Source organism: Pseudomonas sp. NPDC086581 (genome assembly GCF_044746165.1).
In the GTDB taxonomy this organism is placed as follows: domain Bacteria; phylum Pseudomonadota; class Gammaproteobacteria; order Pseudomonadales; family Pseudomonadaceae; genus Pseudomonas.
In genome coordinates, this window is sequence record NZ_JBIVBR010000005.1 from 55,614 (window position 1) to 112,375 (window position 56,762).

Genomic DNA, 56,762 nt, shown 5'->3' on the forward strand with positions numbered 1-56,762 from the left:
CACGCGCCCAACTGGCTCGGATGAGTAGCGCGTGCGAGGAAATGCGTGATCTGGTGCAGACCTTCCTGATGCTTGCCCGTGCGCAGCGCAAGGACATGGCCATCGTGCCACAGGCTGGATTGAGGAAAATCGGTGACGAATTGGTCGCGCAGTGGCGCGGTCCCATCGAGGCGAAGGGGCTGACCCTGGAATACAACGTCCACCAGGAAATGCCCGGGCAGTTCAATGCACCGTTCCTGCGCTCGGTAATGAGCAATTTACTGCGCAATGCCATGCATTATACCGAAAGCGGCAGCATCCGCTTACAACTTGGCCCGAACGGATTCTGGGTCGAAGACACCGGCGCCGGCATCCCGGAAGAACAGCGCGAGCGCGTATTCCAGCCATTTGTGCGCGGCCAGAACCCGCGTGGTGAGGGGCTTGGGCTGGGGTTGTCGTTGGTCAAGCGGATCTGCGCCTCCGAAGGCTGGGACGTCACGTTGCGTCCAGCCGAACCCCATGGCTGTCGCTTCGAAGTTCGCCTAGCCGTCGTTTGACAAAAACTTCACAAGTGCGTGACCCGGCTGTGACAGGCTGGTTTGTATCGTTCGCCCTGAATTCGGGAAAGGTAAATATCCGATGACTGAAAAACCCGTCGACCTGGAGTTCTCCCAAAAGTACGACCGCCAGCACGCAGAGCGTTACCTGCGCAAGCACCAGGCCGGACTCTCCAGGAAACTTTCCCACTGGCGCGATGTCCAAATCGCCCGCCAGGCTCTCAAGCTTGCCGGCCAGCCCAATCTGGTGCTCGACCTTCCGTGCGGCGCCGGGCGCTTCTGGTCGATGCTGGCCGAGAAGGAGAACCGGGTGATCATCGGGGCGGACAATTCCCCGGACATGATCGCCGTTGCCTGCGCCGGTCAACCGAATGAGGTTGTAAAACGCGTCCGACCTTTGCAGACTTCGGCGTTTGCCATTGATCTGCCCGACAATGCCGTCGATAGCATTTTCTCGATGCGCCTGATGCACCATATCGGCGAATCTGACGATCGTTTGACGATGTTGCGCGAATTTCACCGCGTAACTCGCGATTCGGTGATCCTGTCGATGTGGGTCGATGGCAACTTCAAGTCCTGGAAACGTGCGCGCGCCGAGTCAACTCGCAAGAAACACGCCTACCAGAACCGCTTCGTGATTCCTGCCAAGACCATCGAGGCGGAGTTCCGCCAGGCTGGTTTCAAGGTCCAGGATCACATTGATTTCGTCCCGCTCGTTCATATGTGGCGGGTCTACATTCTGCGTAAGGAGTGATGGATGGCCGTTGATCTGGCATCGCTGCAGCAAATTTCCGGTGAGAACGCCATCGACCGTTGGCTCCAGGTGCCCGGCAAATGGGTCGAGGAACCCAACCGTCGGCGCGGTGGCGAAAGCGGCGTGCAGCGAGTCCTGACCTCCGACGGCCGGATGCTCTATCGCAAGCAGCAGATGGGCCACATCTACCGTGACCTGCTGCACCCCTTCGGCTACCCCACCGCTATCCGCGAGCGCAATGCGCTGAAAGCCGCCGAAGCGCTGGGTGTGAAAGTGCCGACCCTGGTCTACGCAGGCTGCCGCAAGGTGGATGGCGAATGGCAGGCCCTGCTGGTCACCGAGTCCCTGGACGGTTTCAGCAGCCTGGAAGACTGCTACGCCCGTGGCGACCAGGAGCGTTGGGGCGAAGCCCTGCACCAAAGAATTCTGCAACATTACGGTAGTACCCTTGCAAAGCTTAATGCCGGCCGTTGGCAGCATGGCTGCCTCTACCTGAAGCACGTGTTCGTGAAGGTGGATGGCGACAAGATCGAAGTGGCTCTGATTGACATGGAAAAAGCCCGCCAGCGCTTCAGCGCCCAGCGCGCCGCCCGTCACGATCTTCGCCAGGTAAAACGCCGCTCGTCGTGGACAGAGGCGCAATGGCAGGCCTTTGTCTATGGTTACCAAGCGGCGTTTGGCAGCGCCATCAAAGGGTTGCAGACATGAAGTTAGAAATTACGCGAGGTTTGCTCCTCATCGGCGCGCTCGGGGTGGCGACCCTGGCGGCGGCGGCCTGGCATGAGCCGGGGCCTTCGGTCATTTCCGGAAAAGGCGGCTTGGACAGTTGCCCGATGCCGCCCAACCTGCGCGCCAAGCAACAGGACATCCGTCCGGATGACGACCTGCTGCTTTTCCTGTTCGGGATGTCGCAGAGCAAAGCACGCTGATTTGTGGTTCCAACTCAAAACCCCGCCTCGGCGGGGTTTTTTGTGGGCGACGGGTTTAGACTGCCGGTTCAAGCCTGCAATGAGACGAGCATGAGCGACAGCGCATTTTCCCGGCGGATCGTGCAGAACCTGCTAGATACCGATTTCTACAAGCTGAGCATGATGCAGGCGGTGCTGCACAACTACCCCAACGCCGAAGTCGAATGGGAGTTCCGCTGCCGCAACGAAGAGGACCTGCGCGCCTACCTGGACCCGCTGCGCGAGCAGATCGAGCAGCTGTCGGAGCTTTCCTTCGCATCGCAGGACCTGGCCTTCCTCGAACGCATCCCCTTCTTCAAGCCTGACTTCATCCGCTTCCTCGGCCTGTTTCGCTTCAATCCGTGCTATGTGCAGCTGGGCGTAGAGAACGAGGAGCTGTTCCTGCGCCTGAAAGGCCCCTGGCTGCATGTGATTCTCTTCGAGGTGCCGTTGCTTGCGATCATCAGCGAAGTGCGCAACCGCCACCGCCATCCTGGCGTAACGCTGACGATGGTTCGCGAACGCCTGCAGGAGAAGTTCCACTGGCTGCGCAAGGAGGCAAGCGCCGAAGAGCTGGCTGGTTTCAAGATGGCCGACTTCGGCACCCGCCGACGCTTCTCCTATCCGGTGCAGGAAACCGTGGTACGCGACCTGCGCGATGGATTCCCCGGCCATTTCGTCGGCACCAGCAACGTCCATCTGGCGCGCGAGCTGGGGGTGAAGCCGCTGGGTACCATGGCCCACGAGTGGCTGATGGCGCATCAGCAGCTCGGCCCGCGGTTGATCGACAGCCAGGCCGCCGCCCTGGACGCCTGGGTTCGCGAGTATCGGGGCCAGCTGGGTATCGCCCTGACCGATTGCATCACCATGGATGCCTTCCTGGCGGACTTCGACCTGTACTTCGCCAAGCTCTTCGACGGCCTGCGGCATGACTCGGGCGACCCGCTGGAATGGGCGGAAAAGGCCGTCCGGCATTATGAGCACCTGGGTATCGACCCGCTGACCAAGACCCTGGTGTTCTCCGACGGCCTCAACCTGCCGCGCGCGCTGGAAATCTACCGGGCGCTGCGTGAGCGCATCGACGTCAGCTTCGGCATCGGTACCCATTTCACCTGTGATGTGCCGGGCGTGCAGCCGATGAACATCGTGCTGAAGATGACTGCCTGCAACGGCCATCCGGTGGCGAAGATTTCCGATGCGCCGGGCAAGACCCAGTGCAAGGACGAGAACTTCCTGCACTACCTCAAGCACGTCTTCAAAGTACCGGGGTAGCCGATTGCGCGGCGCGCCGGGACGCGCCACTCTTGTTCAAGCAGCGAACGCGACAGGCGCTCTGGCGCGAAAGGCACACTGAAGGGGAACAACGGATGTCAGCCACCAACGAACTCATTATCGGCGCAGGTCCTGACGGGCAGCCGGTCGGCCAGTCCTGGAAACTCGCCAACCGCCACGGCCTGATCGCCGGCGCCACCGGCACCGGCAAGACGGTGACGCTGCAGCATCTCGCCGAGTCCTTCAGCGACGCCGGCATCGCGGTGTTCGCCGCCGACATCAAGGGTGACCTGTGCGGCATCGCTGCCGCGGGCAATCCACAGGGCAAGGTGGCCGAACGCATCGCCAGCATGCCCTGGCTGAACCACAAGCCCCAGGCCTACCCGGTAAGCATCTGGGACGTGGCCGGGAAGACTGGCCACCCGCTGCGCACCACGCTGTCGGAGATGGGCCCGCTGCTGCTGGCCAACCTGCTCGAGCTGACCGAGAGCCAGCAGGCGGCGCTGTTTGCCGCGTTCAAGGTGGCTGACCGCGAAGGCCTGCTGCTGCTCGACCTGAAAGACCTCAAGGCGCTGCTCAACCACTTCAAGGAAAACCCGGACATCCTCGGCGAAGACCGTGCGTTGTTCACCGGCGCCTCGTCCCAGGCACTACTGCGGCGCCTGGCACTGCTGGAACAGCAGGGCGCCGAGGAGTTCTTCGGCGAGCCTGCGCTGCAACTGGAGGACCTGCTGCGTCCCGAGCCTGACGGCCGTGGCCGCATCCACCTGCTGGACGCCAGCAAGCTGGTGCATGACGCGCCCAAGGTCTATGCCACTTTCCTGCTCTGGCTGCTGGCCGAACTGTTCGAGCAATTGCCCGAGCGCGGCGACGCGGACAAGCCCATCCTCGCGCTGTTCTTCGACGAGGCGCACCTGCTGTTCAACGGCACGCCCAAGGCCCTGCAGGATCGCCTGGAACAGGTGGTGCGGCTGATTCGCTCCAAGGGCGTGGGCGTCTACTTCGTTACCCAGTCGCCCGGCGACCTGCCTGACGACGTGCTGGCGCAACTGGGCCTGCGCATCCAGCACGGCCTGCGCGCATTCACCGCCAAGGAACAGAAGTCCCTGCGCGCCGTGGCCGACGGTTTCCGGCCCAACCCGGCTTTCGACACCTTGAACGTGCTCACCGAGCTGGGTATCGGCGAAGCGCTGGTGGGCACTCTGGAAGAGAAGGGCACGCCCGCGATGGTGCAGCGCGTGGCTGTGGCGCCGCCGCAGTCGCGTATCGGCCCGCTGACCGATGCCGAGCGCGCCGACGTCATCCGCCGTTCGCCACTGGCCGGTCGCTACGATCAGCCGATCGACCGCGAGTCCGCCTACGAGAAACTGACCGGCCGCGCCGATAACAAGATGGCACCGACCGAGCGGAAGGAAGAGAAGGGCAGCGGCACCGATTTTGGTGACATGGCCGGTGAGATTCTGGGTTCACTGGCCAGCCAGGTCAGCAAGACGGTGGTGCGCCAGGCGGCCAACCAGATCGGCCGGCAACTGGTGCGCGGGTTGATGGGCGCGCTGCTGGGCGGTAGCAAGCGGCGGTGAAAGCCTGGGGCGTGTAGAGCACCCATGGCGGATAACCCGTTCCAGGTTATGCGCCCTTCGTCCTCCCTGTTGGCGGTGGACTCTGTGTGAAGCGGTTCGCGAGCAAGGACTAGGCGTCCCCCTCGGTCCTACGAAATGCTGCGGTTCCCTGTAGGAGCGAGCCTGCTCGCGAACAAAAAAGGCGCCCGAAGGCGCCTTTTTCGTGTCCGCAGGAATCAGATGCGGAAGCTGTCCACCAGATGACGCAGGCGCCCAGCCTGGTTCTCCAGGTCGGCGCAGGCGCGCAGGGTGGCCTGGAGGTTTTCCACACCTTCCTGGTTGAGGGTGTTGATCTCGGTGATGTCCATGTTCAGCGAGTCGACCACGGCGGTCTGTTCCTCGGTTGCAGTGGCCACCGACTGGTTCATCGAGTCGATCTCGCCGATGCGGTGGGTGACGCTGGCCAGGCGCTCGCCGGCGCGGTTGGCGATTTCCACGCTTTCCAGGCTGTAGCGCTGGCTCTCGGTCATGGTGTCCACGGCTTCGCGGGCGCCGATCTGCAGTTCTTCGATCATCTTCTGGATCTGCTGCGCCGATTCCTGGGCGCGGTGGGCCAGGTTGCGTACCTCGTCCGCCACCACGGCGAAGCCACGGCCGGCTTCACCGGCGCGGGCGGCTTCGATGGCGGCGTTCAGGGCCAGCAGGTTGGTCTGCTCGGAGATGCCCTTGATCACCTCCAGAATCTGCCCGATGTTCACCGTGCGGCTGTTCAGTGCTTCGATGTTGGCGCAGGCGGAGCTGATCTTGTCGGAGAGCTGGTTCATTGCGCTGATGGTCTGCTCGACCACTTGGCGGCCGTCGCCGGCCTGATGCGAGGCATCGGTGGCGTGGTGCGAGGCATCGGCGGCGTTGCGCGCGATCTCTTGGGCGGCGGCGCCCAGTTGATTGATCGCCGCGGCCACGCTGTTGGTACGGTTGGCCTGCTCGTCGGAGTTGCTCATGGAGGAGTTGGAGGCATTCACCACCAGTTGCGAGACGTCATGCAACTGGCGCGCAGTAGAGGCCACTTCGCGGATGGATTCGTGGATGCGTTCGACGAAGCGGTTGAAGGCATTGCCCAGCACGCCGAACTCGTCGTTGCTGGCGACCTTCAGGCGCTTGGTCAGGTCGCCTTCGCCCTGGGCGATGTCCTGCATGGCGCGGCCCATGGTGGTCAGCGGCTGCATCAGTACGCGGATCAGCATGCCCAGCAGGAGCAGGATAGCGACGATGGCAATCGCGGCAGCGATGATAGCCGAGGCGCGGAATTTGCTCAGCATGGAGTACGCCGCGTCCTTGTCGATGGACAGACCGATGTACCAGTTCACCGACGGCAGGCCCTTCACCTGGGTGAAGCTGAGGATGCGTTCGTGGCCGTTGAGTTCGGCCTCGCTGAAGCCGCTGCCGATCTTCGGCGTGTTCTGCGGGTAGATGTCCGCCAGCGTCTTCATGATCTGGTTCTTGTCCGGGTGCACAAGGATCTTGCCGTCGCCGCTGACCAGGAAGGCGTAGCCCATGCCGCTGAAGTCCAGCGAGTTGATGATCTGTACCAGGGTCTGCAGCCCCAGGTCGCCACCAACCACACCGAGGGTCTTGCCGCCTGCGCGGGCCGGAGTAGCCACAGTCATGATCAACTGCTGGGTGGCGGCGTCGATGTAGGGCTCGGTCAGCGTGGTGCCGCCTGCCGCGACGGCATCCTTGTACCAGGGGCGGGTGCGCGGGTCGTAACCGTCAGGCATGGCGCTGTTGGGGCGCATGGTGAAAGTGCCGTCTTCCTGGCCCAGGTAGGTGAAGTTGAAGGTCTTGCGCAGGGTGTCCTGCTCCAGCAGGTCCGCCAGGTGTTCGGGAGCGCTGTCGCGGGCAAGAGTCTGGGCGGTGCTTTCGATGAGCAGCAGCCGGCCGCTCAGCCAGTTCTGGATGTTGCTGGCGGTGACATCACCCATCTCCCGCAGGTAGTTCTCTAGGTCCTCGCGGATCGCGTTGCGCTGCAGGTAATCGTTGTAGAGGGTGAAGAGGGCGAATGCCGAGAAAACAACAAGAGAAGCGGCCAGGAGGATCTTATGGCTGAATTTCAGGCTCTTGATCATGCTGCGTCGAGTCCGGAGGTAGTGGGATGCCTGAACGGCGTTGGTCCGGGCGACAGATCCGGTGTCGCCGCAGAACGTCCGTCCCCGTGGTGTGAAACGGACGGCGCCGGCGCGGCGGATAGCCGTGCGGGCGTGGCCGGAACTCCCTTGTGCCGGCGGTGATGACAGGCCGGTTTGTTGGTTGGTATCAAAGGCCTTCACCCTTGATTTCGGCGTATCCGAGGGAAGCTTGAGGGAGTCGGACGAACGGTAGGAGTACCCCTGCGGCGGGTGTTTCAGCGGTGATACAGGTAGCCGTTCAGAACGGGATTCACCGGTGCCATGCGGGCGTGGATGACGACGGGAGGCGATGACGATCGGGTGTAGGAGCGATGACGTGTCGTAACCAGCCAGCAACCAATGAAAAAGGCGCCCGAAGGCGCCTTTTTCGTGTCCGCAGGAATCAGATGCGGAAGCTGTCCACCAGATGACGCAGGCGCCCAGCCTGATTCTCCAGGTCGGCGCAGGCGCGCAGGGTGGCCTGGAGGTTTTCCACGCCTTCCTGGTTCAGGGTGTTGATCTCGGTGATGTCCATGTTCAGCGAGTCGACCACGGCGGTCTGCTCCTCGGTGGCGGTAGCGACCGACTGGTTCATCGAGTCGATCTCGCCGATGCGGTGGGTGACGCTGGCCAGGCGCTCGCCGGCGCGGTTGGCGATCTCCACGCTTTCCAGGCTGTAGCGCTGGCTCTCGGTCATGGTGTCCACGGCTTCGCGGGCGCCGATCTGTAGTTCTTCGATCATCTTCTGGATCTGCTGCGCCGATTCCTGGGCGCGGTGGGCAAGGTTGCGCACCTCGTCCGCCACCACGGCGAAGCCACGGCCGGCCTCACCGGCGCGGGCGGCTTCGATGGCGGCGTTCAGCGCGAGCAGGTTGGTCTGCTCGGAGATGCCCTTGATCACCTCCAGAATCTGCCCGATGTTCACCGTGCGGCTGTTCAGCGCTTCGATATTGGCGCAGGCGGAACTGATCTTGTCGGAGAGCAGGTTCATTGCGCTGATGGTCTGTTCGACCACCTGGCGGCCGTCGCCGGCCTGATGCGAAGCATCGGTGGCGTGGTGCGAGGCATCGGCTGCGTTGCGGGCGATTTCCTGGGCGGCAGCGCCCAGTTCGTTGATCGCCGCGGCCACGCTATTGGTACGGTTGGCCTGCTCGTCGGAGTTGCTCATGGACGAGTTGGAGGCATTCACCACCAGTTGCGACACGTCATGCAGGTTGCGTGCGGTGGAAGCCACCTCGCGGATCGACTCATGGATACGCTCGACGAAGCGGTTGAAGGCGTTGGCCAGCACGCCGAATTCGTCGTTGCTGGCGACCTTCAGGCGCTTGGTCAGGTCGCCTTCGCCCTGGGCGATATCCTGCATGGCGCGGCCCATGTCGGTCAGCGGTGCCATCAGCACGCGGATCAGCATACCGAGCAGGAACAGGATGGCGACGATGGCAATGACGGTGGCGATGATCGCGGTATTGCGGAAATCGCTGAGCATTGCGTAGGCCGAGTCCTTGTCGAGCACCAGAGCTACATACCAGGTTACGCCTGGCAGGCCCTTTACCGGCGTCATCGAGACCAGTTGCTCCTTGCCGTTGACGCTGACTTCCTGCACGCCCGGCTGCACCTTGGGTGCGCCCTGCTGGTAGACCTCGCCGAGGCTCTTGAAGATCAGGCTGCTGTCCGGGTGCAGGAGGATCTTGCCGGCATCGCTGACGAGGAAGGCGTAGCCGTCGCCATCGAACTTCAGCGAGTTGATGATCGCGGTGATGGTTTCCAGCTTCATGTCGCCGGCGGCCACGCCGACCAGCTGGCCGTTGCGCATGACCGGCATGGACATGGCGAGGATCTGCTCGTTGGTGCCGGCGTCGAGGAAGGGCTCGGTGACGATCAGCCGGCCAGCGGCCACGGCGTCCTTGTACCAGCCGCGGGTGCGCGGGTCGTAGCCGTCGGGCATCGGCGCATAGGGGCGCATGGTGAACACGCCGCTGGCGGCTTCACCGAGGTAGACCGATTCGAAGTTCTTCTGGAACACCTGCTGCTCCAGCACGTGCTGGATGCGTTCGGGTGTCGGCTCGCCGTCGGCCAGTTGCGCAGATTCCGCTTCCACCAGCTGGATGCGACCTTCCAGCCAGCTCTGGATGTTGCTGGCGGTCAGGCTGCCGACCTCGGAGAGGTAGGATTCGGTGTCGGAGTGGATGGCCTGGCGCTGGCGCAGATCGTTGAAGAAGATGAAACAGGCGAAGGCGAAGGTGACCACGAGGGAGGCCGCCAGGAGAATCTTCCTGGAGAAGGACAGCGAACGAAGCATTGGAGAAGCATCCTGCAAGTGCAACAAGAGAGAGCAGGGTATATCGGCCGTCTGGGGCGGGACTTTAGTGTGAACGGACAGAACTGGGAGCGGTATTGCACTGCTCCCGTTTGCTGAGCGAGTTACAGGCCCAGCGCCGTCTGTACCTGGGCCATGAGCGCACCGACCTTGGTGCCGATGGGGCTGGCCGCCGTCAGTAGGGCGATGGAGATCAGTCCGGCGATCACGGCGTATTCGATGGCAGTCGCGCCTTCGCGGTCAGCCAGGAAATAGCGGAGTTGCTTGCAGAGACGTTTCACCGAGTCAGTCTTGCGTTCCATGTTCGGGCCCTCCGGGCAGCGGACAGCGACAGGATCGGAGCCGTATGCGGGCTCCGCGAGCGCTTCGAATCAGGAGGGTCAGGCGCCGATGGCGGTCTTGATTGCCGTCATCAGTGTTCCGATCTTGGTGCCGATCGGTGTGGCTGCCGCGAGCAGCGCAATGGAGATGAGGCCTGCGATGACTGCATACTCGATGGCGGTGGCGCCTTCTCGATCACGGATGAAAGTTTTCAGTTTGCCGATGAAGTTCTGCGGAAGTTGTTTTACTGCGATTTTTTTTTCCATGGCCGTAGCTCCGTGCACACCCGAGTACAAACAGGGCGGGTGCCCTGACTTCACCGTCAGGCTAGGCGTCGCATGGCCGAATGCAATTGTTCAAATAGTGCTAATACCAAAGTTATAACCATGTCGGTATATAAGTAATTGCGGGTCGTAATTTTAACTGGCGTGGTTGACGCTCTAAACAGAGCTACTAGATTCAGTTTTGCAACAACTAAATACTGATTATGAGGAATGATTCTTATCGAACTTCCTCGTCTGGCCGAAACAACAATAAAGGTCTGAAGAAAAATACCGGTAACGCCGGTAACGGACTTCTTACGACAAGGCCGCGGACCTTCCGGTCCGTATTTCCGAGATCGCCCAAGGATGTGGTCATGAATAGCAAGGTGCTGATGGTATTCGCCGGGCTGTTGTTGGTATGCGCCGGTGTGGTGGGGTATCTCGGACTCAAGGTCGGCAAACCGGCCGCTCCGGCTGCCGGTGTGGTGCAGGAGGTAGCGCCGGCGGCGCTGGCCGAAGCGGACAAGCTGCAGCGCACCGCCGTGGTGGTGGCCGCCCGTGATCTGCCGGCCCTGGCGGTGATCGGCAAGGACGATGTCAGCGTGGAAATGCTGCGCACCGCTCCCGCCGGCAGCTTTCCCAAGCCTGAAATCGTGATCGGCCAGCGCGTCTGGGTCGCCGTTCCGGCGGGCAATATCCTTACCTCCGCCGTGACCGAACCGGGTGGCCCTCTGGCTCGCACCATCCGGCCGGATGAGCGCGCCATGGCGATTGCCGTGGACGAGGTCATCGGTGGCGGCGGCTTCGTGCTCCCCGGCGATTACGTCGACGTCATGCTCTTCGTCCAGGACCAGCAGAGCACCGAGCGCAGCGTCAGCGCCCAGGTGGTGCTGCCCGGTGTGCGCGTGCTGACCTACGGCGAGCAGATCGCCGTTTCCACCGACGGCCAGGCGCGCAACGCCGGCGATCCCAAAGACAAGACCCCCAAGCCGCCGCGCACTGCCGTACTGGCAGTGCCCGCCGAGGCGGCAGCGCGCCTTATGCTCGCCAGTCAGGCCGGCTCCTTGCGTCTGGCGGTGCGCAGCAAGGACGAGAACCTCTACGAGAAGGAGCAACAGGGCCGATATATCCAGGCCTCCCTCGGCTCCGCTTCCAGCCAGCCGATCACCCTCGAACAACTCATCGGCAAGCCGCGCCAGGCGCCGGCCCCCGCCGTGCGCCAGGTTTCCGCGCCGCAGGTCGACGCCGGCGTGGTGGTCTACCGAGGCACCACCGTTACCCGTGAAGCACATTGAGCAAGGAGTGCATCGATGTCCAAGCGCTTCATCCTTCCCCTGGTTGCCCTGCTGGCCTGTGCCGTTCACTCTGCGGCGCAGGCCATCCCGAGCGCTTGCGCAGGCTTCGCCGACCAGCAACTGAATCTCGATGTCGAGCAGGGGGCGCAGCGTGACCAGCAACTGCCGGTGCCGATCAAGCGCCTGGCCATCGGCGATCCGAACATCGCCGACGTGCAGGTGCTGGACAAGCGCGACTTCCTCGTCACAGGCAAGGCCGAAGGCCTGACCAGCCTGCTGATCTGGACCGCCTGCAGCGACCAGCCGATGCGCACCGTAGTACGGGTTGGTGCGCGCGCCGTAGGCGACGTGGCGGGTGCAACCGGCGTTGGCGCCGGCAGCCTGCCCAACCAGGTACAGACCGACATTCGATTCGTCGAAGTCAGCCGCAGCAAGCTCAAGCAGGCCAGCACCTCGCTGGTCCGGCGCGGCTCCAATACCTTCGTGCTGGGCTCGCCGGGCAGCCTGGGCAACCTCACTGTCGATCCCATTGGCAACCTGGACGGCACCTTCGGCAACGCCAATGGCGGCTTCAACATCATCTGGGGCGGTGGCAGCAGCAAGTGGCTGGGCTTCATCAATGCCCTTGAAGGCAGTGGCTTCGCCTACACCCTGGCGCGGCCCAGCCTGGTGGCCACCAGCGGACAGACGGCGTCGTTCCTGGCCGGCGGCGAGTTCCCGATCCCGGTGCCCAATGGCGATAACAACAACATCACCATCGAGTACAAGGAGTTCGGCGTGCGCCTGACCCTGACCCCGACGGTGATGAACGACAAGCGCATCGCCCTGAAGGTGGCACCGGAAGTCAGCGAGCTGGACTTCTCCAGCGGCATCCGCACCAACGACATCGCCGTGCCCGCTCTGACCGTGCGGCGCACCGACACCAGCGTGATGCTCTCCGACGGCGAGAGCTTCGTGATCAGCGGGCTGATCAGCAGCAGCACCATCAGCAACATCGACAAGTTCCCCTTTCTCGGCAGCATCCCGGTGATCGGCGCGTTGTTCCGATCTTCGAACCTGGACAAGGACGATCGCGAACTGCTGATGATCGTCACCCCCCACCTGGTACAGCCGCTGGCGGTCAATGCCGCGCTGCCCAAACTGCCTGGCGAAGGGCTGCGCGACTACGACCCAGGATTCGGCGAGTTCTATTTCCTCGAAGACGGCCGCTTCGACAAGCGCAAGGCCAGCAGCGGGATGTCGCATTGATGGAAACTTATGAAGCGCTGACCCGCCAGAGAGCGGGAGGCAAGGCAAAGCAAGGGAGCACGGGCATGAGTCAGACTTTCGTGGCGCTGATCCAGCATCCCGGCGAGCAGGAGTGGCTGCAGAGCAGCCTGGCCGGCTGCGGGCAGGTCGTCCTGGCCAACAGCGGTACGCTGGAGGAGCTGCTGTCGCTGCTGGATGTCACCGGCGCGACGGTGCTCTTCACCAGCCTGAACAAGGCCAACCTGGTCTGCCAGGGCTCGCTGATCGAGGGGCTGGTCTCGGCGCGGCCGCTGCTCTCGGTCGTCGCCGTCGGCGATGGCCTGGACAACCAGTTGGTGCTGGCCGCCATGCGCGCAGGAGCCCGAGACTTCGTCACCTACGGCGCCCGTGCCAGCGAGCTGAGCGGACTGGTCCGCCGTCTCGGCGGCCGCCTTCCCACCGTACCGGTGAGCGCCACCCAGCAGGGCGAGCTGATCAGCCTGATCAGTGCCCGGCCGGATGCAGACGGCGCCTTCGTCGCCTTGCACCTGGCCCTGGCGCTGCAACGCCAGGCGGAGCACCGCGTGCTGCTGGTCGACATCGGCCAACCCACTGGCGAGGCGCTGGCGATCCTCGGCATGGAGCCGTCATTCACCTTCGCCGATGCGCTACGCAACCTGCGCCGTCTGGACCAGACCTTGATCGACAGCGCCTTTGCCCGCCACGAATCGGGCCTGCGCGTGCTCAGCCTGTCGGACGAACCCGGCGTGCTGGAGCGCATCACCACCGCCGAGCTGTACCTGCTGCTGGGCAACCTGCGCAGCGCCTTCAGCCATATCCTGATCAACCTCACCGGCGTCGCCGAAGGCGAACTCAGTGGCCAGTTGCTGATGCAGGCCAGCCGCGTGCTGTGGCTGGTGGACCAGAGCGTGCCGTCTTGCAAGAAGGGACTGGAGCGCCTTCGCCGCCTGCGCGAGCGCACGCCGGCGCTGCCGCGTATCGAGCTGCTGATCGAGCGTTACTGGGCCTCGGTGCCACCGGATGCGCCTGCGCTGGGCAAGATGTTCGGCCTGGAGCTCTTCGGTGTGCTGCCGGCCTCGCCCGAAGCACGCCTGCGCGCCAAGAACGTCGGCCAGAGCCTGTTCGACCTGGCCCCGCGCGACCCGCTGACGGTGAAGCTGCGCGACCTGGCCGAGGCGCTGGGCGCGGGCGTGGCCGAGAAGCGCGGGCTGCTGCGCTGGATCGGCCGGGCGAAGGCTGCGCGTTCATGAACCCGCATTACGGCGGCGGGCATGGCCGTCATGATCAGGACCTGCAGACGCTGAAAATGCGCCTGCACCGCTACATCATCGATGAGATAGACGAAGACGGCATGAACCTGCTGGAGGGCGCGCGGCCGGCGGTGGCGCAGTACGTCTCCGAGAAGGTCTGCGAGTACGCCTCGCGCCGCCAGCTGGCGATCTCCCGCTACGAACTGGACCGCCTCGCCGAAGAGGTGGTGGACGAACTCACCGGCTTTGGCCCGCTGGAGATCCTCCTGCGGGATCCGGGCATCTCGGAAATCCTGGTCAACGGCCCGGACCGGGTGTTCATCGAGCACGAAGGCCGGCTGTACCAGAGCGACCTGCGCTTCATCGACGACCATCATGTGCAGCGGGTGATCCAGCGCATCCTCGCGCCCCTGGGGCGGCGCCTGGACGAGTCCAGCCCGATGGTGGACGCACGCCTGCCCGATGGCAGCCGGGTCAACGCGATCATTCCGCCGGTGGCGCTGGACGGGCCCTGCCTGTCGATCCGCAAGTTCAGCAAGGAGCTGCTCAAGAGCGCCGACCTGCTGGCCTACCAGAGCGTCGACGAAGCCATGCTGGCGTTCCTCCGCCAGGCGGTGGCGAGCCGCTGCAACATCCTCATCAGCGGCGGCACCGGCACCGGCAAGACCACGCTGCTCAACGTCATGAGCAGCTTCATCGACGAGCGCGAGCGCATCGTCACCATCGAGGATACCGCCGAACTGCAACTGGGCCACGACCACGTGGTACGGCTGGAGACCCGTCCGCCGAATGCCGAGGGGTTCGGTGAAGTGACCGCCCGCGACCTGATCCGCAACGCTCTGCGGATGCGTCCGGACCGCATCATCCTCGGCGAAATCCGCGGCGTCGAAGTGCTCGACGTGCTGCAGGCGATGAACACCGGCCACGATGGCTCGATGAGTACCGTGCACGCCAACTCGGCGATGGATTCTCTGCTGCGCCTGGAGATGCTTGTGGGGCTCACCGGCCAGCGCGTGCCGGAGCAGACCTTGCGGCAGATGCTCTGTTCAGCGCTCGACATCATCGTGCAGATCACCCGCCTGTCCAACGGCCGCCGTTGCGTCAGCGAAATCCTCGAAGTGCTGGAGGTGCGCGACGGTGTCTACGTTACCAACTCGCTGTTCAGCCTTGACCGGCGCGGCACCGGGCAATTCGTCCGGGCGGCCCAACCGGGCGGCATCAAGTTTCGTCAGGTGCTGCTGTGACCAGCGCAGCGCTGTTGATACTCGTCAGCCTGGGCCTGGCTCTGTTCGGCGTAGTGCTCAGCGGCATGAGCGTGCGTGCACGACACAACGAGCAGGTGATGCGGCGCCTGAGCGGTGAGCCCCTGGCCAGCAGTGGCCGCGTCCGCAGCAGCCACTGGCTGGCGCGGCGCATGCGTCGTGCCGGTATTGCCGACATGCGCCGCTGGCTCTTCGGCGCTGGCGTGGTCGCCGTGCTGCTGGCCCTGCTGGGGCAGCGCTTGGCCGGCCCGACCGGTGCGCTGTGCGGTGTGGGGCTGGCGGGGCTGGGGTTTCACGTACTGCTCAACGTGCTCTACCAGCGCCGGCTGCAGAAAATGATCCGACAGATGCCGAACTTCCTCGATCAGGTGGTCCGCAGCCTGCACTCCGGTCGCACCCTGGGAGATTCCATCACACAGGCGGTAAGTGCTGCCGATGACCCGCTTCGGGAAATTTTCTCGCTGGTGAACAACCATGTGCTGCTGGGCATCAGTCTGCCGGAGGCATTACAGGAGGTCGCCGAACTCTACGACGTCGAAGAGCTGCACGTGTTCTCCCTGGGCGTGGCGGTAAATCATCGCTACGGAGGCAACACCACCGACCTGCTGGAAAACATCATCAAGGTCATCCACGAGCGAGAAAAGCTCAGCCGGCAGTTGCGCGCAATGACCGGCGAGACTCGCCTGAGCGCATTCGTCCTGGCGGTGCTGCCTATCAGCCTGGGGGGCTACATCCTTTTCACCAACCCGGGCTACCTGATGAACATGTGGATGGATACCGGCGGCCGCTGGATGCTGCTGACATCTCTCGGCCTGCAGGTGCTGGGGTGTTACACGCTTTGGCGCATGCTCAAGAGCATATGAGGAAGCTGCCATGCCCGTTCTCTACGGACTGATGGTTCTAATGCTGGTGCTCGCGGCATCGCTCCTGGCTTTCTCGCAGAGTCGCAAGGCGGGGCGTGAGCAGCGCTTGATCGAGCAGCGTCTGGGCGGCGAGTCTCTGGCGCGTCCGGGAAGCCGCCGGGTGTCCGACCTTGTCGAACGGGTGAGTGGCAGCGGGCTGGGCAAGCGACTGCATCTGCGCGACGAGGAAGTCCGCGTTCTGCTGAATCAGGCCGGCTGGAGCGGCGGCACGCCGCGCAGCCTCTATCTGATATCCCTGATCTTTTGCCCTGTGCTGATGGTGGGGGGCGTCCTCATCTACCTGGCGATGCCCGGCACTGCCGTCTCGTCGCCGGCTATATCGCTGCTGTTCGCCGCGGGCATTGGCTTTCTGCTGCCTAAGCGGGTTCTGGCGTATTTCGCTGAAAAGCGCCGGCTGCGCCTGGCCGAAGAAGTGATTCTGTTCATCCAACTGATCCGCATCCTGTTCGACTCCGGTCTGACTGTGGAGCAAAGCCTGCGCGTGGTCTGCCGGGAGGGGCCGAGCATCGTCCCCGTTCTGTCTTCGGAACTGGAGAATGTGCTGGCGCACACCGAAAGCGGCCTGGACCTCGCCGACGAGCTGGATCAACTGAGCCGCCGCCTGCTGGTGAGCGAGCTCACCGACTGCTGCAACGTGCTGCGCCAGATGGTGCGTCAGGGGGGCAGTGCGCGCAGCTCGTTGCTGACCCTCAAGCAACTGTTCGAGGACCGGCGCCTGACTGGCCTGCAGGAAAAGGTCAGCAAGCTTTCGGCGAAGATGAGCCTGGTGATGATGCTGCTGCTGTTCCCGGCGCTGCTGATCATCCTTGCCGGGCCGGGTTTCCTCGCGATTACCAAGGCCATGGGGGGAATAGGATGAGAAACGCGTGCTTGATCGGCCTGTTGGGCCTGACCCTTGCCGGTTGCGCCAACTTCGACACCCTCGGCGGGCCGAGCGTCGGGCAGAACTGCGACGAGAAGCTCGGCCAGGCGGTGGAGCTGCAGCTCAACCTGGCCCGCGAGATGCTGGACAACGGCCGCGCCCATGCCGCTCTGGCCAACCTGGAAACCCTGCCGCCGAACTCGCTGGAAGTGCGCGAAAGCAAGGCACTGGCCCTGCGCCGTATCGGTGATCCCAAGGCGCGCATCGTCTACGAAGGGCTGCTGGGCACCTGCAAGTCCGCCGAGGCCCACCATGGCCTGGGGCAGATCGCCATGCGCGGCGGCAATACCGTGGAAGCCGAGCGCGAGCTGCGTGAAGCGGCGCGCCTGCAGCCCACCGACAGCTCTCTGCGCAACGACCTGGGTTTCGTCCTGCTGCGGCGCGGCGAGATGGAGAAGGCGCGCTTCGAGTTCATCACCGCCATGGAACTGAACGAACACGACAAGCTGCCGGCCACCAATCTGCTCAGCGTCATGTTCATCCAGGGCGAGAACAGCGAGGCCAGCCGGTTGATCCAGAGCGTCGGGCTGTCCGCCGACCAGGTTCGTGCGGCCCAGGACCAGGCGAAGGACCTCCGCCCGGTAAGCCCCGCCAGCCCGTCCAGCCAGCCGGCAGTGCAGGCCGAAAGTGTTAGCTACGTGGACGAACCGGTGGAAGACGCGCACCCGGCTCTCGTCGAGTCGACTCCGGCGGTGGCACACGACGCCAAGCTGCTGGTCAAGGCTCGCTGAGGCGGGCAGGGAGGGAAGGATGAAGACATGGATTCTGGCCGGCGCACTGCTGGCGACGCCGATGCTGGCGCAGGCGCTGGAGAGTGCCCACGCGGAGGCCGGTACCACCGCTCGGGACCAGCAGGAAGTGCTGACCTGGCTGGAGCTGCAGAGCAGCGGCAAGGCCGCCTCGGCCCACCGACAGAGCGCCACGCCGGCCGAGCGCGACCGTGCCTACCAGCGCTACCTGAAGAGCTATACCCACGAGATTCCCGAGTACCTGCTCGACGACAACAACGGCTTCAGCACCGACAAGAACTGATCCCTTCCGGAGGCTGCCATGGGACGTGAAAGGCAGCGAGGCGCAATCGGCGTCATGGCGGCGGGAACGCTGCTGTTGGCGCTGATCTGCCTGGCCCTGGTGATCGACACCGGGCGCCTGTACTTCGAACAACGCAAGCTGCAGCGCGTGGCGGACATGGCGGCGCTGGAAGCGGCCACCCAGGGCGGTATGTGCGGCTCGCAGCTGGCCGCCGACATCCAGGGCTACGTCACCGCCAGCGCGGCTAAGAACGGCTTCGTGCCCGGCACCGGCGACACGCTGGTCGGGACACTGGGCAGTGTCAGCTTCTCTGCTGGTTACGGCAGTGCCGATTCCCAGCGGGTGTTCAGCGCAGGCGGCAACCTGGCAGATTCCGTGCGCGTGCAGGCTACCCACAGCGTACCCTCCAGCCTGGTACTCAACGTCGCCAGCCTGTTCAGCGGTGCGTCGAGCACCACGGTGATCAGTGCCCAGGCCGTGGCACGGCGCTCGGCGATGGCGGGGATCTCCGCGGGTAGCGGTGTGCTGAGCCTGGACTCGAGCAACTCGCCGTTGCTCAATGCCCTGCTCGGCGGGCTGCTGGGCACCAACCTCAACCTGGACGTGGTGACCTACCAGGGCATCGCCGGGGCCAACGTCTCGCTGCTCGCCCTCAGCCAGCAGCTCAAGGCCGCCGGGGTGAACCTCGAACTGGGCAAGATCGACAGCCTGCTGGGCGCCAACGTCACCGCCGCGCAGTTGCTCCAGGCCATGGTCAATGCGGCGGACTCTTCACAGCTGGCCGGGGTGAATACGGCGCTGCTGCGCACTGCGCTGGCCACCATCAACGTGCCGACGGCGCAGCTGACCCTGGGACAGATTCTCAGCGTGGTGGCGCCGGACAGCGTGCGCGATACGGCGCTCAGTGCCGGGGTCAACATGCTCGACCTGCTGATGGCGACGGCGCTGGTGGCGAACAAGAACAATGCGGTGACCATTCCCACCCAGAAGCTCGCCGTGCCTGGGCTGCTATCGCAGAGTCTGACTCTGTCGGTGATCAATCCTCCGCAGATCGCCATCGGCTATCCCGGCCGCAATGCCGATGGCTCCTGGAGGACTCAGGCGCGTTCATCGCAGGTCAATCTGACCGTGAAGGCTAACGTGGACCTGTTGAATCTCGGTCTGGTGAAGTCCGACGTGACCCTGGTTGCCGCTGTCGCCCCAGGTTCTGCTGCGCTGGAGAGCATCCAGTGCGGAGGTGTTGGCAAGCCGGTGACGGTGGGTGTCCAGGCGCAGCCAGGCATCGCTTCCCTGAGCCTTGGCGCCTCGGTCAATCTGGTGAGCCTGGGGTCGGGTTATCTTGCCAGTGTCGACATCACCACTCCTTCGGGGCCCGTGACAATTGCTACTTCAGCCCCCACTGCGCTGACCTTCACCGTTGCCAGCCCCAGCGATCTGCCCAGCGCCGTTCAGCGTGCCCAGAGTCCACTCGGGGCGTCGCTGGGCGCGGGCTTGGCGAGTCTGAGCAACGGTCTGAAGATCGACGTGAGTCTGGGCTCGCAGGGACTGCTGTGCAACCCGTTGCTGGGCTGGCTGCTGTGTGACCTGGGCAAGCTGGTGGACAGGGTCGCCGGTGCCGTCATTAACTCCGCCACCGACTTGGAGAGGCTCCTGACCAAGGCCCTGGCGGACCTGGTCACGGCCTTGGGCAACGCCCTCATCGACCCGCTGCTCAAGCTCCTGGGCATCCAGACCGGCATCCTCGACGTGCGCCTGATCGACCTCCAGACCGGCGGCTCCGAGCTGCTGATCTGAAGGCCGTCAGAGGCTGAGGCGGTCTCAGTGCACCGCGCTGCTTTGCGAGGCGCTGGGGGAGATGGCCAGGGCGAGCTGGGTGCGGTTGTGCATGTGCATCAGTCGCAGCACCTGGGAGACATAGAGCTTCACGGTGTTCTCGGTGATCCCCAGGTCATAGGCGATCTGGTAGTTCGTCAGCCCCTTGCTCACCAGGCGCGCCACGGCCTGCTGACGCGGCGATAGCTTGTTGAACAGCGGGTTGTTGACCACCGGCGTCATCTGCTCGGCGTTGCTCGGCGCTGCGCTGGCCGCCGGCTCGGGCTGTTCCTGCTTGAGTGCGCCGCTGCTGGCCGGCTGGCCGCCGCTTCCATGGACCTCATACTTGATCTTGTGGATATCCCGCGAGATCGAGTTGAGCGATTCGGCGAGGTATTCCAGGCGCTGGTTCACGTGACTCAGGCTGAGCTGGCTGCGGATGCGTTCGTGCAGACGCGCCTCTAGGCGCTCCAGGCCCTTGAGCAGGTCCATCGGCGCCACCGGCTTCTGGTAGTAATCGGCGACGCCGACGCGCATGGCCTCGATCACTTCCTGGCTGCCTTGCTGGCCGGTGAGGATGATTGTTTCGAAGAACCGTGTCGCGCCGGCTACATCCTTGAGCGCCTCGACCACGCGGATGCCGTTGTCGCGACCCAGGCCCAGGTCGCAGATCACCAGGCCGATCGAGGTGTCATCGCGGAATTTCTGCAGGGCGCTGTCCTTGCTGTCGCTGACCACGCAGCGGTAGCCGCTGTTCGCCAGCAATTCGGAAAGCTCCGCGGTGACCTGAGGCTCGTCATCGATGACCAGCACGCTGAAACGGCGATTGGCCGTTTTTTCCATGACTGCACGCTCCTTGAAGGATTACTTCCATTATTTTTATCGTCCGGCCGTTCAAATACCGTAGCCGGATCGTCCCATCAGGCGATGGATGGTATTAACCCTTAGCATATAGTCGTTAAGTTTGGACTCCGCCAATTGTCGGAATCTTTTTTATTGGAGGAGCGACAGGGTCGTCAGAAGACCGGCGAACAGCGCGAAGATGAAGGGAAATGACTTGAACTTTGACGGTTGCAGTTTGGCTAATTGCGATTTGCAATTAGCCGGTACTTTATCCGAATCAATCAAAAGTTTGCTGGCGGACATCAACGCCACACAGAACAGGCAGGCCAGCGCCAAGGTGTACAGAACCGTCTGTGGGTCGCTGGCCAAGCCTAGGGCGATCAGCAGTTTCACGTCGGCTGCGCCCAGCTTTCCCAGCCAGTAGCCCGGCACGCTGAGCAGCGCCGCCAGCAACGCGGCGACCCCCGAGGCAAGCGGCGCATAGCCCGTCAGCGTATGTCCCGTGACCAGCAGGAACAGCAGGGCCGCCAACGCCCCGCCCAGCGTCAGCCAGTTGCTGACCTGCAGCCGCGTGAGGTCCTGGCTGGCACACACGGCGAACCATCCCAGCAGGCAGAGTTTGAACAGCATTGAGAATGTCCTTATCCCGGAACGGCGACTTCGAAGCAGATTAGTGGAGTTGTAAGGTATCCCGCACTCTGGCGCCATATTGCAATTGAAGCCAAGGCTAATCGGGTTTGGCTCGAAACGTTATTCCGATAGGCCATGAAGGCGAATCGTGGAAGAGCGCCTAGTATTGCTGGAGAACGGTATTTATCCGACGGCGAGTATCTTCAGTAAAGTTCCGCTGTGCCGACAAGTTGAACGATCATTCAAGTTGGAAGTTGGTTCGGGAGTATTTCGCATGAACGGAGTCGGCGGACGTTGCACTCAACGAGGCGCGGTGGCTATCGAGTTCGCCGCCGTATTCGTGCTGTTCTTCGCAGTTCTCTACGGACTGCTCGGTTATTGCGTGCCCCTGCTGATGCTGCAGTCGTTCAACGATGCGGCGGCGGCGGGTGCGCGAGTGGCCGTCTCGGTGAATCCCCAGGCCGCGGGTGGCTACAGTGCCGCGCTGAAAGCGGCTGTGGATAATGCCGTGACCCAGCGCCTGAGCTGGATGCCGACGAGTTGGCGCAACGGCTGCTACAGCGGGCAGTTCATGGACACCCTGGTGACCGAGACGGTCTCGGGTCGCCAGTACACGCGCGTCCGGGTGTGCGTCAGCTATCCCTACGCCACCTCGCCCATCGTCCCGCTCCTGACCCTGCCGGGGATCGGCACGGTGCCGCGCCTGCCCGATGTGCTCAGCGGCACCGCCAGCGTCCTGCTCTGAGGCATCGGATGTTCGATTTCTGGCGCTCCAGGCCTCGCGGCCAGCATGAGATGAACGACAACCCGGTGCCGAGCCGGCCCCTGGCGGCACGCCGGCGTCCGGCGCTGCCGGTGGAGGAACTGGCCGAGCCCGTGGTGACTGGCCACTGGGACCTGTGGTTGGAGCTGGACAGTCGCGATCGCGTCATCGCGCGTGGCGGCAGCCAGGCGCACCGTCTGCTGCCACCGGTGCCGGGCAACGGCGAGCTGCCCGGGCTAGGGGACTATCTGGACCGGCGTATTCCCGGCGGCATGCAGGTTTCCAGCCTGCGCGGCGGCGAGCGGCTCGACCTGGTGCTGCGCAGCTCCGGCGACCTGCCGCTGGTCTGCCGCTTCCGGGCGGTCCTGCAGCCCAACGAGCACTGTCTGCTGCTGGGCACGGATATCTCCGACCTGAACTGGCAGTCCGACAGCCAGCAGCACAAGCTGCAATGCCTGAGCCTCAGCAAGTTGCTGCTGGCGCGCCTGCGCCACAGCTCGCAACGCCGCCTCGGCGAGGCCGTCGGTGAGGTACTGGAGGCATTCTGCAGCAACTTCCACATGCGCAGCATGGCCCTGTTGCTGGAGGCGCCGGACCAGAGCCTGCGGGTCTTTGCCTGCTATGTGCAGCCCGGCTTCGACAGCCTGCTGCGGGACAACCTGACGGTGCCCGGCGATGAGTTGCGGACCGCCAGCGGTGCATGCCTGCTGGGGGCCGATGGCAGCCCGTCGGAGCTGCTGCAAATCTTGTGCTGCGCCCAGCTCTACCTGATCCCGGCCCCCGTGCGCGGTGGGCGACTGGCCGGGTTGCTGGCCGAGCCGATGGAACATGGCGGCAGTTGGCCGGGGCTAGCGCCGAGCGACTGGCAGTACCTGGCGGAGATCCTCACCAACCTGGTCCACGAACGTACCGAGCTGCACAGCCTGCGCGACAGCAGCCGGCGCCTTAACCTGCTGCAGGACATGGTGGGCGGTGGCTGGTGGCGGCTGCACGTCGACGAGGGCCTGTTCGAACTATCGCCCGCAGTGGCGGCTAGCCTGGGTTTGCCCGCCGGGCAGCTGCAGCTGCCGCTGGTTGACCTGCTGAGCCAGTTGCACCCCGCCGACGCCGATGAACTCAGCCTGCGCCTGCGCAACCTGCAACCGGGCGGGCGGCTGGTCCAGGACTTGCGCCTGCGCGGTGCTTCGTCCACTCAGACGAGGCGCTGGCTGCGGCTCCAGGGCCGACGGCAGGCGCGCGCCGGTGACCAGTTGATGGACGGCGTGCTGCTGGATATCAGCGAGGGCAAGCTGCAGGAGGAACAGGCTTTGGCGGCCCACGCACGGCTGCGCAACCTGATCGACAGCGCCCCGGTGGTGATCTACGTGCAGCGGGTGGAGGAGGGGCACCTGATCCCCGAGTTCTACAGCGAGAGCGCCGGCAACCTGCTCGGCCTCGACCTGCAGGGCCAGAACTGGCAGGCGCTGGCCGAGCGCGTGCATCCCGAAGATCTGGAAGTCTTCCTCGACCGTGGCCGCGAGCTGCTGCGCGAAGGCCGCGTGCGCACCGAGTACCGCCTGTGCGACAGCGCTGGAGAGTGGCACTGGCTGTACGACGAGGCCAAGCTGCTGCGCGACATACAGGGCATCCCGCAGGAGGCCGTCGGCCTCTGGCTGGATGTCACCGAGCAGCACCTGGCCGCATTGCAGATCGCCGAGAGCGAGGAGCGCTATCGCGTGCTGGTCGAGGACTCTCCGGCGCTGATCTGCCGCTACGACCCCGACCTGCAGCTGACCTTCATCAACCACACCTTCGCCCAAGTGCTGGGCGAGACGGTGGACGCGCTGCTCGGCCGGCGGCTCGACGAGTGGCTGTCCGAGCAGGACTGCAGCGCCTTGCGTGCACGTCTGGTCGGCGGCGGCCAAAGTGTGGCGGACGATTCCTGGGAGCTGCGTTTCTGCCTCCCCGGCCAGCGCAACCTCTGGCTGATCTGGTCGGACCGGCCGTTGCTGGATGCCGAGGGGCGGCTTGTGGAAATCCAGGCCGTGGGCCGCGACAACACCGCTGTGCGCCACGCTCAGCAGCAACTGGCCCAAGGCGCGAAGATGGCCAGCCTGGGCGAGATGGTCAGCGGCATGGCCCACGAGATGAAGCAGCCGCTGCACGTCATGCGCATGTCCCTCTACAACGCACGGCAGAAGCTCGGCGAACCGGAGTACCTGAAGGAAAAGCTCGAGCGAGCCGACGCGCAGATCGACCGGCTCTCGCGGGTGATCAGCCATATGGGCGTATTCAGCCGCAAGTCGGAGCTGGAGGCCGCGCCCTTCGATCCCTATGACGCCTGTGAAGGTGCCGTCGCCTTGCTGGGGGAAAGTCTCACCCAGCAGGGCATCACCCTGGAATGCCGGCCGCCGGCGCAACGGGTGGTGGTGCGGGGCTATTCCGACCAGTTGGAACAGGTGCTGATCAACCTGCTGGCCAACGCCCGTGACGCCTTGCTTGGACGAGGAAATGAGGGCGCGCGCTGGGTCGGCGTGTCGCAAGAGCCCTGCACGGACCCCGGCTGGGTTGAACTGCACGTGCGCGACAACGCCGGCGGCATCGACCCGGCGGTGATCGAGCGCATCTTCGAGGCCTTCTTCACCACCAAGCCGATCGGCAAGGGTACGGGGCTGGGGCTGTCGGTGAGCCACGACCTGATCCGCAACATGGGCGGCAGCCTGTCTGTGGATAACTTCAAGGGCGGTGCGCGTTTCGTCATCCGCCTGCCGAGGCAGACCATCACCGTTTGAGCGAGCGGAAATGAAAAACGCCTGCGGATGCAGGCGTTTTTCGTGGTGCGCGGCGCGGGATCAGCCGATGAAGCGCGAGGACAGCCAGAACAGGCCGGCGGACAGCGCGATCGACACCGGCAGGGTCAGCACCCAGGCCATGAGGATGTTGCGGATCGTGCTGCCTTGCAGGCCGCTGCGGTTCGCCACCATGGTGCCCGCCACGCCCGAGGACAACACGTGTGTCGTGGACACCGGCAGGCTGTAAATGTTGGCCATGCCGATGGCGGCGGTCGCGGTGAGCTGGGCGGCGATGCCCTGGGCATAGGTCATGCCCTGCTTGCCGATCTTCTCGCCGACGGTGAGCACCACGCGCTTCCAGCCGACCATGGTGCCGATGCCCAGGGCCAGGGCCACCGCGATGATCACCCAGAAGGGCGCGTATTCGGTGGTGCTGGTCAGGTCCTTGCGCAACTTCTCGAGGTCCGCCTTCTCGCGGGACGGCAGCTCGGACAGCTTGCCGACCTTCTTCGCGGTGTCATCCAGGCACAGCAGGTAGCGGCGCACCTGGACGCGCTCGTCGTCATTCAGGTCGTTGTAGCTGGAAACGCCGTGCAGATCACTCAGCAGGCCCTTGAGGGTCGCTTCGGTCTGTTTCGGCTCGCAGCGGTACAGGTCAGGCATGTCCGCTTCGCCGGCCTTGCCCAGGGCGAGCATCTCGCCGAGGGTATCGGAGTGGCGGTTGTAGAACTGCTGCAGGTGGATGGCGGCGTCGCGGGTGCGCTCGATCTGGTAGGTGGTGCTGTTCAGGTCGAGAACGAATTTCGCCGGGACGATGCCGATCAGCACCAGCATGATCAGGCCGATACCCTTCTGGCCGTCGTTGGAGCCGTGCACGAAGCTCACCGTCATGGCCGAGATCACCAGTACCAGGCGGTTCCAGAACGGCGGGTGCTTCTTCTCGTCGACGTCGCGGCGGGTTTCCGGGGTCTTGTGCATCTTCGACAGCGGGTACAGCCACTTCAGGCCGATCAGCAGGGCGCCGGCGACGACGAAGCCGGCCAGCGGCGAGAAGATCAGCGACAGGCCGATGTCGATGGCCTTGCCCCAGTTGATCCCGTCGGCCACCGGTACGCCGTTGATCAGGGCGTTCGCCAGGCCCACGCCGAGGATCGAGCCGATCAGGGTGTGCGAGCTGGAGGCGGGGATGCCGAAGTACCAGGTGCCCAGGTTCCAGGTGATGGCCGCGGCGAGCAGCGAGAACACCATGGCCAGACCGTGGCCGGTATTCACGTTGATCAGCAGCTCCACCGGCAGCAGGTGGACGATCGCGTAGGCGACGCCAACGCCGCCGAGCAATACGCCGAGGAAGTTGAAGATGCCGGAGAGGATCACCGCGCGGTACGGGGACATGGCCTTGGTATAGATAACCGTGGCCACCGCGTTGGCGGTGTCGTGGAAGCCGTTGATGAACTCGAACGCCAGGACGAATGTGAGTGCCAGCACCAGGCTGACACCCACCCAGACATCGAGTCCGCTGAAGAGATCGAACATGAAAATTCTATGACCGGTCGGAGACGGGGCGGCGATTATGCCAGAAGCTTGGAGCACCGTATTTAGCCTGAAACGGTTTCTCCAATTTGCGCGACGCCTCGTCGCACGGCGCTTTCAGGCAGGGTGGAAAAAGTTTGCAATGCTTCCACGCGGGCCGCCGGCCCATCGGATGAGTGTTTGCAGGCCAACTGGCGGGCTCCCCCACGGAGCGCTGCTTGCCCATCGCTTCAAGACTCCCCACAACGGATTCGGGCGGGTCTTTCAGGCTGGGGCCGTACCTGCGATTTAAACGGAAGCGCCTTCCTGATCCTTTTTCTGTCGTTCTTCTTCGATTCTTTCCAGTTCCCGGTCGAAGGCCTTGTCCTGCACGCTGGGTCGCTTGCGCCAGGGTTTCTTGCCGGGTTCGGGCTGGGCGGCATAAAGGGTCACTTCGCCGCCCTGTTCATCCTTGAAACGTTGCTCCTGGCGCTCCAGTTCCGCGCGCAGTTCGTCTTTGGTCACGATCATTCCTGATGACTGAAAGCTGATGACTAAAAGCTGATGATTTGAAGAGGGTGACTGGCAGCCGCTGACGATGTGTCGTTCGCTGGCCGTCGACGTCCCGCCTGGGCGGCACCCTGGAAGTGTAGACGCTCAGCTTGCACTGGCGTGCGGGCTGCAAAAACGGCGCGGATTATAACCTTTCGCGGGGGGAGGTCGGGCGGGGATCGCCGACGGACGGTTTCGCCCCCCAGCTGGCGCGGGCTGAGCTCACCTCAGCCGGTGCGGCTGAGGTTCAGTTCGCCGATCTTTTCCAGGCGTGCGCGGACGATGTTGCGGCTGATGCCCAGCAGACGGCCGGTCTGCAACTGGTTGCCATGGCAGAAGTGGTAAGCGGTGCGGAACAGCACTTCCTCGACGTGCTCGTAGAGGTCGGGCTTGTTGCTTTCGAACAGTTCCAGCAGCGCCTGCTCCAGGGTGGCCTCGACGCGGGGGGCCAGGGCGTGGGGGAAGGCTTCGTGGCGCAGCGAGTCATGGCGTGGTGCCGATGGCAGCTCGGCGAGTTGCAGGTCGCCCGGTTGTACCTGCTGGTTACGGCATACCAGCAGAGCGTGGTGAATGGCGTTCTCCAGCTCACGGATGTTGCCCGGCCAGGTGTGGCCCAGCAGCTTGCGCTCGGCCTCGGGGCTCAGGGAGGCACGGTTGTAGCCCAGGCGCTGGCAGTGCTCTTCCAGGAAGAATTCAGCCAATGGCAGGATGTCGCCGGGACGCTCGCGCAGCGGCGGCAGGCGGATGGTGGCGACGTGCAGGCGGTAGAACAGGTCCTCGCGGAAATGTCCGGCTACTACGGCGTCGGCCAGGTTGACGTTGGTGGCGGCGACTACCCGCACGTTGATCGGCACAGGCGTGCGCGATCCCAGTCGCACGACTTCGCGTTCCTGCAGCACGCGCAGCAGCTTCACCTGCATGTTCAGCGGCAGGTCACCGATTTCGTCGAGGAACAGGGTGCCGCCGTTGGCCGATTCGAACCAGCCGGCCTTGCTGCTGGTGGCGCCGGTGTAGGCGCCTTTCTCGTGGCCGAACAGTTCGCTTTCCACCAGCGTCTCGGAAAACGCGCCGCAGTTCACCGCCACGAAGGGCGCACCGCTACGGCGGCTGAGCTTGTGGATATGTCGCGCGACCAGTTCCTTGCCGGTGCCGGTCTCGCCAATGATCAGCGCGTTGGCTTCGCTGGGCGCCAGGCGCTCGATACGGTTGAGCAGCTCCTGCGAGCGCGGGTCCTTGAACACCAGCACCGTGGCGCGGACCGACTTGGTTTGCTCGCGGGCATTGGGAAGGGTCAACAGCGACATGGCAGGTTCCTGGCGTACCGAATGAGTGGCAGCGCCATACTGCGGCATTTTTGATATTTCAAAAAATTATCAATTCGAATTTATATATAACCACTTTATTTTTTGCCGCGTGCGAATCAACGCGGGCCGGGCGGGATGACATGCAGGATCGCGTCGCAGCCCTCGCGAATACTGGGCTGCAAGCTACGCTCAGAGTGGCAATTCCACCCTGGGAGACCACTCCATGACCACCGTTCGGATTCCGCTGCTCGTCCTGGCTCTGCTTTTTTCGGCTCAAGGCTTTGCCGCCACCGCCGCGCAGACCGCTCAGCAGGAGAAGATGAAAACCTGTAACGCCGATGCCACCACCAAGGCGCTCAAGGGCGATGAACGCAAGGCGTTCATGAGCACCTGCCTGAAGGCTGGCGGCGGCGAAACCAAGGCCACGACGGCGCAGCAGGAAAAAATGAAGACCTGCAACGCCGATGCGACCAAGAAGGCGCTCAAGGGTGACGAACGCAAGGCGTTCATGAGCACTTGTCTGAAGAAGTGAGGACGGAGCGCGGCAGGGCCGCGCGGGGCACGAAAAAGGGCAGCCATGGCTGCCCTTTTCAATGGTGTCTGTCTCCTCGGCCCGGCGTTACAGCCCCGAGAACACCAGCCAGGCCGCGGCCAGGGCGTAGAGGACGATCACCGCATCCATGCGCAGCGCAGGCGGGAGTCGCCGCACAAGGTTCATTTCTTGGCCACCGCGGACCAGAAGCCCTGGGCATTGCGGAAGGGCTGGCGGGCCATCTGTTCGGGGCGAGTGATGCCGTCGGCACGCAGGGCGTTGACGAGGGCGGAAAAGGACTTGGCGCTGTAACTCATGATCGGGCTCCCGATGCTTTCTCTCCTTGGAGTGGAGCTATGAAAACACCCGGGCCGCAATCGACGGAAATGGATCGTCTTAAGGGTGACCATCGATGAAATTGATGGAAGGCCAGGTCAGTTCCAGCTGGCTCCTGAAATGCCGTGCCTCACCGGTTATCGGGTCGACGAACTCCAATTGCCGGGCCAGCAGCTTCAGTGGCTTGTCGAAGTCTTCAGCTGGCCGCTCGCCGCGCGGCGGCAGCGTTGGGTAGAGCGGATCGAAGCACAGCGGCGCGCCCAGGCTCGACATGTGCACGCGCAACTGGTGACGTTTGCCGGACACCGGATGCAACCCGTAGCGCCAAAGCTCGCCGCGCTGCTCCAGCACCTCGATGCGCGTTTCGCTGTTGGGTTCACCGTCCACTTCCTGCATGCGGATGAAGGGATCGCCCTCAACCATCCGCGAGCGATGCACCAGCGGGAATTCCTGATGCGGCAGCGCCGGGGCGATGGCCTCGTAAATCTTGTCGATACGCCGTTCGCGGAACAGCGCCTGGTAGGTATCGCGGTTGGTCGGGTTGGCGGAGAACAGCACCAGCCCGGCGGTGAGCCGGTCGATGCGGTGCAGCGGCACCAGCTGCGGGTTATCCAGGCGCCTGGTGAGTCGGGCGAGGAGGGTTTCCTCGACGTACTGCCCGGCGGGCGTCACCGGCAGGAAGTGCGGCTTGTCCGCCACCACCAGGTGTTCATCCGCATACAGGATGCTCTCCTGGAAGGGGATCGGCGCTTCCTGCGGCACCTCGCGGAAGTAATGGATGCGCAGCGCTTCGCGGTAGGGGTGGTCGGGGCCGATGGGCTGGCCGTCGTTGTCCAGCACCTTGCCGCGCGCCATGCGGTCCAGCCAGGTGTCGCGGCTGATCGCCGGGAAGCGCGCGCACAGGCAGTCGAGCACCGTCGTCCAGGGGCCGGCGGGCAGGTGCAGGATGCTGGCGCGTTGCTGGGCGGTGGAGAAACGGGAGCTGGACATGCGGGCAGGCGACCGGGTTCGACAGGCTGCGCATTAGGCCGCAGCGGCGTGGCGGCCGTCAAAGCCGCCACGACTTCCGGTCTTGTAACGGGTAGCTCTCAGGCAGGGATCGGGTTGATCTCCACCGTGATGTGCGCCAGTTCCTCATGAACCTGCAGGCGCTGGCGCACCAGCTCGGGCGTCAGGTCACCGATGCTGGCGAGGCTGAGGATGCAGGCGTAGCGCGACTTGCCCACGCGCCACAGGTGCAGGTCGGTGATGCGCGCCGGATAGGGCAGCTCGGCGACCACCTCGCGGATTTCCTCCACCACCGGGTCGTTCATTTCCGCGTCCAGCAGCACCCGCCCGCTCTGCTTGAGCAGGCCCACCGACCATACAGCCACCAGCACCGAGCCGATCATGCCCATCAGCGGGTCGAGCCAGGCGGCGCCCCAGATCAGCCCGCCGATCAGGGCGATGATTGCCGCCACCGAGGTGGCTGCGTCGGCCAGCACATGGAGATAGGCGGCGCGCAGGTTCAGGTCGTGGCCATGGTCGTGATGGTCATGGCCGTGGTGGTGGTCATGACCATGACCATGAGCGTGATCATGGCCGTGGTGATGATGCTCGCCGCGCAGCAGCCAGGCGCAAGCCAGGTTCACCAGCAGACCGATGACCGCAATGGCGATGGCCTGCTGGTAATGGATCGGCGAAGGGGAGAGCAGCCGTGCGACAGACTCGAACATCATCAGCGCCGCCACGCCCAGCAACAGGATGGCGCTGGTGTAGCTGGCGAGAATCTCGATCTTGAAGGTGCCGAAGGCGAAGCGCGCGTCGCCCTTGAAACGCCGCGCCGCCACATAGGCGAAGAACGCCAGCCCCAGCGCCAGGGCGTGGGAGCTCATGTGCCAGCCGTCGGCGAGCAGGGCCATGGAGTTGAAGAGCCAGCCCCCGGCGATCTCCACCACCATCATCACCACGGTCAGCAGCGCGGCGCGCAGGGTGTTGCGTTCGGCCAGGGGATTGCCTTCATGGAACTGATGGTCGTGGCGACCGTCTTGCGGGTGGGCGGCGTGCTGCATGATGATGGTCCGTAGGATCAGTCTGGATACTATACCCCAGTATACCTTTGGAGTTTTGACGTGGGACATACCATCAAGGACCAGAAGAAGCTGCTGACCCGGGTGCGGCGCATCAAGGGCCAGAGCGAGGCGCTGGAGCGGGCGCTGGAGGCGGGCAGCGAATGTGCGGCGATCCTGCAGCAGATCGCCGCCATCCGCGGCGCGGTGAACGGGTTGATGGCCGAAGTGCTCGAAGGCCACCTGCGTGACCACCTGGGCGCCGAGGATCGTACCGCGGCGCAGCGCCACGAAGACCTGGAACAGGTCATGGGCGTGCTGCGCTCTTATCTGAAGTAGAGCCGCTGAACGGGCACGCCCGCAGGGCGATCAGTCGGACAGCCGCACCGCCAGTTCGTCTGCCTCCTCGGTCCAGTCCGAATCCTGCTGTAGCGCCTCGCGCAGGAACTGCGACTGGGCGGCATTCCAGAATGGCGCGTCCGGCAGTTTCTGGCCCTCGGCGAGGCGGTGGCTGCCGAGGAATGCATCGATTTCCTGGCGCCCTTCTGGCAGGCCCAGTTGCTTGAACAGGGCGCTCAGGCTGTGCTGGCTGGTATCCATGGCGATCTCCTGGGTTGAAGTGGAGCGCGCCGCCACGGCGCGCGGCATTGGAACAACTATAGGAGCCCCTGCCGCCGAGCAAGGTTCGGATTGGCAATTGCGGCGGAAATAGATAGCCTGCTTTCAATCGTCCCCGAACACGCTCCGCCACCCACCGCCAGGCCCGTCCATGAGCTCGTCCGAGCAGCGAACCGCCTCCGTCACCCTGCGCATCCTCGCGACCGTCTTTTTTACCTTCGTCCTGTTCCTGAGCATCGGCCTGCTGCTGCCGGTGCTGCCCGGCTTCGTCCACGAAGGCCTGGGCTATTCGACGGTGATCGCCGGCGTGGTGATTGGCCTGCAGTACATCGCCACCCTGCTGTCCCGCCCGCTGGCGGGCTACGTAGCCGATACCTATGGGGCCAAGCGCGCCGTGCTCTACGGCCTGGGCGTTCTGGGCGCCGGCGGCGTGCTGGTGCTGGCGTCCACCAGCTTCGAAGCCGTGACCCGGGTGAGCCTGATCCTGCTGCTCGGCAGTCGCCTGCTGTTCGGCCTGGCGCAGGGGCTGCTGGGCATCGGTACGGCGAGCTGGGGCATTGCGCTGGTGGGCACGCAGAACACCGCCAAGGTGATTTCCTGGAACGGCATCGTCAGCTACGGCGGCATCGCCATCGGGGCGCCGCTGGGGGTGACCATGTCGGCCTCGCTGGGCCTCTGGAGCCTGGGCGTAAGCATTCTGGTGCTCACCGTGCTGGGCTGGCTGGCAGCCCGTGGTCGTGCGGAGGTCCCGATCATCCCCGGCGTGCGCATGGCCTTTCACGCGGTGCTCGGCCGCGTGCTGCCCTACGGAATGTGCGTGATGCTCGGCTCCATTGGCTTCGGCACCCTGGCGACCTTCATCACTCTCTATTACGGCAGCCAAGGCTGGGCGAACCCGGCCTGGTGCCTGACGGCCTTCGGCGTCTGCTTCGTCGGTGCGCGGCTGATCTTTTCCGGCATGGTCAATCGCTTCGGCGGCTTTGCCGTCGCGGTGGTCTGCCTCGGCGTGGAGGTCTTCGGCCTGCTGCTGCTCTGGCAGGCGCCGGGGCCGGGCTTTGCCCTGCTAGGCGCGGCGCTCACCGGTTGCGGTCTGTCGCTGGTCTATCCGTCGCTGGGCGTCGAGGCGGTGCTGCGCATCCCGGCCAGCAGCCGCAGCGCGGGACTGGGCGCCTACGCGCTGTTCTTCGACCTGGCGATGGGCATCGCCGGCCCGCTGATGGGGCTGGTTGCCGCCCGTCACGGCTATGCGTCGATCTTCCTGGTCGCCGCCGGGCTGGCGCTCTGCGGCTTCTTCATCTGCTTCGGCCTGCTGCGCTTTACCCGGCAGCAGCACGAGGAGTTACCCAGGGACTGATTGGGTTGCCTGGGGCCGGGGTGCATCACACCGGCGGGAAGGCCTTGAAGACGTCCAGCGCTTCAGCCTGTTGCGTCCAATCGCGGACCGCCGGATAGCTCTGCGCCGGGATGTCTTCGGAATGCAGCAGCTGCACGAAGGTCCAGGCCACCGCGATGCTCAGCCCGGCCTGGTCCAGCGGTGCGCCGACATCCAGCGACATCTCGCGCAGCTCGCTCTCCAGCTGCGCCAGGGCGGCGTGCAACTGCTGGTCGACCCGTTCCTGCCAGGTGGCGAGCTGCTTTTCCTGCGGCCGCTGCTGCTCGTAGTAGCGCTGCACCGACTTTTCCATGACCGCCAGGGCCAGGCCCAGCAAGCGCGTGGCGCGCACCCGTGCGGCGGGCTCGGCAGGCATCAGGCTGCGCCCGGCCAGGTGTTCGAGACAATCGATAATCAGGGTGGAATCCATCAATACCTGGCCGTCGCCCAGCACCAGGGTGGGCGCCTTCACCACCGGGTTTATGCCGCGGAATTTCTCATAGGTACTGAACACAGACAGCGACTGGTGGCTGAACTCGATGCCGAGCAGGCGCAGGGTGATGGCGACGCGGCGCACGTAGGGCGAGTCGAGCATGCCGATCAGGTGCGGAAGCTTCTGTTGCATGGGCACATCCTGTTAGTGGAAATTGCATCGTGGTTGGCGCGGCTGTCCGCTAAGTGGCCATGAATCTAGCGGCTTTGGCAGCTGGGAAATAGCGACGATTAGTGACCAATTTGGTTAGGAAAACTTACATGAGTGCATTGCCGCCGCTTTCAGCCCTGCGCAGTTTCGAGGCCGTTGCCCGGCTCGGCAGCGTGACCCTCGCCGCCAGCGAACTGCACGTTACTCATTCGGCCATCAGCCAGCAGGTGCGCCAGTTGGAAAGCCTGCTGGGCATCATCCTATTGCAGCGCGAGGGCCGGGGCTTGCGCCTGAGCGAGGAAGGCCGCCTGTATGCCCTGCAGATTCGCGGCGCGCTGCGCGATATCGCCGAGGCGACCCGTCTGGCAAAAGCGCGTCCGGGTGAGGATGAGCTGGTGGTGGCGCTTACCCCTTCCTTCGGCCAGAAGTGGCTGCTGCCGCGCCTGCCGGGCTTCCGCGCAGCTTATCCACAGTACCGCCTGCGCCTGCTGGCCAGCCTGGAAGTGATGGACTTGCGCCAGGGCTTGGCCGATGTGGCGATCCGCATCGGCCAGGGCCACTGGGAAGGGCTGGCGCAGGACCATTTGTTCGAGGACGAAGTGGTGGTCGTCGCCGCGCCGGACTTCAATGGCGGACGTCTGCCCCGGACGCCGTCGGAGATCCTCTGCTGCCCGCGCGTCACAGGCTTCGAGTCCTGGCTGGGCTGGTGCCAGGCGGCTGGCGTGGCGGTGCCCCAGGAGCCGGCGGAGTTCGTGGTGAACGACTCCAACCTGAGCATCGAGGCGGTGCGCATGGGGCAGGGGATTGGTCTCGAACGGCGCAGCCTGGTGGCCGGCGCGCTGGAAAGTGGCGAGCTGGTGGCGCTGAGTGATCTGCGCGTGCCGTATGGCTTCCCCTACTGGCTGGTATGGCCCGAGCGCGAGGCTACCCAGGCCAAGGTGGCGGCGTTTGCCGGTTGGTTGTCTGGCGAGGTGGAGCGTTATCTTGGCGCCATTGCCTGAGCTTGCTCGCGAACACAGCCGCTGGAGCGCCTGAAAGTACGCCTGCCGCTTTCTCTTGCTGGTTCGGCGTGCACCCCGGCCCCAGGTCAAGGTGCTCCGGGGGCGTGCCTGGCGATTGATCCGGGGCCGGCGGGCGCCGGCCCCGGTTGGCCTCAGAAGGCCTCGTCAATGTAGTGGATGGGATAGTCGGGGCTCTTGTACTTGCCGATCTTGCCGCGCCGGGGCAGTTTCACCTCGTCCTGCGGGATGGTCTTGTACGGAACGTGCTTGAGGATGTGGTTGATCACGTTCAGACGCACGCGCTTCTTGTCTTCAGACGGCGCCACGATCCAGGGTGCCCAAGGCGAGTCGGTGGCGGCGAACATCAGGTCGCGGGCACGGGTGTAGTCGTCCCAGCGAGTGAAGGACTTCAGGTCCATCGGCGAGAGCTTCCAGGTCTTGCGACCGTCGGTGATGCGGTCCTTCAGGCGGCGCTCCTGCTCCTCGGGGCTGACCTCCAGCCAGAACTTCAGCAGGATGATGCCGGACTCGGTGAGCATGCGCTCGAACAGCGGTGTCACGGCGAGGAACTTGTCGGCCTGTTCCTCGGTGCAGAAGCCCATCACTCGCTCGACGCCGGCGCGGTTGTACCAGCTGCGGTCGAAGATCACCACTTCACCGGCGGACGGCAGGTGCTTGATGTAGCGCTGTGCGTAGAGCTGGGACTTCTCACGCTCGGTGGGCGTGGGCAACGCCACCACACGAAACACCCGCGGGCTGACTCGCTCGGTGAGCGCCTTGATGGTGCCACCCTTGCCGGCGCCATCGCGGCCTTCGAAGATGATGCAGACCTTCAGGCCCTTGCTCACCACCCACTCCTGCAGCTTGACCAGTTCGACCGAGAGTTTGCGCAGGTGCTCCTCGTACTCCTTGTTCTTCATCTTCCCGGCCTGCTCGGGGGCCGGGTTCTTCGCCTTGCTCTTCTTTCCCATCTCTTCCTCCATGGCTGGCCTGGAACGGCCGTCGAATCAGCATAGCCGCTGGTCGGTGGAACGAACGGTGATGCGGTCTTTTTCGAAAATGTCGGAGAGGCCCGGTTGTGGGCCCGTTTGTGTAAATGAAGAGGTCGGGCGTTTCGCGGTGGTGGGGAAATCCTCCCGCCAGGTGGGGAAAAAGGCTGCTCCGGCGCGCGGTTTTTGGTGAAATGCCCGTCATCCCCGGCGGGCACCCCAAGTTGCCCGCTCCGCATCAGGAGACACGATGAGCGAGCAGCGACTGACCCCCGGCCTGATGGTGATCCATGGCAACCATCCGGAAGCGCTGCGCGACCTGCTGGTGCAGTGGATGAGCCTGCACCCACTGGCGCCGCTGGAGAACGAAGTCATCCTGGTGCAGAGCAACGGCATCGCCCAGTGGCTGAAGCTGGCGCTGGGACGCGATGTGCAGGACGGTGGCTGTGGCATAACCGCCGCGCTGGACGTTCAACTGCCCGCGCAATTCCTCTGGCGCGCCTACCGGGGTGCGCTGGGCTGCGATGAAATCCCCGAAGTCTCGGTGCTCGACAAGGCCCCGCTGACCTGGCGCCTGATGCGCCTGCTGCCGACGCTGCTGGCGCGCGACGAGTTCGCCACCCTGCAACGCTTCCTCGCCGACGACGCCGACCTGCGCAAGCGCCACCAGCTGGCCGAGCGCCTGGCCGACCTGTTCGACCAGTACCAGGTCTACCGCGCCGACTGGCTGGAAGACTGGAGCCGCAACGTCGATCAACTGCGCTTGGCCAACGGCAGCGTGCGCGAGCTGGACGCCGACAACCGCTGGCAAGCCGCCCTGTGGCGCGCACTGCTCGCTGACGTCGGCCCCGAAGGCCTTGCCACCAGCCGGGCCGGCGTACACGGGCGCTTCATCGAGAAACTCAAGGCCGCCGACAACCTGCTGCCGAACCTGCCGCGCCGCGTGGTGGTGTTCGGCATCTCCGCGATGCCTGCGCAGACGGTAGAGGCTCTCGCCGTACTGGCGCGTCACGCCCAGGTGCTGCTCTGCGTGCACAACCCCTGCCGCCATCACTGGGCCGACATCGTTGCCGACAAGGACCTGCTGCGCCATGAGTACCGCCGCCAGCGCCGCCGCGCCGGCACCCCGGAGCTGCTCAGTGACGACCAGCAACACCAGTACGCCCAGCCGCTGCTGGCTGCCTGGGGCAAGCAGGGCCGCGACTACATCAACCTGCTCGACCAGTACGACGACCCGGAAACCTACCGCGCGCGCCTGGGTGCGGTGAGCAATGGGCGCATCGATCTGTTCAGCGAGGTGGAGCCGGGCAGCCTGCTCGGCCAGCTGCAGGACGACATCCTCGAACTGCGACCGATCAACGAGACCCGCGAACGCTGGCCGGCGGTCGACCCGCAGGCCGACGACTCGGTGCGTTTCCACGTCGCCCACAGCGCCCAGCGCGAAGTGGAAATCCTCCACGACCAGTTGCTCGCGCGCTTCGATGCCGACCCGACGCTGCGCCCGCGCGACGTGATCGTCATGGTCCCGGACATCAACCCCTACGCGCCGCACATTGAGGCCGTTTTTGGCCAGATCGCCCGTGACGACAAACGCTTCATCCCCTACACCCTGGCCGACCAGGGCCAGCGCGGCCGCGAGCCGCTGCTGGTAGCGCTGGAACACCTGCTGCGCCTGCCCGACAGCCGTTTCGCGGTGAGCGAGATTCTCGACCTGCTGGACGTTGCCGCCGTGCGCGCGCGCTTCGGCCTGGCCGATGCCGACCTGCCGCTGCTGCGCCGCTGGATCGATGGCGCCGGCGTGCGCTGGGGCCTCGACGGCCAGCAGCGCGAACGCCTCGGCCTGCCCGCCGCCGCCGAAGCCAACAGCTGGCGCTTCGGCCTGCGGCGCATGCTGTTGGGTTTTGCGGTGGGCGAGGGCGAAGCCTTCCAGGGCATTCAGCCCTATGCGGAAATCGGCGGTCTCGACGCCGCCGCCCTCGGCCCGCTGGCCGGCCTGCTCGGCGCGCTGGAAAAGGCCTGCGACCTGCTCGCCGAGGAAGCCGATGCGGTGACCTGGGTGCAGCGCCTGCGCAACCTGCTGGAAGACTTCTTCCAGGTCACCGACGACCATGACGAACTGCTCCGCCAGCAACTGCTGGACCTGCTCGATGATTGGCTGAAAACTTGCGAGTACGCCTGTTTCACCGACCTGCTGCCGCTCTCGGTGGTGCGCGAGGCCTGGCTCAGCGGCCTGGATGCCGGTGGCCTGAACCAGCGTTTCCTCGCCGGCGCGGTGAGCTTCTGCACCCTGATGCCGATGCGCGCGATTCCCTTCCAGCTGGTCTGCCTGCTGGGCATGAACGACGGCGACTACCCACGCCCGCAGTCGCCGCTGGACTTCGACCTGATGCGCAACGACTACCGCCCCGGCGACCGTTCGCGGCGCGAGGACGACCGTTACCTGCTGCTCGAAGCGCTGCTTTCCGCGCGCCGCCAGCTCTACGTCAGTTGGGTTGGACGAAGCATCCGCGACAACAGCGAGCGCCCGCCATCCGTGCTGGTCGGCCAGCTGCGCGACCACCTCGCCGCCGGCTGGCAGGGCGCCAACGGTAGCGACCTGTTGCATGGACTAACCCTGGAACACCCGCTGCAACCCTTCAGCCGCGCCTATTTCGATGCGCCCTCGGCGCAGGGTATCGATGGCCTCTACACCTACGCCCGCGAATGGCGCGACGTGCACCGCGAGCATGACGGCGAGGCGAATGATGCGCCGCTGGCGCCACCGGTGCTGGATGCACCCATCGGCCTGCGCGTGCTCTCGGACTTCCTCGCCAACCCGGTCGGCGCCTTCTTCCTGCAGCGCCTCAAGGTGCGCTTCGGCGAGGAACAACTGACCGGCCAGGACGAAGAGCCCTTCGAGCTGAATGGCCTGGATGTCTGGCAATTGCAGTTCGAACTCTGCGAGCGCCTGCGCCCGTGGGTGGAACAGCATTGGCAGGATGATCAGCTGGGAGCGCAACTCACCGCCCAGGTCGAGCGCCTGCGCCGCGAAGGCCGGCTGCCGCTGGCAGCCTTCGGCGACTTCTCGGCCCAGGCGCTGGTGGCGCCGCTGCACGACCTGCTGGCGCGCTACCGCGAACAGCTGGAGCACTGGTCGCAGGTGGAAGACGAGCAGCGCGAACTCAATCACGAACACGCCGGCATCGAACTGGCCGACTGGCTCGGCGGCCTGCGCCGCAATGCCGACGGCCAGCTCGCCAGCCTGCACCTGGTCAGTGGCAAGCTGCATGAAGGCAAGGGCTACAAATGGCATGGACTGGTGCGCCCGTGGGCGCGTCACCTGGCGTTGCAACTGTGTGGCGAACCGGTGACCAGCGTGCTGGTCGGCCTGACCGGCACCCTGGAATTCCCGCCGCTGCCGGCGCAGGAAGCCCGCGCCGAACTGGATGCGCTGCTGGATGCCTGGTTCCAGGGCATGAGCCGCCCGCTGCCGGTGGCCTGCAAGGCGGCGTTCGCCTGGCTGTCTGCTGGCGATGACGAAGACCGTGCAGCCCGCGAAGCTGCCAAGCGCTACGACGGCGGCTTCAACCTGAGCGGTGAGGTGGCGTCTTCGGCGGCGCTGGCGCGGGTCTACCCGGACTTCGCCGCGCTCAACGCCAGTGGGGAATTCGCGGCCTGGGCGCAGAAGCTGTACGGACCGCTATTTGCGATTCTGCAGCGCAAGGAGGCCGAACAATGAGCGCCGTCGAGCTCAATCCTCTCGACTTCCCGCTGCACGGTAGCCGGCTGATCGAGGCCAGCGCCGGCACCGGCAAGACCTTCACCATCGCCTTGCTCTACGTACGCCTGGTCCTCGACCACGGCGGCGAGCAGGCTGCGTTCGGACGGCCGCTGAGCCCGCCGGAAATCCTCGTGGTGACCTTCACCGAAGCCGCGACCCAGGAACTGCGCGAACGTATCCGTGCGCGCCTGGGCGAAGCCGCGCGCTGCTTCGCCGAGCCCGAGCAGAAACACGACGGCCTGCTGGTGAAACTGCGCGACAGCTACGCCGCCGAGCGCTGGCCCGGCTGCGCGCGCCTGCTGCGGCTGGCCGCCGAATGGATGGACGAAGCCGCCGTCTCGACCATCCACAGCTGGTGCTACCGCATGCTGCGCGAGCACGCCTTCGACAGCGGGAGCCTGTTCACCCAGGACCTCGCCGCCGACCAGAGCGAACTGCTCGCCGAAGCTGTGCGCGACTACTGGCGACGCAACTTCTACCCGTTGGGTGTGGCGGCGGCCAATGCCGTGCGCCATTGCTACGCCGGCCCCGAAGCGCTGGCCCGCGCACTGCAACCGCTGCTTTCGACGCAGGAAGCTGGCTTCCGCTTCGCCGACCAGCCGCTCACGGCACCGGCCTCGTTGGCCGATCTGCTGGAGACTACCGGTCAGTTCTACGATGAACTTGCTGCCGCCGAAAGCCGCGCCCGTGAAGCCTGGGCGGCGGATCGCCAGAGTGTCGGCGACCTGCTGCGCAACCTTCGCGGCGATCTCAACGGCAACAGCTATCGCGGCAAGGATGACGACGCCGTGTTCGCCGGCTGGATCGAAGCGCTGGATGCCTGGAGCGAAGGCGCCGACGCACCGGACAACCTCGCCAAGTTCGGCCAGACGCGGATCAAGGTGAAAGCCAAGGCGGTGGTGCCGGAACACCCGGCGCTGCAAGCCATCGATGCGTGGGTCGAGCGTTCCGAGGGGCGCCCGGAGATCGCACCGCAACTGCTGCTTCACGCTCTGGGCGAAGTGCGGCACAACCTGGAAGTGGAGAAGCAGAAGCGCGCCGAACTCGGCTTCGACGACCTTCTGGTGCGCCTCGACCGCGCCCTGGCCGGCAATGGCGGCGAGCGCCTGGCCGAACGGATTCGCGAGCAGTTCCCGATTGCGCTGATCGACGAATTCCAGGACACCGACCCGCTGCAGTACCGCATCTTCGAGCGCGTCTACCGCATCTCGGAGAACCCCAGAAACCTCGGTCTGTTCATGATCGGCGACCCCAAGCAGGCGATCTACGCCTTCCGTGGCGCCGATATCCACACCTACCTGCGCGCCCGTGCCGCCACCGCTGGGCGGCACTACACGCTGGGCACCAACTACCGCTCGACGCTGGCCATGGTGAACGCCGCCAACCGCTGCTTCCTGTTTGCCGAAGCCCATCCGCGCGGCGCCTTCCGCTTCGCGATGGAGGGTCAGGAAAACCCGGTACCGTTCCTCAACGTCGATGCGCGTGGCCGCGATGAAACGCTGCTTCTGGAAGGCAGCGAAGCGCCGGCCATGACCTTCTGGCAACTGGACAACGACGGCCAGGTCTGCGGCTCCACGCTGTACCGCCAGCAGATGGCCGAGCGCAGCGCGAGCGCCATCCAGCGCTGGTTGAGTTCCGCGCAGAGCGGCTTCCGCGACGCCGATGGCCAGTGGCGCGCCCTGCGCCCGGCAGACATCGCCATCCTCGTGCGCGGTCGCAGCGAAGCCGAAGCCGTGCGCGGCGAACTGGCGAAACGCCGGCTTGCCAGTGTCTACCTGTCCGACCGCGATTCGGTGTTCGACAGCCCCGAAGCCGTCGACCTGCTGCACTGGCTGCGCGCCTGCGCCGACCCCGGCGACGATGGCGCGCTGCGCATCGCCCTGGCGACCCGCAGCCTGGCACTGGACTGGGCGACCCTGGAGCGGCTGAACCAGGACGAGCGCTTCTGGGAAGACATGGTGCTGCGCTTCCGCGACTACCGCGTGCTCTGGCAACAGCAGGGCGTGCTGCCGATGCTGCGTCGACTGCTCGCCGACTTCGCCCTGCCGGCGCGCCTGCTGCGCGAAACCGATGGCGAGCGCAGCCTGACCAACCTGCTGCACCTGGCCGAGTGGCTGCAGCGCGAAGCGGTGGAACTGGACGGCGAACACGCGCTACTGCGGGTGCTCGCCGAGCAACTGGAGAGCCCGTCCAGCGAGGAAATCCTCCGCCTGGAAAGCGACGCCGACCTGATCAAGGTGGTGACCATCCACAAGTCCAAGGGCCTGGAGTACCCGCTGGTGCTGCTGCCCTTCATCTGCACCTGGCGTGAACTGGACGGCAAGAGCGGTACGCCGCCGAGCTTCCAGTCCGGCGAATCGCGAGTGGTCGAACTGTCCCGCGACAAGGAACTGGCCAAGGCCGCGTTCCAGCAGGCCAACGACGAGCGCCTGAGCGAGGATATGCGCCTGCTCTACGTGGCTCTGACCCGCGCGCGCCACGCCGTGTGGCTGGGCATGGCGCCGCTGGTGATGAGCAACAGCAAGAACCCCGAACTGCACAAGGGCGCCATGGGCTACCTGCTCGGCGGCGGCAACGCACTGAGTGTCGAGGACGTGGCCGCGCGCCTGGGCGACTTGCAGGCCGGCCAGGCGGAAATAGCCCTGGAGCCGGCACCGGAAGTCGGTACGCAAGTCTTCGTGGGTCAGCAGGCCGGCGAGCTGGGCGCGGCCCGCGAACCGCGCCGTCGGGTGGCGGAAAAATGGTGGATCGCCAGCTATTCCGCGCTGGCGGCGCTGGCTACCGAAGACGACAGCGAAATCGCCCCGGCACCGGCCGCCCACGAACCCATCAGCGCCGGCGAAGACCTGCTGCGTGAAAGCAGCCTGGAAGAACACCGCGAGCTGGAATCTGTGCCCGCACCCTTCAGTCTGCACGCCTTCCCGCGCGGTGCGAACCCCGGCAGCTTCCTCCACGGCTTGCTGGAGTGGGCCGCCGACGAAGGCTTCAACGTCGACGAAGAACAGCTGCGCGACCAGATCGCCCGGCGCTGCGCCGTGCGCGGCTGGGAAGAGTGGATCGAGCCGCTCGCCGGCTGGCTCGGGCAGTACCTGCGCACGGCGTTCCGCGTGCCCGATGCGGCGCCCGTCAGCCTGGCCGGGTTGACTACTTTCCAGAAGGAAATGGAGTTCTGGTTCTCCACCCGCCACGTCGATACCCAGCGTCTCGACGCTGCCGTGATCCGTCATACGCTCGACGGCGTGGCGCGTCCGACGCTGCAGGTAAACCTGCTCAACGGCATGCTCAAGGGCTTCATCGACCTGGTGTTCGAGCACGAGGGCCGCTACTACGTGGCCGACTACAAATCCAACTGGCTGGGCGCCGACGACGAGGCCTACACGCAAAGCGCCCTACGCGAGGCTTTGCTGGAACACCGCTACGACCTGCAGTACGCACTCTACCTGTTCGCCCTGCACCGGCTGCTGCAGGCGCGGCTGCCCGACTATGACTACGACCGCCATATCGGAGGCGCGATGTACCTGTTCCTGCGCGGCAGTTCCTCGGCGACCCAGGGCATGTACCTGGAGCGCCCGCCAAAGGCGCTGATGGACGAGCTGGACCGGTTGTTCCGCGCGGAGGTGCCGGCATGAAGAGCACCGCGCAAATGCTCGAGCTGATCGGCCGCTGGGCCGAGCGCGGCTGGCTACGCGAGCTGGACCGCGCCTTCGCGATCTTCCTGGTCGAGCGCGCGCCGGACGCCAGTCCGTTGCTGATCCTCGCCGCCGCGCTGGCCAGTCACCAACTCGGTCGCGGGCACGTCTGCCTCGACCTGGAGGCGACGCTGGCTGACAGCCGCTTTGCGCTGTCGCTGCCGCCCGAAGGCGACTCGGCCAAGGACGCCCCGGAGTTGCCCGGCGTACTGCTTGACGGCTTCGACCTCGACGCCTGGCGTGCCGTGCTGAGTGATCCGCGACTGGTCGGCGAAGGCCCTGGCGATACGCCGTTGGTGCTGTCCGGCCGTCGTCTCTATCTGCGTCGCTACTGGCAGTACGAGCGTGAAGTGCGCGCTGGAATCGACCAGCGTCTGCGGCAGGGCGATACGCTGCGTGCCGCGCTTCCCGCTGCCCAGCTGCGTCAGGCCCTGGATGCGCTGTTCCCGAAGAAGCCCGGCGCGCCGGCGGACTGGCAGAAGCTCGCCTGCGCGCTGGTCGCCGGCAACGCCTTTGGCATCGTCACCGGGGGGCCCGGCACCGGCAAGACGACCACCGTGGTCAAGCTGCTCGCCCTGCTGCAAAGCCTGGCGCTGGGGGAGGGAGGGCGGCCTCTGCGCATCCGCCTCGCCGCTCCTACGGGCAAGGCGGCTGCGCGACTGAACGAATCCATCGCGGGCGCCGTGCAGCGCCTGGACCTCGCACGGCTGGCCAATGGCGAGGCTGCGCGCGAGGCGATCCCGACCGAGGTGACCACGCTGCACCGCCTGCTCGGCAGCCGGCCGGATAGCCGCCAGTTCCGCCACCACGCCGGCAACCCTCTGGCGCTGGAGCTGCTGGTGGTGGACGAAGCCTCGATGGTCGACCTGGAAATGATGGCCTCGCTGCTCGCCGCATTGCCGCCGCGCGCGCGGCTGATCCTGCTGGGCGACAAGGACCAGCTGGCCTCGGTGGAAGCCGGCGCAGTGCTCGGCGAGCTGTGCAGCCGCGCCCGCGAAGGTCACTACCGCCCGGCCACCCGCGACTGGCTGGAGGCCGTGACCGGCGAATCGATTGACGCCACGCTTCTGGACACCTCTGGCACCGATCTCGACCAGGCCGTGGCGATGCTTCGTCATAGCCACCGTTTCAGCGCCGACAGTGGTATCGGCCAGCTGGCCGAGGCGGTCAACGCCGGCGATATCCCGGCCCTGCGCCAGGTGTGGAAGGCGCAGCACGAAGACCTCGCCCGCATCGCGGTGGACGCCCAGGAAACCCGCAGCCTGCGGGATCTGGTGATCGACGGCGGGCGCGGTGGCGACCTGTTCGGCCCGGTCGGCTACGCCCACTACCTGCGCGTCGTCAGCGGTGCGCGGCCAGCGGACAACGCCGCTCAGTCTGCGCTGGATGGCTGGGCCAGGCAGGTGCTGGAAGCCCACGGTCAGTTCCAGTTGCTCTGCGCCTTGCGCCGCGGGCCCTGGGGCGTGGAGGGGTTGAACAGCCTGATCGGCGACCTGCTGCAACGCGAAGGCTTGATCCCCACGGCTAGCGGCTGGTTCGCTGGTCGCCCGGTGCTGGTCACCCGCAACGACTACGGCCTGGGACTGATGAACGGCGACATCGGCATCACCCTGGCACTGCCGCAGGCGGCCGACGACGGCTCGGTGCGTTGGGTGGCGCGAGTGGCCTTCCCGGCGGGCGACGGTACCGACGCCATCCGCTGGATCCTGCCCAGCCGCCTGCAGGCGGTGGAGACGGTATTCGCCATGACCGTGCACAAGTCCCAGGGCTCGGAGTTCACCCACGCCGCGCTGCTGCTGCCCGACAGCCTCAACCCCATCCTCACCCGCGAGCTGGTCTACACCGGCATCACCCGCGCGCGCAAATGGTTCACCCTGGCCAGCGCCGGTCGCGGCTGGCAGGTGCTTGAGGCCGCGACGGAGCGGCGGGTGCAGCGGGCGAGCGGGTTGCTCGATGGTTAACCCGACGCGCTGAGCGACCGCTCGCATTTCCCCACTTTTTAGATTTATCTGATCCCCACTTTTTAGATTTGTCTGATGTCCGCCTGGCAAGCTTTTCGCCAGGCTGGCGGCCATGAAACTCAAGCAGTTCCTTCGTCGTCAGGATTCGTCCTTTTCCACCCCGAAGGCGGCCCGAAAGCTTCTTCGTCTGCTGGCCGGGGTGGTGATCGCCTGCCTTTTCTTCACCCTCAGCCTGTTCCTTGCCGCGAGCCTCAATAGCGAAGTGTCGCAGTTGCGTCGGCAGATGAACGCGGCCATGTACGAAGCCCAGGATTATCTCGGCCAGCGCGAATCGCTGCTGGAGCACATCAGCCGGGGTGTGACCTGGAAAGTGCGTGAGCCGATGGTGCAGTGGCGCCAGTTGAGCGTGCCTGTGCCGCCCCACGAGCAGATTTTCGTCACCCTCGGCGAGCCCGGTTCCAGCTGGAGCCTGGCGCTGTCCGGGCGCGACCTGGAGGAGATGGAGGCCAAGCGGCTGAACCTGATCTATGTCTCCCCCGAAGACGATCGCACGGTGACGCGGTTGTACGGGGCGCCGGCGCTCAACGCCGTGGTGCCGCCGTCGGTGCTCGAAGCGCTGGCGCAACCTGGTACGCCGACGGAAGAGCGACAGGTGCGCTGGCTCGCCGACCCGACCGACCCGCAGGCGCGGCAGTACCTGTTCACCCGCGTGACCAGCGAGCAGGACAATGGCTGGCTGGGGCTCGAGCTGTTCGGCGCTGACCTCTCCGCGGCCTTCGGTGTGCCCGAAGCCGGGCGCTTCCTGCTGCTGGACCGTGAGCACCGGGCGATTCTCGGCAGCGCGGTCACACCGCAACTCGGCCTGCAGTTCAGCGACCTGTGGGACGGCGACAACTTCGCCTTCAGCGGGCCCGGCCTGCTGCCCAGCCACCTGGCGCTGCTCAAGCACCTGGGCAGCTCCGACTGGTCGCTGATCTACTACTTCAACCTGTACGACCTGCTGCTGCCGATGTGGCCCAGGATCCTCGCATCGCTGGCCTTCCTGCTGGGCTGCTCGCTGCTGGTCTGGGGCATGTGCCGACGCATCAACCGGCGCCTGATCGGCCCGGCGCAGCACCGTCTCGATGCGCTGGTGGAGAACGAGGGGTTCTCCCGCGCGATGATCCAGACCGCGCCGGTGGCGCTCTGTGTGCTGCGGCGCAGCGATGCCGAGGTGGTGCTGGAGAACCGCCTCGCCCAGCAATGGCTGGGCAGCGGCGATGAGCGTCGTTACTGGAGCCATGGCTGGCTGGAGCGCGGCTTCAGCAGTGGCGAGGAGGGCGGCTCGGAAGAGGTGGATACCCATACCGGAAGGCATCTGTACCTGAGCTACACGCCGACCCGCTACAAGGGCGAGGAAGTGCTCTGCTGCGCCTTCAGCGATATCAGCGCGCGCAAGCAGACCGAGGCGGCGCTGGCTGAAGCCAAGCGCCTGTCGGACACTGCCAACGAGGCGAAGACGCTGTTCCTGGCGACCATGAGCCATGAAATCCGGACACCGCTGTATGGCGTGCTCGGCACCCTTGAGCTCCTCGGTCGCACGGCGCTGGATCACCAGCAGTCCGGGTATCTGCGCGCCATCCAGCGCTCGTCCTCGACCCTGCTGCAATTGATCAGTGATGTGCTCGATGTATCGAAGATCGAAGTCGGCCAGCTGGGCCTGGAGCCGGTGGAGTTCTCGCCGCTGGAACTCACCCTCGACAGCGTCCAGTCATACGCTGCGGCGGCTCGCGCCAAGGGCCTGCAGATCTATGCCTGCTGTGACTCGCAGATGCCCGAGCGGGTACTGGGCGACGCCACGCGTATCCGCCAGATTCTCAACAATCTGCTGAGCAACGCGGTGAAGTTCACCGATAGCGGACGCATCGTGCTGCGCGTGCGCGCCGAGACCGGCGAGGGCTGGAACGACACCCTGCACTGGCAGGTGGCCGATACCGGCATCGGCATTCCCGAGGACCAGCAGGCGAACCTCTTCGACGCCTTCTACCAGGTCTCCGGCCAGGCGCGCATGGCCGGTGGTACCGGGCTCGGACTGTCGATCTGCAAGCGCCTGACCGAGCTGATGGGTGGGCAGTTGCGGGTGGTCAGCGACGTGGGGCTGGGCAGCAGCTTTTCCCTCAGCCTGCCGTTGCAATGCGTGGATCGGCAATCTTCCAGCGCCCCCAGGCTGTGCAACTCGATGGTGTGGGTGCACGCTCCGACCCGTGAACTGGCCGATAGCCTCTGCGGCTGGATTGCCCGCTGGGGCGCGCGGGCCCAGGTGGTGGCCTGTGACCAGCCGGTGGAGGAGGATGCTTCCAGTGTCCTGGTGGACCTGCGCTTCAATCCCCATGACCGCAAGCCGCTGCCCGGCTGGCGGGGCTGCCGGGTACTGGTGACCGACCTGGGCGGCGAGCAGCCACGCCAGGAAGGCTGCGACTGGCATGTGGGTCGCTACAACCTCGAAGGACTGCGTCGTGCCCTGGCAGCAGCGCAGGGCTGCGCCAGCAGCGAGGCCGCGCGTCTGGCCGAGACCCTGCCCGATATCGGTCTGGGCCTGCGCGTGCTGCTGGTGGAGGACAACCCGATCAACCAGCTGATCCTGCGCGACCAGCTGGAGATGCTCGGTTGCGCAGTCGAACTGGCCGCCGATGGCCGGCAGGCGCTGTCGCGCTGGCAGCTCGATGCCTTCGACGTGGTGCTCACCGACGTCAACATGCCCCATCTCAACGGCTATGAACTGGCCCGTGCGCTGCGCCAGCGCGGCTATCGTGGGCCGATCGTCGGCGCCACGGCTAACGCCATGCACGAGGAGAACGAACGTTGCCTCGCTGCCGGCATGAACCTCTGCCTGCTCAAACCGGTGGACCTGCGCACCTTGCGCCAATGCCTGACCAGCCTGCCCGCGGAGGTGCCGCCATGCGACATCAGCGAATCCTGATCGTCGAAGACCAGCCCTTCCAGCGCGAATACCTGATCAACCTGTTCCGCGAGCAGGGTGCCGTGCAGCTGCGCGCCGCCGAGGATGGCGCCGAGGCGCTGCGCTGGCTGGAACGGGAACGCTTCGACCTGGTGGTCAGCGACCTGATGATGCCCGGCCTTGACGGCGTGCAACTGATCCAGCGGCTGGCCGCACTGAGCCATCCGCCGCTGCTGGCGATCATGAGTTCGGCTTCGCGCCCGCTGATGGGCAGTGCCTGCATGGTGGCCCGCGCCCATGGCATCACCGTGCTCGAACAGATCGCCAAGCCCGCCCGCGCGCCGGTGATCCGCCGCCTGCTGGAGAAGCTCGTGACACGCCTGGAGCGCGAGGAGCAGCGCCGCGCACCGGATATTCCAGTGCCGACTCGCGAGGAGCTGGAACAGGCTCTGGAGCAGCGGCAGTTCTGTGCATGGTTTCAGCCCAAGGCTTCGCTGATCGACGGCCGCATCGTTGCGGCGGAGGCTCTGGTGCGCTGGGAGCACCCTGGTTATGGTGTGTTGCAGCCGGGCAGCTTCATGGCGGCGCTGACTGCCGCCGGGCTGGACGATGCGCTGCTGTGGGTGGTACTCGAACAGGCGCTGCAGGCCCAGGCCGACTGGGGCAAGCTGGGCTTTCATCTGACGGTGGCGGTCAACCTGCCGACTCATCTGCTGGATGATCCGGACCTGCCGGATCGGCTCGCAGCCTTCGTCGCTGCCCGTGGCGGAGTGCCGGCGCACATCGTTTTCGAACTGCTCGAATGCAGCAGCACGGCAACCCCAGCGAACTACTATGCTGGCACCTGCCGCTTGCGCATGAAGGGTTTTGGCCTTGCCCAGGACGATTTTGGCCAGGGCTACAGCTCGCTGTACAACCTGGTTTCGACCCCCTTCACGGAGCTCAAGATCGATCGCGCGCTGGTGCACGGGTGCGTCGACGACGATGGGCTGGCAGCGGCGTTGGAGAGCATCGTCAAGCTCGGCCGGCAGCTTGGGCTGGAGGTGATTGCCGAAGGCGTGGAGCACCCGGACGAGCTGGCGCTGCTGCGTCGGCTGCGGTGTGATTGCGCCCAGGGCTTCCTGTTCTCCGAGGCGGTGCCGCCTGCCGTATTCACCCGCCAGTTGCTCCAGGAACGCTCCGCGATGGCTCGTTGATCCACGGCAGAAACATCGCAGATGTCAGGGCGGTCGTCGGCCTCCAAGGGGCCGACGGGTCGCCTAATGCCTGACTCACATCTACAGTCTGCTGGTATCCGGCGGGCCCTCCGCCGCCACTTTCCGCGACACCGGATGCTTCGCATGAAGGAACATGACAACGGCTCGATTCGTAAACTGGCGAGCACCTCGCTACGCCTGAATATCGTCTTGCTGTGTGCCGTCTCCCTTGCGCTGATACTCGTTGGCGCCTGTTACTGGGCGCTTGGCCGGCTGGTGCAGGAAGAGCGTGACAAGGTGCATTTCCATTTCAGCCGGCTGGTCGGGGACCTCCACGAGCACGAGGCTTTCCTCAACCGCATCGCCCAGCAGAGCGACGCTTCCACCCAGCGCCAGGACTTGGACGTGATCCCCCTGCAACGTCGAATGTTGGTCAGCGAGCACGGTATGGAGATCCACGAAGGACGGGAGTTCTCCTTCGCCATGCCTTTCACCCTGGCACAGCAGGTGCGTGGCGGCGGCCCACAGACGAGGGCCGGGACTTTCTCTTTCGGCGTGATGCTGGCGAATTTCTACAGCAGTTATTGGAGCACGTCATCCTTCCCGTCGCCGCAAGTGCTGGTGCTCGACCTCAACGGGCCGACCAGCCTGGCGGTGCCCGCCATCGGCAACTTCCGTGATCTTCGCCCAGTGACCCGACGCACCTACCTGCCGGTGATCGAGCAGGTGCGCCAGGTGCTGGAAACACGTTCCCCCCAGCGCAGTGACAGCCGGGTGCACTGGGCCAAGGCGCAGAACTACACCGGAGGCAGTCGCGAACTGCTGGCCTATGTCAGCCTCGACCTGCCCGATGAGCTCTGGTGGGATTCGGACCTGGACCGCAGAGTGGTGGCGGTATCGCTGCTGGATCTGGGGCGGATCAATGACATGGAGCAGATACTCGATCGCCCGGTTTTCGACGAACTGGAGCTGATCACCCCACAAGGTAACGTGCTGATCGATGTCCCCGGTTCGGAAAAGGACTATGCGGATGGGCTCAACATCGACACTGACGGTCTGGTATTCAAGATTCGCAGCGAGTTCGACGGTGGCTGGACCGGGCTCTATCACCTGAGCTATCGCAGTTTCTTCCGCTATGCCAAATGGGAGTTCTTTGGTGGCCTGGCGCTGATCCTGGGCAGCCTGGCGGGTGGCTGGCTGGCGATCTCCTGGTATTCGCGTCGCGTGATCAGGCCAGCACGCCAGGCGCACCTTGATCTGGTCGAGAGCGATGCCTTCAGTCGCGCGGTGATCCAGACCGCGCCGGTGGCGCTATGCGTGCTGCGCCATGGCAGCCACCAGGTGGTGATGCAGAACCGCTTGGCCGAGCAATGGCTGGGCGATGGCGAGGCCATCACCCGCATCAGCCGCGACTGGGACCTCAGCGGACGGGTTGGCGAGGGCAACGGCGAGCTGGTCTTCGAAGTGGAAGGACGCGCGCTGCACGCCAGCTTCGCGCCGACCCGCTACCGGGGCGAGAATGTGGTGCTCTGCGCCTTCAACGACATCAGCGCGCACAAGCAGGCGCAGCAGATGCTGGCCGACGCCAAGCTCACGGCGGATGCCGCCAGCGAGGCGAAATCGGTGTTCCTCGCCACGATGAGCCATGAAATCCGCACGCCGCTCTATGGGGTGCTGGGCACCCTGGAACTGCTCGGCCTGACCGAATTGACCCCGCAGCAGCGCGACTATCTCGCCACCATCCAGCGTTCGTCCTCGACCCTGCTGCAACTGATCAGCGACATCCTCGATGTGTCGAAGATCGAGGCTGGGCAGATGGCGCTGGAGGCGGTGGAGTTCAACCCACTGGAGCTGGCGGAGGGCGTGGTCGCCAGCTATGCGGGCGTAGCCGAGGGCAAGGAGCTGCAGCTCTACGCCTGCATCGACACGAATGTTCCGGGCCTGGTGCGCGGCGATGCTGCGCGTATCCGGCAGATTCTCGCCAACCTGCTGAGCAACGCGCTGAAGTTCACCGACATCGGCCGCGTGGTGCTGCGACTGCGCATCGTGGCCGGCGAAAAGGGCGAGGCGGCCCTGCAGTGGCAGGTGACCGATACCGGCATCGGTATGTCCGACGCGCAGCAGCAGCGGCTGTTCGAACCCTTCTACCAGGCTCACGGTCACGAGCACACGGTCAGCGGTACCGGCCTGGGCCTGTCGATCTGCGCGCGACTGAGCGACCTGATGGGTGGACAACTGCGGGTAGTCAGCGAAACCGGGTTGGGCAGCAGTTTCACCTTTACCCTGGCGCTGCCGGTGTTGGAGCACGCTCAGCCATCGGTTGCCGACGCGCCGCTGCTACCACAACCGGTCTACGTGCGGGCGCCGGTGAAGGAACTGGCGCAGAACCTGGCCGCCTGGGTCGACTGCTGGGGCGGCTCGGCGCTGGTTCAGGAAGAGCTGCCGCCGGACGTTCCGCCCGGCGCGGTGCTGCTGGACCTGCTCGAGGCCAGTGGCGAGCAGCTGTGGAGCGGTGCGCGGGTAAATGCTTTGACCGAGGGCAGTGTGCAGCCACAGGCTTCAGCCCAGGGTTGGGAGGTCAGCCTCTACCATCTGTCCGGCATCGCCCAGGCTTTGCGCCTCGCGCAGCAGGGCGGAGGTGGCGAGGCCCGCCAGACTCCCCGTGTCGCCCGATTGGGCAAGCTCGGCTTGCGGGTCCTGGTGGCCGAGGACAACCCGATCAACCAGGCGCTGCTCAAGGAGCAGCTCGAGGAGCTGGGCTGCCGCGTCACCCTGACCAGCAACGGGCGAGAGGCCCTGCAGCGGTGGGCGCCCGGAGCCTTTGACGCGCTGCTGACTGATGTGAACATGCCGGTGATGAACGGCTACGAACTGGTCGGCGAGCTGCGCCGCCAGGACAGCTGGCTGCCGATCATCGGCGTGACCGCCAACGCCCTGCGCGAGGAGGGCGAACGCTGCATGGCAGTGGGGATGAACGCCTGGCTGGTCAAGCCGATGAGCCTGCGCACATTGCACGACGGCCTGCTCAAGGTCTGCGGCCATGTGACGGCCGAACCACCGCAAAGCCAGCAGCAGGAACAGGCGCCGGCGCAGGACCGGATCGAGGTCTCGGAGAAGATGCGCGATCTGTTCCTGCGCACCATGCGCCAGGACATGCACGGGGTGACCGATGCTCTGCAGTCCGGCGACCTGGCGACCGTCCGCCAGCAGGTACACCGCCTGCGTGGCGCGCTGGCGGTGGTCCGGGCCCATGGCCTGAGCGATGCCTGCGGCTCGGTGGAGGAGGCGCTGATTGCGCAGCCCGCCGGGCCGGAACTGTCCGCGGCGGTTAACGCGCTGCTGGGACGAATCGAGGCGGCCCTGGTCAGCCTCTGAGAGCCTGTTCGGTAACCGGGGCTACTCTGGAAGAGTGGCCGTGCCTCTGTGGCCGGCCGACGATCGCAAATGTTGGGACTCAAGAAACTCATGGAAAAAGTCAGAGTGGCACTAGCGGACGACCATCCCATCGTCCTGATGGGGGTTCGCGAGGTGATCGAACGGGACGATCGCTTCGAGGTGATCGGTGAGGCGCACAACTCCAGCGAGCTGGTGGCGCTGTACCGTGAGCAGCGACCGGCCATCGTCATCACCGACTACAACATGCCGGGCGACCAGACCTATGGCGACGGAATCAAACTGATCGAGTTCCTGCTGCGCAACTTCCCCGACACGCGGATCCTGATCCTCACCATGCTGTCCAACCCGCTGATCCTCTCCAGCCTTTACGACCTGGGTGTGTCGGGGGTGATCCTGAAGAACGGCGACCTCAACGAGATCCTCGTGGCGCTCAAGGCATTATCCCAGGACCGCATCTACCGCGGGCCGGGCATGCAGTCCTCGAACAGCGTGCTGTCCAGCGGGGATGATGTGGAGGGGCGCATCGCCAGCCTGTCGGTGAAGGAGTACGAAGTGCTGCGCCATTTCGTGTCGGGGATGAGCGTGCGGGACATCGCGCTGCTGCTGAACCGCAGTGTGAAGACGGTGAGCGCGCAGAAGATCTCCGCCATGCGCAAGCTGGATGTGGATACCGACCAGGCATTGCTGACGTTTTGTGTGATGGCCAATCTGTTCCAGTAGGCATGACGCCGTGCTCCCCCTGTAGGAGCGGGCCCTTCCCGCGATCCGCCGGCAGGGCCGGCGCTTGCCTTGGCTCCTGTGTCGATTTTGTATCGCTGCTTTGACTTGTTTGTTTCCGCGCCGCTTCGGCGTACGCGCGGATTCTGTGTTTCGCCCCCTCGGGCGACCTTCTTTGGCAAACGCCCCAAAGAAGGCAAAGGTCTTGCCTCGGACATCCGGTTTTTCGCTTAGGCGAAAAATTCCCTCGTTGAAGCGAAGTTTCAGGGGCACGAACTAGGCGTCCCCCTCGACGGGCCATCCCTGGCCCGACAGCGCTCTCGCGGCATCCATGCCGCTCAACCCCTGAAACTCCGCTTCAACGAGGCCTCCTGAACGGGGCATTCGGCGTGTGCGGGCATTTCTCTGGAAGACCTTAAGCGCCAAAGCCAAGGCCAAAGTTGGGGGCTTCGTAGGAGCGAGCTTGCTCGCGAACCACCCTACACCGAACTTCCCATGAAGCCCGAGTCATCAGCGCAGTGGCGCGGTGCCCTGCTGGCTGTTCCCGCCGTCGTCGATCCACAGGTAGCGTACTTCGCCGGCGCTTGCCGGCAGAGGCTGGGTTGGCGACAGCGTGCGCTGCGAGAACGGCGGTAATAGTTCGGGCGGCAGCAGTGAGCCGGCGTTGCCCTGGCGCGCTTCGGCGCCGGCCAGGGTAATGAAGTAGGCGGTGGGGTTTTCCACCTGCACCGCATTGCCGGCCCTGCGGAAGAGCAGTTTGCGCGGAGCTTCCTCGGCGTCTTTCACCAGGGCGCGAGGGCGATAGATGACCTTCATCTGCGTGCGCAACGTAACGGTCAGACGCGACTGTCCTTCGGCCAGCGGCTCGCTGGATTGCGGCGGAATTTCGTAGAGGTTGAGCCAGTACAGCGACTCGCGGTCCTGTGGCAGGGCCACGCCGGTGTAGAGCAGGCGAAGGCTGCGCTGCTGGCCGGGGTTGAGGCGGAATACCGGCGGGAGGGGCATGATCGGCGCCTCGGCGGTCTGTGGTGCGGTGTCGAGATCGCCGTCGTCGATCCAGGCCTGCACGATGACCGGGTAATTGTTCTGGTTCACCAGCGCCAGCGAGGCTTCGCGCTGGCCTGCGTCGAAGATCACCCGTGTGCGTTCAGCCGTCACGCCGGCGTGCACCTGCGCGCTGGCCAGCAGCCCCAGGCCGAGCAGCAAGCCGAGCAGCCGTTTACTGCACACGAATCACCACCTGCGCGGTGGCTTCCACGCGACCCGGGGTGACGGTGGGCATGGTGCCGAGACTGAGCTTTTCCAGGCGAGCGCGGAAGGTCTCGGTGTACTGGGAAATGCCGCTCACCTCGCCAGTCTTGTTCGAGGCGCTGCCGATGGCGGGGTACCAGCCGACGGCCGCGGCGTTGCTGCCCTTGGCGGAGTCTTCGTTGGCCAGCAGGTTCATCGCGCTGCCATCGCGCAGCAGACGGATGCCCACGCCCTGGGCCACGCCGGGTTGGCCATAGCGGTCGGAAACCAGGTAGGACAGGCCGCCGTTGGCGTTGATCAGTCCCAGGCCCGAGGACGCCGCCAGCGCCCCGGCGGAGACCTTGATGCCCAGCGCCGTGCCGTTGGCGGCGGTGCTGTTGATCACGCCGGTCTGGCATTTGAAGTCGACCTGGAAGGGCATTTCACGATTGGCCCCGGCGTTGATCTCGCCGATGGAGATCGAGGGGAACACCACATTAGGCGTGACGTTGGTGACGGCGCAGGTGGGGTAGCGCTTGAGCGTCATCTTGTTGTAAAGGCCGATGGCGCCCGGCCAGTTGTAGTGCCAGCCAGGGTAGTTGCTGATGTGGGTCTGACCGACGATGGGGTAGGCCAGGCCGGGACCCTTGATGGCGATGTAGCCGGCCGGCTGGGTGTAGAGGTAGGCCTGGGAGGCAATGGTCGGCGAGTAGTAGCGGGTGCTCTCCAGCGGCGCGCGGAACAATTCGGCGCGCACCGCGCTGAGGTTCTTCGCCTTGACCAGCTGATAGCCGCGCGAGTCGATATCCAGCCCGCTCAACTGGCGTTCGCGCCAGATGTCGGTGAAGTACGCGCCGGTTTCCACATGGGTCAGGCGCAGTAGCACGTTGGGCCAGGCTGTGCGGTAGGCAGACTGCAGGCCGATGGAATTGCCCACGCTGTCACCACCGTTGTAGTAGCCGCTGTAGAGGTTGTCGGCGTTGCTGGAGAACATCTCGTACACCGCATCTTCCGGGGCGCAGCGGAAGAACACCCGTTCCGGATCGTGGCCGGCGGTGGCGCCGTACTGCGTAAAGGGCGCCACCGAACTGGCGATGATGCTGCCGTCTGGCTGGAAGCTGGCGTCGCTGACGTTGATCACGCTGGGCAGGCCGAGGGAGCCGTTACAGGTATCGCAGGCGCCATCCCCTGGCCAGGCTCCGGCCACGCCTTCGCCCGGGCGGATCTGGTAGGTGGCGGTGGTGGTGGCGGTGCCCACGCTGGTGACCTTGTAGCAGGTGGCCCAGGCGCTCGGCGCGAGTAGCAGGGCGAGCAGCGGCAGGCTGCGCAGGATAGGGGTCATGAAGCCTCCGGTAGGCAGGTTGCCTGCAGGCGGACCAGTACCTGGTCGACGTCGGCGCCCTTGAGGTCATACGGCAGCAGGCAGCCGTCTTCCGGGCGTTCGCCCCACTGCACGCGCAGGCGGCCTTTCTCGCCTTCCGCGCGGGCGTAGACCTGGCCGCCCTGGCCGACCATGCCGATGTTCACGCCCTGGCCGTCGAGCACGTCGGCGCCCAGCGGCAGCGGTTGACCATCGGGCAGCTTGGCCTGGATCAGCAGGGGGTGGCCGGTGAGGGTCTTGAACTCGACGCGCACGGCGGCGCCGGCGTAGGGCGCGATCTTGCGTTCGGTCTCCACCAGTTCGGCGTTCTCGTCGATGCCTTGCGGGTCGAGGCTGATGGGGTTGTAGCGGTAGGGCGACAGCGACGGCACCACGGCGTAGCCGTTGCTGTCCACCCGTGCGCCCTGGCCGCCGCGTACACCGGCGCCGCTGGCGCCCTTGGCCTCCACCAGGGCAAAAGTGTCGCCGACGTAGGGCCCGAGGGTCAGTCCGCCGCTGTGCAGCACCGCCGCACCGCGCATGCCGCCGTTGATTTGACGGTAGCTTGAGCTTTCGGCGTAGCCGGCGTTGAAGGTGGCGACCGAGGTCTGCTGCTGCACGCTGCCGTTGAAGTCGGTGCCCTGGCCTTCGCTGTCGCGCCCGGCGGAGAGGGCGTAGCTCAGGGTGCGGTCTTCGCCCAGGGTGCCGTTGAGTCCGGTCTGGTAG

General features: G+C 65.3%; 46 protein-coding genes (2 of these 46 cut by a window edge). 28 read left to right on the top strand and 18 right to left on the bottom strand.

From position 1 onward, the window contains the following. The 6 genes from ACIPK7_RS11960 to ACIPK7_RS11985 form a co-directional block, all read left to right on the top strand. Positions 1-536, top strand: partial view of a sensor histidine kinase gene (locus ACIPK7_RS11960; protein WP_401087875.1) — the end only. Its footprint begins 739 nt before the window's first position; only the last 536 of its 1,275 coding nucleotides appear in the window; its start codon lies beyond the left edge, outside the window; the stop codon is at positions 534-536. Between the two features lie 82 nt (positions 537-618). Beyond that, positions 619-1,290, top strand: a complete 672-nt coding sequence (locus tag ACIPK7_RS11965; protein ID WP_192431522.1) for a class I SAM-dependent methyltransferase — start codon at positions 619-621, stop codon at positions 1,288-1,290. Between the two features lie 3 nt (positions 1,291-1,293). Further along, on the top strand, positions 1,294-1,998 hold the full coding sequence (locus tag ACIPK7_RS11970; protein WP_138521379.1) for a lipopolysaccharide kinase InaA family protein: 705 nt from the start codon (positions 1,294-1,296) through the stop codon (positions 1,996-1,998). Then, the gene (locus tag ACIPK7_RS11975) at positions 1,995-2,219 is read left to right on the top strand and encodes a hypothetical protein (RefSeq protein ID WP_081517518.1); all 225 of its coding nucleotides are present in this window, start codon (positions 1,995-1,997) and stop codon (positions 2,217-2,219) included. Before ACIPK7_RS11970 ends, ACIPK7_RS11975 begins: the two co-directional genes overlap by 4 nt. A gap of 90 nt (positions 2,220-2,309) precedes the next feature. Further along, positions 2,310-3,509 (top strand): nicotinate phosphoribosyltransferase, encoded by a 1,200-nt coding sequence (pncB, locus tag ACIPK7_RS11980; RefSeq protein WP_401087878.1) that lies wholly within the window; start codon positions 2,310-2,312, stop codon positions 3,507-3,509. A gap of 95 nt (positions 3,510-3,604) precedes the next feature. Then, entirely contained in the window at positions 3,605-5,089 is a 1,485-nt protein-coding gene (locus ACIPK7_RS11985; RefSeq protein ID WP_192431520.1) for a helicase HerA-like domain-containing protein, read from the top strand. A gap of 215 nt (positions 5,090-5,304) precedes the next feature. On the opposite strand, the gene ACIPK7_RS11990 is transcribed toward ACIPK7_RS11985, so the two are convergent. From ACIPK7_RS11990 to ACIPK7_RS12005, 4 genes are all read right to left on the bottom strand, one after another. Further along, on the bottom strand, positions 5,305-7,194 hold the full coding sequence (locus ACIPK7_RS11990) for a methyl-accepting chemotaxis protein (RefSeq protein ID WP_401087880.1): 1,890 nt from the start codon (positions 7,192-7,194) through the stop codon (positions 5,305-5,307). A gap of 442 nt (positions 7,195-7,636) precedes the next feature. Then, complete coding sequence (locus ACIPK7_RS11995) at positions 7,637-9,532, bottom strand: methyl-accepting chemotaxis protein (protein WP_401087882.1); 1,896 nt, start codon at positions 9,530-9,532, stop codon at positions 7,637-7,639. 122 nt (positions 9,533-9,654) lie between these two features. Further along, the gene (locus ACIPK7_RS12000) at positions 9,655-9,852 is read right to left on the bottom strand and encodes a Flp family type IVb pilin (protein WP_401087884.1); all 198 of its coding nucleotides are present in this window, start codon (positions 9,850-9,852) and stop codon (positions 9,655-9,657) included. 78 nt (positions 9,853-9,930) lie between these two features. Then, complete coding sequence (locus ACIPK7_RS12005; protein ID WP_401087886.1) at positions 9,931-10,137, bottom strand: Flp family type IVb pilin; 207 nt, start codon at positions 10,135-10,137, stop codon at positions 9,931-9,933. Between the two features lie 371 nt (positions 10,138-10,508). Between ACIPK7_RS12005 and cpaB the strand changes: the two genes are divergently transcribed. The 9 genes from cpaB (at position 10,509) to ACIPK7_RS12050 (ending at position 19,860) form a co-directional block, all read left to right on the top strand. After that, the gene (gene cpaB / locus ACIPK7_RS12010; protein WP_401087887.1) at positions 10,509-11,429 is read left to right on the top strand and encodes a Flp pilus assembly protein CpaB; all 921 of its coding nucleotides are present in this window, start codon (positions 10,509-10,511) and stop codon (positions 11,427-11,429) included. Positions 11,430-11,444: 15 nt separating this feature from the next. Further along, entirely contained in the window at positions 11,445-12,677 is a 1,233-nt protein-coding gene (locus tag ACIPK7_RS12015) for a type II and III secretion system protein family protein (RefSeq protein WP_401087889.1), read from the top strand. A 65-nt stretch (positions 12,678-12,742) separates the two neighbouring features. After that, positions 12,743-13,927, top strand: a complete 1,185-nt coding sequence (gene tadZ / locus ACIPK7_RS12020; RefSeq protein ID WP_401087891.1) for a type 4b pilus Flp biogenesis protein TadZ — start codon at positions 12,743-12,745, stop codon at positions 13,925-13,927. Then, the gene (gene tadA, locus ACIPK7_RS12025) at positions 13,924-15,171 is read left to right on the top strand and encodes a type 4b pilus Flp biogenesis ATPase TadA (protein ID WP_401087893.1); all 1,248 of its coding nucleotides are present in this window, start codon (positions 13,924-13,926) and stop codon (positions 15,169-15,171) included. Before tadZ ends, tadA begins: the two co-directional genes overlap by 4 nt. Further along, complete coding sequence (locus tag ACIPK7_RS12030; RefSeq protein WP_401087895.1) at positions 15,168-16,052, top strand: type II secretion system F family protein; 885 nt, start codon at positions 15,168-15,170, stop codon at positions 16,050-16,052. The genes tadA and ACIPK7_RS12030 overlap by 4 nt, the downstream gene beginning before the upstream one ends. Before the next feature lie 31 nt (positions 16,053-16,083). Beyond that, positions 16,084-16,971, top strand: coding sequence for a type II secretion system F family protein (locus ACIPK7_RS12035; protein ID WP_401088214.1), 888 nt, complete (start codon positions 16,084-16,086; stop codon positions 16,969-16,971). Next, entirely contained in the window at positions 16,968-17,765 is a 798-nt protein-coding gene (locus tag ACIPK7_RS12040) for a hypothetical protein (protein WP_401087897.1), read from the top strand. Before ACIPK7_RS12035 ends, ACIPK7_RS12040 begins: the two co-directional genes overlap by 4 nt. 19 nt (positions 17,766-17,784) lie before the next feature. Beyond that, positions 17,785-18,066 (top strand): DUF3613 domain-containing protein, encoded by a 282-nt coding sequence (locus ACIPK7_RS12045; protein ID WP_401087899.1) that lies wholly within the window; start codon positions 17,785-17,787, stop codon positions 18,064-18,066. Between the two features lie 18 nt (positions 18,067-18,084). Further along, on the top strand, positions 18,085-19,860 hold the full coding sequence (locus tag ACIPK7_RS12050) for a pilus assembly protein TadG-related protein (RefSeq protein WP_401087901.1): 1,776 nt from the start codon (positions 18,085-18,087) through the stop codon (positions 19,858-19,860). 24 nt (positions 19,861-19,884) lie between these two features. Here ACIPK7_RS12050 and ACIPK7_RS12055 read toward each other — a convergent pair whose 3' ends face one another. Together ACIPK7_RS12055 and ACIPK7_RS12060 are read right to left on the bottom strand one after the other, a co-directional pair. Beyond that, positions 19,885-20,721: a response regulator transcription factor gene (locus tag ACIPK7_RS12055; protein WP_192431510.1), complete on the bottom strand. Its 837-nt coding sequence runs from the start codon at positions 20,719-20,721 to the stop codon at positions 19,885-19,887. A 150-nt stretch (positions 20,722-20,871) separates the two neighbouring features. Further along, positions 20,872-21,351 (bottom strand): prepilin peptidase, encoded by a 480-nt coding sequence (locus ACIPK7_RS12060; RefSeq protein ID WP_401087903.1) that lies wholly within the window; start codon positions 21,349-21,351, stop codon positions 20,872-20,874. Between the two features lie 274 nt (positions 21,352-21,625). On the opposite strand from ACIPK7_RS12060, the gene ACIPK7_RS12065 reads away from it, so the two are divergent. Together ACIPK7_RS12065 and ACIPK7_RS12070 are read left to right on the top strand one after the other, a co-directional pair. Further along, entirely contained in the window at positions 21,626-22,096 is a 471-nt protein-coding gene (locus ACIPK7_RS12065; protein ID WP_401087905.1) for a TadE/TadG family type IV pilus assembly protein, read from the top strand. A gap of 8 nt (positions 22,097-22,104) precedes the next feature. Further along, complete coding sequence (locus tag ACIPK7_RS12070; RefSeq protein ID WP_401087907.1) at positions 22,105-24,885, top strand: ATP-binding protein; 2,781 nt, start codon at positions 22,105-22,107, stop codon at positions 24,883-24,885. A gap of 60 nt (positions 24,886-24,945) precedes the next feature. Here the strand turns inward: ACIPK7_RS12070 and ACIPK7_RS12075 are convergent, their stop codons facing one another. From ACIPK7_RS12075 to ACIPK7_RS12085, 3 genes are all read right to left on the bottom strand, one after another. Further along, a complete protein-coding gene (locus ACIPK7_RS12075) occupies positions 24,946-26,418 on the bottom strand; it encodes an inorganic phosphate transporter (RefSeq protein WP_192431507.1) in 1,473 nt (490 codons plus the stop codon). Positions 26,419-26,703: 285 nt separating this feature from the next. Continuing rightward, the gene (locus tag ACIPK7_RS12080) at positions 26,704-26,919 is read right to left on the bottom strand and encodes a hypothetical protein (RefSeq protein ID WP_081517536.1); all 216 of its coding nucleotides are present in this window, start codon (positions 26,917-26,919) and stop codon (positions 26,704-26,706) included. Positions 26,920-27,173: 254 nt separating this feature from the next. Beyond that, complete coding sequence (locus ACIPK7_RS12085; RefSeq protein WP_192431506.1) at positions 27,174-28,250, bottom strand: sigma-54-dependent Fis family transcriptional regulator; 1,077 nt, start codon at positions 28,248-28,250, stop codon at positions 27,174-27,176. 223 nt (positions 28,251-28,473) lie between these two features. Here ACIPK7_RS12085 and ACIPK7_RS12090 point away from each other — a divergent pair, with 223 nt between their 5' ends. After that, positions 28,474-28,782, top strand: coding sequence for a PsiF family protein (locus ACIPK7_RS12090; protein ID WP_045209676.1), 309 nt, complete (start codon positions 28,474-28,476; stop codon positions 28,780-28,782). Positions 28,783-28,964: 182 nt separating this feature from the next. On the opposite strand, the gene ACIPK7_RS12095 is transcribed toward ACIPK7_RS12090, so the two are convergent. The 3 genes from ACIPK7_RS12095 to dmeF all read right to left on the bottom strand — a co-directional run bounded on the left by ACIPK7_RS12095 (position 28,965) and on the right by dmeF (position 31,169). Further along, positions 28,965-29,099, bottom strand: coding sequence for a hypothetical protein (locus ACIPK7_RS12095; RefSeq protein ID WP_017519380.1), 135 nt, complete (start codon positions 29,097-29,099; stop codon positions 28,965-28,967). Positions 29,100-29,178: 79 nt separating this feature from the next. Next, complete coding sequence (locus ACIPK7_RS12100; protein WP_401087910.1) at positions 29,179-30,108, bottom strand: pseudouridine synthase; 930 nt, start codon at positions 30,106-30,108, stop codon at positions 29,179-29,181. Between the two features lie 98 nt (positions 30,109-30,206). After that, the gene (dmeF, locus tag ACIPK7_RS12105; RefSeq protein ID WP_401087912.1) at positions 30,207-31,169 is read right to left on the bottom strand and encodes a CDF family Co(II)/Ni(II) efflux transporter DmeF; all 963 of its coding nucleotides are present in this window, start codon (positions 31,167-31,169) and stop codon (positions 30,207-30,209) included. A 60-nt stretch (positions 31,170-31,229) separates the two neighbouring features. On the opposite strand from dmeF, the gene ACIPK7_RS12110 reads away from it, so the two are divergent. Then, positions 31,230-31,505, top strand: coding sequence for a metal/formaldehyde-sensitive transcriptional repressor (locus tag ACIPK7_RS12110; protein WP_024764116.1), 276 nt, complete (start codon positions 31,230-31,232; stop codon positions 31,503-31,505). Between the two features lie 30 nt (positions 31,506-31,535). On the opposite strand, the gene ACIPK7_RS12115 is transcribed toward ACIPK7_RS12110, so the two are convergent. After that, the gene (locus ACIPK7_RS12115; protein ID WP_192431503.1) at positions 31,536-31,766 is read right to left on the bottom strand and encodes a DUF2789 domain-containing protein; all 231 of its coding nucleotides are present in this window, start codon (positions 31,764-31,766) and stop codon (positions 31,536-31,538) included. Between the two features lie 169 nt (positions 31,767-31,935). On the opposite strand from ACIPK7_RS12115, the gene ACIPK7_RS12120 reads away from it, so the two are divergent. Continuing rightward, on the top strand, positions 31,936-33,138 hold the full coding sequence (locus ACIPK7_RS12120) for an MFS transporter (protein WP_192431502.1): 1,203 nt from the start codon (positions 31,936-31,938) through the stop codon (positions 33,136-33,138). Positions 33,139-33,163: 25 nt separating this feature from the next. On the opposite strand, the gene ACIPK7_RS12125 is transcribed toward ACIPK7_RS12120, so the two are convergent. Next, positions 33,164-33,781, bottom strand: coding sequence for a glutathione S-transferase family protein (locus ACIPK7_RS12125; protein ID WP_192431501.1), 618 nt, complete (start codon positions 33,779-33,781; stop codon positions 33,164-33,166). 128 nt (positions 33,782-33,909) lie between these two features. On the opposite strand from ACIPK7_RS12125, the gene ACIPK7_RS12130 reads away from it, so the two are divergent. Beyond that, the gene (locus ACIPK7_RS12130) at positions 33,910-34,800 is read left to right on the top strand and encodes a LysR substrate-binding domain-containing protein (protein ID WP_401087914.1); all 891 of its coding nucleotides are present in this window, start codon (positions 33,910-33,912) and stop codon (positions 34,798-34,800) included. Positions 34,801-34,952: 152 nt separating this feature from the next. On the opposite strand, the gene ppk2 is transcribed toward ACIPK7_RS12130, so the two are convergent. Then, positions 34,953-35,771, bottom strand: a complete 819-nt coding sequence (ppk2, locus tag ACIPK7_RS12135; RefSeq protein ID WP_401087916.1) for a polyphosphate kinase 2 — start codon at positions 35,769-35,771, stop codon at positions 34,953-34,955. A 268-nt stretch (positions 35,772-36,039) separates the two neighbouring features. Here ppk2 and recC point away from each other — a divergent pair, with 268 nt between their 5' ends. The 7 genes from recC to ACIPK7_RS12170 all read left to right on the top strand — a co-directional run bounded on the left by recC (position 36,040) and on the right by ACIPK7_RS12170 (position 53,449). Next, complete coding sequence (gene recC / locus ACIPK7_RS12140; protein WP_401087918.1) at positions 36,040-39,507, top strand: exodeoxyribonuclease V subunit gamma; 3,468 nt, start codon at positions 36,040-36,042, stop codon at positions 39,505-39,507. Continuing rightward, positions 39,504-43,178 carry an exodeoxyribonuclease V subunit beta gene (gene recB / locus ACIPK7_RS12145; protein ID WP_401087920.1) on the top strand — a complete coding sequence of 1,225 codons (3,675 nt, stop codon included), beginning with the start codon at positions 39,504-39,506 and terminating at the stop codon, positions 43,176-43,178. Before recC ends, recB begins: the two co-directional genes overlap by 4 nt. After that, positions 43,175-45,199, top strand: a complete 2,025-nt coding sequence (gene recD / locus ACIPK7_RS12150; protein WP_192431496.1) for an exodeoxyribonuclease V subunit alpha — start codon at positions 43,175-43,177, stop codon at positions 45,197-45,199. The genes recB and recD overlap by 4 nt, the downstream gene beginning before the upstream one ends. 112 nt (positions 45,200-45,311) lie before the next feature. Beyond that, on the top strand, positions 45,312-48,158 hold the full coding sequence (locus ACIPK7_RS12155; protein ID WP_401087922.1) for an ATP-binding protein: 2,847 nt from the start codon (positions 45,312-45,314) through the stop codon (positions 48,156-48,158). Then, on the top strand, positions 48,137-49,333 hold the full coding sequence (locus ACIPK7_RS12160) for an EAL domain-containing protein (protein ID WP_192431494.1): 1,197 nt from the start codon (positions 48,137-48,139) through the stop codon (positions 49,331-49,333). The genes ACIPK7_RS12155 and ACIPK7_RS12160 overlap by 22 nt, the downstream gene beginning before the upstream one ends. A 144-nt stretch (positions 49,334-49,477) precedes the next feature. Then, complete coding sequence (locus ACIPK7_RS12165; protein ID WP_401087924.1) at positions 49,478-52,708, top strand: ATP-binding protein; 3,231 nt, start codon at positions 49,478-49,480, stop codon at positions 52,706-52,708. A gap of 90 nt (positions 52,709-52,798) precedes the next feature. Further along, positions 52,799-53,449, top strand: coding sequence for a response regulator (locus tag ACIPK7_RS12170; RefSeq protein ID WP_192431492.1), 651 nt, complete (start codon positions 52,799-52,801; stop codon positions 53,447-53,449). Positions 53,450-53,956: 507 nt separating this feature from the next. On the opposite strand, the gene ACIPK7_RS12175 is transcribed toward ACIPK7_RS12170, so the two are convergent. The 3 genes in view from ACIPK7_RS12175 to ACIPK7_RS12185 are tightly spaced (each overlapping or abutting the next) and all read right to left on the bottom strand, a layout consistent with a single transcriptional unit that may run on beyond the window. After that, positions 53,957-54,676, bottom strand: coding sequence for a molecular chaperone (locus ACIPK7_RS12175; protein ID WP_192436116.1), 720 nt, complete (start codon positions 54,674-54,676; stop codon positions 53,957-53,959). Then, positions 54,666-56,018 (bottom strand): fimbrial protein, encoded by a 1,353-nt coding sequence (locus ACIPK7_RS12180; protein ID WP_401087926.1) that lies wholly within the window; start codon positions 56,016-56,018, stop codon positions 54,666-54,668. The genes ACIPK7_RS12175 and ACIPK7_RS12180 overlap by 11 nt, the downstream gene beginning before the upstream one ends. Beyond that, positions 56,015-56,762: the 3' portion of a fimbria/pilus outer membrane usher protein gene (locus ACIPK7_RS12185; RefSeq protein WP_401087928.1), read on the bottom strand. Its footprint extends 1,844 nt past the window's final position; 748 of the gene's 2,592 nt are visible here — the last part of the coding sequence; its start codon lies beyond the right edge, outside the window; the stop codon is at positions 56,015-56,017. The genes ACIPK7_RS12180 and ACIPK7_RS12185 overlap by 4 nt, the downstream gene beginning before the upstream one ends.

What these genes read in the sequence shown, in the direction of transcription:
- ACIPK7_RS12035 (WP_401088214.1), top strand. Translation starts at nt 16,084, where the DNA reads ATGGTTCTAATGCTGGTGCTCGCGGCATCGCTCCTGGCTTTCTCGCAG.
- pncB (WP_401087878.1), top strand. Translation starts at nt 2,310, where the DNA reads ATGAGCGACAGCGCATTTTCCCGGCGGATCGTGCAGAACCTGCTAGAT.
- ACIPK7_RS12005 (WP_401087886.1), bottom strand. Translation starts at nt 10,137, where the DNA reads ATGGAAAAAAAAATCGCAGTAAAACAACTTCCGCAGAACTTCATCGGC.
- ACIPK7_RS12155 (WP_401087922.1), top strand. Translation starts at nt 45,312, where the DNA reads ATGAAACTCAAGCAGTTCCTTCGTCGTCAGGATTCGTCCTTTTCCACC.
- ACIPK7_RS12130 (WP_401087914.1), top strand. Translation starts at nt 33,910, where the DNA reads ATGAGTGCATTGCCGCCGCTTTCAGCCCTGCGCAGTTTCGAGGCCGTT.
- ACIPK7_RS12180 (WP_401087926.1), bottom strand. Translation starts at nt 56,018, where the DNA reads ATGACCCCTATCCTGCGCAGCCTGCCGCTGCTCGCCCTGCTACTCGCG.
- ACIPK7_RS12055 (WP_192431510.1), bottom strand. Translation starts at nt 20,721, where the DNA reads ATGGAAAAAACGGCCAATCGCCGTTTCAGCGTGCTGGTCATCGATGAC.
- ACIPK7_RS12160 (WP_192431494.1), top strand. Translation starts at nt 48,137, where the DNA reads ATGCGACATCAGCGAATCCTGATCGTCGAAGACCAGCCCTTCCAGCGC.
- ACIPK7_RS12085 (WP_192431506.1), bottom strand. Translation starts at nt 28,250, where the DNA reads ATGTCGCTGTTGACCCTTCCCAATGCCCGCGAGCAAACCAAGTCGGTC.
- ACIPK7_RS12075 (WP_192431507.1), bottom strand. Translation starts at nt 26,418, where the DNA reads ATGTTCGATCTCTTCAGCGGACTCGATGTCTGGGTGGGTGTCAGCCTG.
- ACIPK7_RS12070 (WP_401087907.1), top strand. Translation starts at nt 22,105, where the DNA reads ATGTTCGATTTCTGGCGCTCCAGGCCTCGCGGCCAGCATGAGATGAAC.
- recC (WP_401087918.1), top strand. Translation starts at nt 36,040, where the DNA reads ATGAGCGAGCAGCGACTGACCCCCGGCCTGATGGTGATCCATGGCAAC.
- ACIPK7_RS12065 (WP_401087905.1), top strand. Translation starts at nt 21,626, where the DNA reads ATGAACGGAGTCGGCGGACGTTGCACTCAACGAGGCGCGGTGGCTATC.
- ACIPK7_RS12040 (WP_401087897.1), top strand. Translation starts at nt 16,968, where the DNA reads ATGAGAAACGCGTGCTTGATCGGCCTGTTGGGCCTGACCCTTGCCGGT.
- ACIPK7_RS12120 (WP_192431502.1), top strand. Translation starts at nt 31,936, where the DNA reads ATGAGCTCGTCCGAGCAGCGAACCGCCTCCGTCACCCTGCGCATCCTC.
- cpaB (WP_401087887.1), top strand. Translation starts at nt 10,509, where the DNA reads ATGAATAGCAAGGTGCTGATGGTATTCGCCGGGCTGTTGTTGGTATGC.
- ACIPK7_RS11990 (WP_401087880.1), bottom strand. Translation starts at nt 7,194, where the DNA reads ATGATCAAGAGCCTGAAATTCAGCCATAAGATCCTCCTGGCCGCTTCT.
- recB (WP_401087920.1), top strand. Translation starts at nt 39,504, where the DNA reads ATGAGCGCCGTCGAGCTCAATCCTCTCGACTTCCCGCTGCACGGTAGC.
- ACIPK7_RS12115 (WP_192431503.1), bottom strand. Translation starts at nt 31,766, where the DNA reads ATGGATACCAGCCAGCACAGCCTGAGCGCCCTGTTCAAGCAACTGGGC.
- ACIPK7_RS12000 (WP_401087884.1), bottom strand. Translation starts at nt 9,852, where the DNA reads ATGGAACGCAAGACTGACTCGGTGAAACGTCTCTGCAAGCAACTCCGC.
- dmeF (WP_401087912.1), bottom strand. Translation starts at nt 31,169, where the DNA reads ATGCAGCACGCCGCCCACCCGCAAGACGGTCGCCACGACCATCAGTTC.
- ACIPK7_RS12095 (WP_017519380.1), bottom strand. Translation starts at nt 29,099, where the DNA reads ATGAGTTACAGCGCCAAGTCCTTTTCCGCCCTCGTCAACGCCCTGCGT.
- ACIPK7_RS11975 (WP_081517518.1), top strand. Translation starts at nt 1,995, where the DNA reads ATGAAGTTAGAAATTACGCGAGGTTTGCTCCTCATCGGCGCGCTCGGG.
- tadZ (WP_401087891.1), top strand. Translation starts at nt 12,743, where the DNA reads ATGAGTCAGACTTTCGTGGCGCTGATCCAGCATCCCGGCGAGCAGGAG.
- ACIPK7_RS12015 (WP_401087889.1), top strand. Translation starts at nt 11,445, where the DNA reads ATGTCCAAGCGCTTCATCCTTCCCCTGGTTGCCCTGCTGGCCTGTGCC.
- ACIPK7_RS12165 (WP_401087924.1), top strand. Translation starts at nt 49,478, where the DNA reads ATGAAGGAACATGACAACGGCTCGATTCGTAAACTGGCGAGCACCTCG.
- recD (WP_192431496.1), top strand. Translation starts at nt 43,175, where the DNA reads ATGAAGAGCACCGCGCAAATGCTCGAGCTGATCGGCCGCTGGGCCGAG.
- ACIPK7_RS12050 (WP_401087901.1), top strand. Translation starts at nt 18,085, where the DNA reads ATGGGACGTGAAAGGCAGCGAGGCGCAATCGGCGTCATGGCGGCGGGA.
- ACIPK7_RS12060 (WP_401087903.1), bottom strand. Translation starts at nt 21,351, where the DNA reads ATGCTGTTCAAACTCTGCCTGCTGGGATGGTTCGCCGTGTGTGCCAGC.
- ACIPK7_RS12100 (WP_401087910.1), bottom strand. Translation starts at nt 30,108, where the DNA reads ATGTCCAGCTCCCGTTTCTCCACCGCCCAGCAACGCGCCAGCATCCTG.
- ACIPK7_RS12170 (WP_192431492.1), top strand. Translation starts at nt 52,799, where the DNA reads ATGGAAAAAGTCAGAGTGGCACTAGCGGACGACCATCCCATCGTCCTG.
- ACIPK7_RS11985 (WP_192431520.1), top strand. Translation starts at nt 3,605, where the DNA reads ATGTCAGCCACCAACGAACTCATTATCGGCGCAGGTCCTGACGGGCAG.
- ACIPK7_RS12090 (WP_045209676.1), top strand. Translation starts at nt 28,474, where the DNA reads ATGACCACCGTTCGGATTCCGCTGCTCGTCCTGGCTCTGCTTTTTTCG.
- ppk2 (WP_401087916.1), bottom strand. Translation starts at nt 35,771, where the DNA reads ATGGGAAAGAAGAGCAAGGCGAAGAACCCGGCCCCCGAGCAGGCCGGG.
- ACIPK7_RS11970 (WP_138521379.1), top strand. Translation starts at nt 1,294, where the DNA reads ATGGCCGTTGATCTGGCATCGCTGCAGCAAATTTCCGGTGAGAACGCC.
- ACIPK7_RS12045 (WP_401087899.1), top strand. Translation starts at nt 17,785, where the DNA reads ATGAAGACATGGATTCTGGCCGGCGCACTGCTGGCGACGCCGATGCTG.
- ACIPK7_RS12125 (WP_192431501.1), bottom strand. Translation starts at nt 33,781, where the DNA reads ATGCAACAGAAGCTTCCGCACCTGATCGGCATGCTCGACTCGCCCTAC.
- ACIPK7_RS11965 (WP_192431522.1), top strand. Translation starts at nt 619, where the DNA reads ATGACTGAAAAACCCGTCGACCTGGAGTTCTCCCAAAAGTACGACCGC.
- tadA (WP_401087893.1), top strand. Translation starts at nt 13,924, where the DNA reads ATGAACCCGCATTACGGCGGCGGGCATGGCCGTCATGATCAGGACCTG.
- ACIPK7_RS11995 (WP_401087882.1), bottom strand. Translation starts at nt 9,532, where the DNA reads ATGCTTCGTTCGCTGTCCTTCTCCAGGAAGATTCTCCTGGCGGCCTCC.